Source organism: Sellimonas catena, assembly GCF_027924685.1.
GTDB classification, from domain to species: domain Bacteria; phylum Bacillota; class Clostridia; order Lachnospirales; family Lachnospiraceae; genus Sellimonas; species Sellimonas catena.
On the sequence record NZ_BSBO01000012.1, the window covers coordinates 1 to 57,304 of the forward strand.

58 protein-coding genes, 2 pseudogenes, 2 riboswitches and 1 other annotated feature are annotated in these 57,304 nt (G+C 48.5%); of the genes and pseudogenes, 51 read left to right on the plus strand and 9 right to left on the minus strand.

Translation table 11 applies throughout. The features are described 5' to 3' along the window. Positions 1-198 precede the first annotated feature (198 nt). Together Selli1_RS06875 and Selli1_RS06880 are read left to right on the plus strand one after the other, a co-directional pair. Entirely contained in the window at positions 199-1,452 is a 1,254-nt protein-coding gene (locus Selli1_RS06875; protein WP_281872557.1) for an AAA family ATPase, read from the plus strand. 433 nt (positions 1,453-1,885) lie between these two features. Then, complete coding sequence (locus tag Selli1_RS06880) at positions 1,886-3,505, plus strand: phosphotransferase (RefSeq protein WP_138373971.1); 1,620 nt, start codon at positions 1,886-1,888, stop codon at positions 3,503-3,505. Positions 3,506-3,585: 80 nt separating this feature from the next. Here the strand turns inward: Selli1_RS06880 and Selli1_RS06885 are convergent, their stop codons facing one another. The 3 genes from Selli1_RS06885 to Selli1_RS06895 form a co-directional block, all read right to left on the minus strand. Further along, positions 3,586-4,818, minus strand: coding sequence for an MFS transporter (locus Selli1_RS06885; protein WP_281872558.1), 1,233 nt, complete (start codon positions 4,816-4,818; stop codon positions 3,586-3,588). Then, positions 4,815-5,699 carry a zinc dependent phospholipase C family protein gene (locus Selli1_RS06890; protein WP_087168506.1) on the minus strand — a complete coding sequence of 295 codons (885 nt, stop codon included), beginning with the start codon at positions 5,697-5,699 and terminating at the stop codon, positions 4,815-4,817. Before Selli1_RS06890 ends, Selli1_RS06885 begins: the two co-directional genes overlap by 4 nt. A gap of 92 nt (positions 5,700-5,791) precedes the next feature. Continuing rightward, on the minus strand, positions 5,792-7,579 hold the full coding sequence (locus Selli1_RS06895; protein WP_281872559.1) for an aminopeptidase P family N-terminal domain-containing protein: 1,788 nt from the start codon (positions 7,577-7,579) through the stop codon (positions 5,792-5,794). A gap of 154 nt (positions 7,580-7,733) precedes the next feature. Between Selli1_RS06895 and Selli1_RS06900 the strand changes: the two genes are divergently transcribed. From Selli1_RS06900 to Selli1_RS06925, 6 genes are all read left to right on the plus strand, one after another. Continuing rightward, positions 7,734-8,552: a MurR/RpiR family transcriptional regulator gene (locus Selli1_RS06900; RefSeq protein WP_087168504.1), complete on the plus strand. Its 819-nt coding sequence runs from the start codon at positions 7,734-7,736 to the stop codon at positions 8,550-8,552. A 59-nt stretch (positions 8,553-8,611) separates the two neighbouring features. Further along, positions 8,612-8,730, plus strand: a riboswitch (FMN riboswitch). Between the two features lie 92 nt (positions 8,731-8,822). Then, on the plus strand, positions 8,823-9,446 hold the full coding sequence (locus Selli1_RS06905; RefSeq protein WP_281872560.1) for an ECF transporter S component: 624 nt from the start codon (positions 8,823-8,825) through the stop codon (positions 9,444-9,446). Continuing rightward, complete coding sequence (locus tag Selli1_RS06910) at positions 9,436-10,230, plus strand: creatininase family protein (protein ID WP_087168502.1); 795 nt, start codon at positions 9,436-9,438, stop codon at positions 10,228-10,230. Before Selli1_RS06905 ends, Selli1_RS06910 begins: the two co-directional genes overlap by 11 nt. A gap of 62 nt (positions 10,231-10,292) precedes the next feature. After that, positions 10,293-10,554: a binding site (T-box leader), on the plus strand. A gap of 176 nt (positions 10,555-10,730) precedes the next feature. Next, a complete protein-coding gene (locus Selli1_RS06915; RefSeq protein WP_138373976.1) occupies positions 10,731-11,837 on the plus strand; it encodes an NUDIX domain-containing protein in 1,107 nt (368 codons plus the stop codon). A gap of 65 nt (positions 11,838-11,902) precedes the next feature. Further along, positions 11,903-13,123, plus strand: coding sequence for a tyrosine--tRNA ligase (tyrS, locus tag Selli1_RS06920; RefSeq protein WP_087168500.1), 1,221 nt, complete (start codon positions 11,903-11,905; stop codon positions 13,121-13,123). Between the two features lies 1 nt (position 13,124). After that, on the plus strand, positions 13,125-13,880 hold the full coding sequence (locus Selli1_RS06925; protein ID WP_118637775.1) for a ZIP family metal transporter: 756 nt from the start codon (positions 13,125-13,127) through the stop codon (positions 13,878-13,880). Positions 13,881-13,942: 62 nt separating this feature from the next. On the opposite strand, the gene Selli1_RS06930 is transcribed toward Selli1_RS06925, so the two are convergent. Then, entirely contained in the window at positions 13,943-14,455 is a 513-nt protein-coding gene (locus tag Selli1_RS06930; RefSeq protein WP_087168498.1) for a GrpB family protein, read from the minus strand. Between the two features lie 16 nt (positions 14,456-14,471). Then, a complete protein-coding gene (locus Selli1_RS06935) occupies positions 14,472-14,963 on the minus strand; it encodes an AAA family ATPase (protein WP_281845883.1) in 492 nt (163 codons plus the stop codon). Between the two features lie 207 nt (positions 14,964-15,170). On the opposite strand from Selli1_RS06935, the gene nadA reads away from it, so the two are divergent. The 10 genes from nadA to Selli1_RS06985 all read left to right on the plus strand — a co-directional run bounded on the left by nadA (position 15,171) and on the right by Selli1_RS06985 (position 24,413). Next, the gene (nadA, locus tag Selli1_RS06940) at positions 15,171-16,079 is read left to right on the plus strand and encodes a quinolinate synthase NadA (protein ID WP_281872562.1); all 909 of its coding nucleotides are present in this window, start codon (positions 15,171-15,173) and stop codon (positions 16,077-16,079) included. A gap of 16 nt (positions 16,080-16,095) precedes the next feature. After that, positions 16,096-17,403 (plus strand): L-aspartate oxidase, encoded by a 1,308-nt coding sequence (locus Selli1_RS06945; protein WP_281872563.1) that lies wholly within the window; start codon positions 16,096-16,098, stop codon positions 17,401-17,403. Next, on the plus strand, positions 17,400-18,254 hold the full coding sequence (gene nadC, locus Selli1_RS06950; protein ID WP_087252726.1) for a carboxylating nicotinate-nucleotide diphosphorylase: 855 nt from the start codon (positions 17,400-17,402) through the stop codon (positions 18,252-18,254). Before Selli1_RS06945 ends, nadC begins: the two co-directional genes overlap by 4 nt. Before the next feature lie 30 nt (positions 18,255-18,284). After that, a complete protein-coding gene (locus tag Selli1_RS06955) occupies positions 18,285-18,827 on the plus strand; it encodes a transcription repressor NadR (RefSeq protein ID WP_281872564.1) in 543 nt (180 codons plus the stop codon). A 46-nt stretch (positions 18,828-18,873) separates the two neighbouring features. Next, positions 18,874-19,380 carry a flavin reductase family protein gene (locus Selli1_RS06960; protein ID WP_281872565.1) on the plus strand — a complete coding sequence of 169 codons (507 nt, stop codon included), beginning with the start codon at positions 18,874-18,876 and terminating at the stop codon, positions 19,378-19,380. Positions 19,381-19,484: 104 nt separating this feature from the next. Beyond that, a riboswitch (TPP riboswitch) is annotated at positions 19,485-19,598 on the plus strand. Positions 19,599-19,733: 135 nt separating this feature from the next. Then, positions 19,734-20,030 (plus strand): thiamine-binding protein, encoded by a 297-nt coding sequence (locus tag Selli1_RS06965; RefSeq protein WP_087168492.1) that lies wholly within the window; start codon positions 19,734-19,736, stop codon positions 20,028-20,030. Next, on the plus strand, positions 19,999-20,772 hold the full coding sequence (locus Selli1_RS06970) for an ABC transporter permease (protein ID WP_281872566.1): 774 nt from the start codon (positions 19,999-20,001) through the stop codon (positions 20,770-20,772). Before Selli1_RS06965 ends, Selli1_RS06970 begins: the two co-directional genes overlap by 32 nt. After that, complete coding sequence (locus Selli1_RS06975) at positions 20,773-21,774, plus strand: ABC transporter substrate-binding protein (protein WP_087168490.1); 1,002 nt, start codon at positions 20,773-20,775, stop codon at positions 21,772-21,774. It begins immediately after the preceding gene. Positions 21,775-21,786: 12 nt separating this feature from the next. After that, positions 21,787-22,536 carry an ABC transporter ATP-binding protein gene (locus Selli1_RS06980; RefSeq protein ID WP_087168489.1) on the plus strand — a complete coding sequence of 250 codons (750 nt, stop codon included), beginning with the start codon at positions 21,787-21,789 and terminating at the stop codon, positions 22,534-22,536. A gap of 434 nt (positions 22,537-22,970) precedes the next feature. Further along, the gene (locus Selli1_RS06985) at positions 22,971-24,413 is read left to right on the plus strand and encodes a polysaccharide deacetylase family protein (RefSeq protein ID WP_118637753.1); all 1,443 of its coding nucleotides are present in this window, start codon (positions 22,971-22,973) and stop codon (positions 24,411-24,413) included. Positions 24,414-24,486: 73 nt separating this feature from the next. On the opposite strand, the gene treR is transcribed toward Selli1_RS06985, so the two are convergent. Continuing rightward, complete coding sequence (treR, locus tag Selli1_RS06990) at positions 24,487-25,212, minus strand: trehalose operon repressor (RefSeq protein WP_087168487.1); 726 nt, start codon at positions 25,210-25,212, stop codon at positions 24,487-24,489. 164 nt (positions 25,213-25,376) lie between these two features. Between treR and treP the strand changes: the two genes are divergently transcribed. Continuing rightward, positions 25,377-27,356, plus strand: coding sequence for a PTS system trehalose-specific EIIBC component (gene treP / locus Selli1_RS06995; protein WP_281872567.1), 1,980 nt, complete (start codon positions 25,377-25,379; stop codon positions 27,354-27,356). A 15-nt stretch (positions 27,357-27,371) separates the two neighbouring features. Beyond that, positions 27,372-29,039, plus strand: a complete 1,668-nt coding sequence (gene treC, locus Selli1_RS07000; RefSeq protein WP_281872568.1) for an alpha,alpha-phosphotrehalase — start codon at positions 27,372-27,374, stop codon at positions 29,037-29,039. Between the two features lie 132 nt (positions 29,040-29,171). On the opposite strand, the gene Selli1_RS18490 is transcribed toward treC, so the two are convergent. Beyond that, positions 29,172-29,918 carry a Maf family protein gene (locus tag Selli1_RS18490; RefSeq protein ID WP_405595548.1) on the minus strand — a complete coding sequence of 249 codons (747 nt, stop codon included), beginning with the start codon at positions 29,916-29,918 and terminating at the stop codon, positions 29,172-29,174. Continuing rightward, positions 29,907-31,211, minus strand: a pseudogene (locus Selli1_RS18495) (alpha-amylase family glycosyl hydrolase); the annotation flags it as partial. The gene Selli1_RS18490 and the pseudogene Selli1_RS18495, both read right to left, overlap by 12 nt. A gap of 303 nt (positions 31,212-31,514) precedes the next feature. On the opposite strand from Selli1_RS18495, the gene rplM reads away from it, so the two are divergent. The 30 genes and pseudogenes from rplM (at position 31,515) to Selli1_RS07160 (ending at position 55,960) form a co-directional block, all read left to right on the plus strand. After that, a complete protein-coding gene (gene rplM / locus Selli1_RS07015) occupies positions 31,515-31,943 on the plus strand; it encodes a 50S ribosomal protein L13 (protein WP_087168485.1) in 429 nt (142 codons plus the stop codon). 26 nt (positions 31,944-31,969) lie between these two features. Further along, positions 31,970-32,362: a 30S ribosomal protein S9 gene (rpsI, locus tag Selli1_RS07020; RefSeq protein WP_087168484.1), complete on the plus strand. Its 393-nt coding sequence runs from the start codon at positions 31,970-31,972 to the stop codon at positions 32,360-32,362. Positions 32,363-32,839: 477 nt separating this feature from the next. After that, a complete protein-coding gene (locus Selli1_RS07025) occupies positions 32,840-33,661 on the plus strand; it encodes a ParA family protein (RefSeq protein ID WP_002594510.1) in 822 nt (273 codons plus the stop codon). After that, on the plus strand, positions 33,618-34,553 hold the full coding sequence (locus Selli1_RS07030) for a ParB/RepB/Spo0J family partition protein (RefSeq protein ID WP_270666381.1): 936 nt from the start codon (positions 33,618-33,620) through the stop codon (positions 34,551-34,553). Before Selli1_RS07025 ends, Selli1_RS07030 begins: the two co-directional genes overlap by 44 nt. 12 nt (positions 34,554-34,565) lie before the next feature. Further along, positions 34,566-34,841 carry a DUF5720 family protein gene (locus Selli1_RS07035; RefSeq protein ID WP_270666380.1) on the plus strand — a complete coding sequence of 92 codons (276 nt, stop codon included), beginning with the start codon at positions 34,566-34,568 and terminating at the stop codon, positions 34,839-34,841. A 23-nt stretch (positions 34,842-34,864) separates the two neighbouring features. Continuing rightward, complete coding sequence (locus Selli1_RS07040; protein WP_455567204.1) at positions 34,865-35,056, plus strand: hypothetical protein; 192 nt, start codon at positions 34,865-34,867, stop codon at positions 35,054-35,056. Positions 35,057-35,123: 67 nt separating this feature from the next. After that, entirely contained in the window at positions 35,124-35,993 is an 870-nt protein-coding gene (locus tag Selli1_RS07045; RefSeq protein WP_257345875.1) for a DUF6017 domain-containing protein, read from the plus strand. Between the two features lie 34 nt (positions 35,994-36,027). After that, positions 36,028-36,774, plus strand: coding sequence for a BRO family protein (locus Selli1_RS07050; protein ID WP_270666379.1), 747 nt, complete (start codon positions 36,028-36,030; stop codon positions 36,772-36,774). Positions 36,775-36,795: 21 nt separating this feature from the next. Further along, positions 36,796-37,107: a DUF5720 family protein gene (locus Selli1_RS07055; RefSeq protein WP_270666378.1), complete on the plus strand. Its 312-nt coding sequence runs from the start codon at positions 36,796-36,798 to the stop codon at positions 37,105-37,107. A 12-nt stretch (positions 37,108-37,119) separates the two neighbouring features. After that, positions 37,120-37,539, plus strand: coding sequence for a DUF4313 domain-containing protein (locus Selli1_RS07060; protein ID WP_118563883.1), 420 nt, complete (start codon positions 37,120-37,122; stop codon positions 37,537-37,539). Between the two features lie 86 nt (positions 37,540-37,625). Then, a complete protein-coding gene (locus Selli1_RS07065; protein WP_270666377.1) occupies positions 37,626-38,126 on the plus strand; it encodes a PcfB family protein in 501 nt (166 codons plus the stop codon). Beyond that, entirely contained in the window at positions 38,123-39,952 is a 1,830-nt protein-coding gene (locus Selli1_RS07070; protein WP_270666376.1) for a VirD4-like conjugal transfer protein, CD1115 family, read from the plus strand. Before Selli1_RS07065 ends, Selli1_RS07070 begins: the two co-directional genes overlap by 4 nt. Before the next feature lie 218 nt (positions 39,953-40,170). Then, positions 40,171-40,389 carry a Maff2 family mobile element protein gene (locus tag Selli1_RS07075; RefSeq protein WP_003525154.1) on the plus strand — a complete coding sequence of 73 codons (219 nt, stop codon included), beginning with the start codon at positions 40,171-40,173 and terminating at the stop codon, positions 40,387-40,389. Positions 40,390-40,458: 69 nt separating this feature from the next. Beyond that, complete coding sequence (locus Selli1_RS07080) at positions 40,459-41,328, plus strand: VirB6/TrbL-like conjugal transfer protein, CD1112 family (RefSeq protein ID WP_270666375.1); 870 nt, start codon at positions 40,459-40,461, stop codon at positions 41,326-41,328. Between the two features lie 20 nt (positions 41,329-41,348). Continuing rightward, the gene (locus Selli1_RS07085) at positions 41,349-41,804 is read left to right on the plus strand and encodes a PrgI family protein (RefSeq protein WP_257345896.1); all 456 of its coding nucleotides are present in this window, start codon (positions 41,349-41,351) and stop codon (positions 41,802-41,804) included. Then, positions 41,761-44,160 carry a VirB4-like conjugal transfer ATPase, CD1110 family gene (locus Selli1_RS07090; RefSeq protein ID WP_257345924.1) on the plus strand — a complete coding sequence of 800 codons (2,400 nt, stop codon included), beginning with the start codon at positions 41,761-41,763 and terminating at the stop codon, positions 44,158-44,160. Before Selli1_RS07085 ends, Selli1_RS07090 begins: the two co-directional genes overlap by 44 nt. Continuing rightward, positions 44,160-44,540 carry a DUF3851 domain-containing protein gene (locus tag Selli1_RS07095; protein WP_425609797.1) on the plus strand — a complete coding sequence of 127 codons (381 nt, stop codon included), beginning with the start codon at positions 44,160-44,162 and terminating at the stop codon, positions 44,538-44,540. The genes Selli1_RS07090 and Selli1_RS07095 overlap by 1 nt, the downstream gene beginning before the upstream one ends. Next, entirely contained in the window at positions 44,533-46,269 is a 1,737-nt protein-coding gene (locus Selli1_RS07100; RefSeq protein WP_257345899.1) for a C40 family peptidase, read from the plus strand. Before Selli1_RS07095 ends, Selli1_RS07100 begins: the two co-directional genes overlap by 8 nt. 29 nt (positions 46,270-46,298) lie before the next feature. After that, positions 46,299-46,550: a DUF4315 family protein gene (locus Selli1_RS07105; RefSeq protein WP_118043074.1), complete on the plus strand. Its 252-nt coding sequence runs from the start codon at positions 46,299-46,301 to the stop codon at positions 46,548-46,550. Beyond that, complete coding sequence (locus Selli1_RS07110) at positions 46,540-47,295, plus strand: DUF4366 domain-containing protein (RefSeq protein WP_257345906.1); 756 nt, start codon at positions 46,540-46,542, stop codon at positions 47,293-47,295. Before Selli1_RS07105 ends, Selli1_RS07110 begins: the two co-directional genes overlap by 11 nt. After that, a complete protein-coding gene (locus Selli1_RS07115; RefSeq protein ID WP_032554567.1) occupies positions 47,292-47,495 on the plus strand; it encodes a hypothetical protein in 204 nt (67 codons plus the stop codon). Before Selli1_RS07110 ends, Selli1_RS07115 begins: the two co-directional genes overlap by 4 nt. Beyond that, the gene (locus Selli1_RS07120) at positions 47,482-49,590 is read left to right on the plus strand and encodes a type IA DNA topoisomerase (RefSeq protein ID WP_257345908.1); all 2,109 of its coding nucleotides are present in this window, start codon (positions 47,482-47,484) and stop codon (positions 49,588-49,590) included. The genes Selli1_RS07115 and Selli1_RS07120 overlap by 14 nt, the downstream gene beginning before the upstream one ends. Next, positions 49,587-49,865, plus strand: coding sequence for an immunoglobulin (locus Selli1_RS07125; RefSeq protein ID WP_257345910.1), 279 nt, complete (start codon positions 49,587-49,589; stop codon positions 49,863-49,865). The genes Selli1_RS07120 and Selli1_RS07125 overlap by 4 nt, the downstream gene beginning before the upstream one ends. An 11-nt stretch (positions 49,866-49,876) precedes the next feature. Further along, the gene (locus tag Selli1_RS07130) at positions 49,877-53,128 is read left to right on the plus strand and encodes a YodL domain-containing protein (RefSeq protein WP_257345913.1); all 3,252 of its coding nucleotides are present in this window, start codon (positions 49,877-49,879) and stop codon (positions 53,126-53,128) included. A 1-nt stretch (position 53,129) separates the two neighbouring features. Then, complete coding sequence (locus tag Selli1_RS07135; RefSeq protein WP_006777627.1) at positions 53,130-53,345, plus strand: transposon-transfer assisting family protein; 216 nt, start codon at positions 53,130-53,132, stop codon at positions 53,343-53,345. Positions 53,346-53,584: 239 nt separating this feature from the next. Beyond that, positions 53,585-53,995: a helix-turn-helix domain-containing protein gene (locus Selli1_RS18765; protein WP_009265988.1), complete on the plus strand. Its 411-nt coding sequence runs from the start codon at positions 53,585-53,587 to the stop codon at positions 53,993-53,995. Between the two features lie 55 nt (positions 53,996-54,050). Next, positions 54,051-54,707: a hypothetical protein gene (locus Selli1_RS07145; RefSeq protein WP_257346956.1), complete on the plus strand. Its 657-nt coding sequence runs from the start codon at positions 54,051-54,053 to the stop codon at positions 54,705-54,707. 124 nt (positions 54,708-54,831) lie between these two features. Next, positions 54,832-55,050, plus strand: a pseudogene (locus Selli1_RS07150) (hypothetical protein); the annotation flags it as partial. Next, entirely contained in the window at positions 55,050-55,232 is a 183-nt protein-coding gene (locus Selli1_RS07155; RefSeq protein WP_101695369.1) for a transposon-transfer assisting family protein, read from the plus strand. The pseudogene Selli1_RS07150 and the gene Selli1_RS07155, both read left to right, overlap by 1 nt. Positions 55,233-55,468: 236 nt before the next feature. Then, on the plus strand, positions 55,469-55,960 hold the full coding sequence (locus tag Selli1_RS07160) for a nucleotidyltransferase domain-containing protein (protein ID WP_009263190.1): 492 nt from the start codon (positions 55,469-55,471) through the stop codon (positions 55,958-55,960). Positions 55,961-56,114: 154 nt separating this feature from the next. Here the strand turns inward: Selli1_RS07160 and Selli1_RS07165 are convergent, their stop codons facing one another. Then, positions 56,115-56,882: a hypothetical protein gene (locus Selli1_RS07165; protein ID WP_257346944.1), complete on the minus strand. Its 768-nt coding sequence runs from the start codon at positions 56,880-56,882 to the stop codon at positions 56,115-56,117. Between Selli1_RS07165 and Selli1_RS07170 the strand changes: the two genes are divergently transcribed. After that, positions 56,881-57,225 (plus strand): TnpV protein, encoded by a 345-nt coding sequence (locus Selli1_RS07170; RefSeq protein ID WP_465231405.1) that lies wholly within the window; start codon positions 56,881-56,883, stop codon positions 57,223-57,225. The genes Selli1_RS07165 and Selli1_RS07170 overlap by 2 nt on opposite strands. Positions 57,226-57,304 lie beyond the last annotated feature (79 nt).

The window sequence follows — 57,304 nt, forward strand, 5'->3', positions numbered from 1 at the left end:
CTCCTTATAATAGATTTACATCTTGCGATGCATGTCTCTATTATAAGGCTCTGGAATGTGATTTCCTGTCCCGGAACAGTGATTTCCGCTTATCCGGAATAGTGATTTCCTAACGCCGGACTGGTGATGGAAAATGCCCCGGAATACTCAAAAAATAAAGAAAAAGGGGTATCATAAGGATATAAAGGAGGTGGCGCAATGTTATTAGAATTCAGATGTTCAAACTTTAAGTCTATTAAAGAAGAGATCAGATTTTCTATGATCGCGGGAAAAGACGACACATCAGAAGAGCTTTTGAAAGTTTATAACAATTTTCGGGTTTTACGATCGGCTGTTATATATGGAGCAAATGGATCTGGCAAAAGTAATTTTATCAACGCCCTGCTGTTTATGTGCAATCTGGTTCAGACCAGTATCTCATATCAGCCGGGGCAGAAGATCCCTCAGGCTGCACATAAATTATCTGAAAAAGAGAATCCAAGCACGTTTGACATTCAGTTTATACGTAATAATGTCAGGTATGCGTATGGTTTCAGCATAGAGGGAGGAGTCATTACTGATGAATATTTGTATTATTTTCCAAATGGCAGACAGGTAAAAATATTTGAGCGGGACAGAATGAACATTCAGCCGGGAAACCGCTATAAATCATCCTTTGATGTCAGTATTAAAGATGTGTTAAAAGAAAACCGTTTATTTCTTTCGTGTGCTGCCAATTATAGTAATGTGAGAGAACTGGAAGAAGCATTTCTCTTTTTTACTACAGACATTGTGATTTACAATCCTTCCATGAATAATTGGACGGAATATTCGATTCGTCTTATGCAGGATAATCCTTCTATCAAAGAAGAATTTTTGCAGATGCTGAACGCTTTGGATACCGGAATCCAGGATGTGAAGTTAAAGGTAGAAAAGGTAAAATTTACTGACTTAAAGAGGGATTTACAACTTCCTGATAATTTGATGGGCCTGATTCCAGAACAGGAGGGCAACCGTATAGAAGCGAAAGTCATATATGATAAATTCGAGATAGATTTATTAAATGAGGAATCATCCGGAATCAAGCGGCTTTTTGAAATTATTTGCCCGATGATTGACATATTGAATACGGGTAAAGTATTGATTTGCGATGAGTTGGAAGCGAGTCTGCATGAAGCTGTTATCTATAAAATTGTGCAGCTGTTTCAGAATTATAAAAAAGATATATTTGCTCAGTTGATTTTTTCAACTCATGATACGAGTCTGTTGAACAGGGAACTGTTTCGCAGAGATCAGGTCTGGTTTACACAATTGAACAAAGATCGGGCGACAGATTTATATTCCCTCGTAGAGATCAAGGATGTACGGAAATCAGAAAATCTTGCCAAGGGTTATGTGTCTGGTAAATATGGAGCAATTCCTATGCTGAATCACGTATTTTTCCAAAAAGCAGGGAAAGATGGTGAGGAATAGGACAAATATTTATGAGATAGAAATGGCCATGCGCCGGGCAGGAAAGGTGGGAGTGCATGACTAAGAAGATCATTCTGCTTCTGGTGGAAGTTTATTATGGAAAACGGGAATTCACTCAAACGGTATTCCAACATGGCAGTATTTTTTGAAAATCTGGGAGTAATACCGGAAAAACTTCTTTGATTTGTAAAGAACCTTGTAATAAAATTGCAAAGATTTTGGAAAAAGTCGTAAAGAAATTTTTGGCAAAATAAGACTTTTTACTGGAAATCTGATATAATAGATATACTTAAGGCCGGGGTGCCAGATGAAGGCCCTGGCCTTTTGCCGCCGAAGGAGCCGGGAAAGGGAGTTAGCCCGGTGGCAGAGGATATGAGTAAAATATGGAGAAAGGGAAGATAAGAGAATAGAATATCTCTTACAGAGAAATGCAATGAAGAGTTTATTGATTTTAGGTGCCGGCGGATTCGGGCACATGATTCAGGAGACAGCATGGCTTTTAGGCTATGAAGACGTTGTATTTTTGGATGATGCGGTAAAGGACAAGGACGTTGTCGGAAAGTGCTGCGATTATAAGAGTTTTCTTGAAAAGTATGACACAGCGGTAGCAGCTCTTGGTGACAATAATATGCGGCTTTTCTGGACGGAAAAGCTGATGGAAGCAGGATACAAGGTGCCGGCGATCATTCATCCGACAGCCTTTGTAAGCCAGAGCGCTGTCATTGGAAATGGTACATTTGTCATGCAGAAGGCAGTGATTAATACGCATACGGTTATCGAACACGGAGTTCTGATCAACAGTGGTGCGGTAGTCGATCATGATTCCCATGTGGCAAAGGGTGCTCATATCAGCCTGAACAGTGTGGTAAAGGCAAACTGTAATATCGGAATCAAACAGAAGGTAGAGGCTGGAGATGTGATCTTCTCTACCCACCGGAAGATTGACGGTGTGGACAATCGTGATCTGGAGGATGCGATCTATGCGTTTGGTTTTGGACCGAGATGCAGCTATGTGAAGCCGTTTGGCGCAGGCCATATCAACGAGACATATGCGGTTTACACGCCGGGGGAAAATGGAGATGAGCTTTCCTATGTTCTTCAGAGAGTTAACAGCAATGTATTTAAGGATCCGGCTGGTGTCATGGAAAATATTTTCGGTGTAACCGAATACCTGAGAAATGTGATCCGCGAGGAAGGCGGAGATCCGGACAGGGAGACGCTTGCCTATATCAAGACAAAGAGCGGAGCCAACTATTTTGAGGACAGTGAAGGGGAGCCGTGGAGATGCTACAACTTTATCCCGGATTCTGAGTGCTACCAGCTGGTGGAGAAGCCGGAGCAGTTCTATCAGTCCGGCAGCAGTTTTGGCCATTTCCTGAAACAGCTTGGCGATTATCCGGCATCCAGACTGCATGAGACGATTCCGGACTTCCACAATACGGTTAAGAGATTTGAAGCGTTTGAGGTTGCCCTGAAACGGGATCTGAAAAACCGGAAAGGCAGTTGCCGTCCGGAGATTGATTTCGTCCTTAAACGCAAGGATGACTGTGCAGTGCTTGTGAAACAGCAGGATGACGGAACGCTTCCGCTTCGTGTGACTCACAATGATACGAAGTTAAATAATATTCTTTTTGATTCCAGGACTGGAAAAGGGCTGTGCATTATCGATCTGGATACGATCATGCCGGGCCTTGCAGCGAATGATTTTGGTGATTCCATTCGGTTCGGCGCGGCGACAGCGGCAGAGGATGAGAAAAACCTGGATCTGGTACATTTTGATATTTCCCTGTATGAGCTTTATGTAAAGGGATATCTGGAGGAGACAAAGGATGTGCTTACCAAGGAAGAGATCGAAAGCCTTCCATGGGGAGCAAGACTGATGACACTGGAGTGCGGTATCCGTTTCCTGACAGACTATCTTCAGGGAGATACCTACTTTAAGACAGAGTATCCGGAGCACAATCTGGTGCGTGCGCGGACGCAGTTTCGCCTGGTGGACGAGATGGAGCAGTGCTTTGATAAGATGCAGGAGATCGTTCGGAAATACGCATAAATAATAGCATACAGAAATAAAAAAGGATCTTTTCTGGACAGCCTTTAAATGAGGCGTGCCGGAAGAGATCCTTTTTTGTTTTAGGATAATTTTTCGGTACGAAGAAAGAAGAAAAATCCGATCAGGAACATGACGGCGAGAGAACCGACGCCAAGATTCATGTTTCCTGTGAGCTGGCTCATTGCGGAGACCAGAGTGGTTCCGAGGAAGGATGCACCCTTTCCGCAGATATCGTAGATGCCAAAGTATTCTCCGGAGCGTTCAGCCGGAATGATCCGGGCGAAATAGGACCGGGAGAGGGACTGGATCGCGCCCTGGAAGATTCCGACACAGACAGCCAGAATCCAGAACTGATACTGTTCTTTTAAAGTGATGCCGTAAAGGGCGATCAGAAAATATGCTGCGATACAGATCTTGATCAGGCTTGCGTTTTTGTATTTTCCACTCAAGCGTCCGAAAATCAGTGCGGCCGGGAAGGCAACGATCTGCGTTACCAGAAGTGCCAGAAGCAGTCCGGTCGTATCCAGACCCAGAGCTGTTCCGTAGGCGGTTGCCATGTCAATGATGGTGTACACGCCGTCGATGTAGAAGAAAAAGGCAATCAGGAAGAAGAGAATCTTCTTGTTTTTCTTCAATTCTCCGAACACATGGCCGAGACGGCGAAGTCCGGAGGAGACTGCATGATCGTGGTTTTCGATACAGTGCAGTTGTTTGTAGCTTCGAAGAAGCGGTACCGCAAAGCAGACCCACCACACGGCGATCAGAAGAAAAGCAATGCTCATGGCCATGTTCATGGTAATTCCCAGCGTTTCGTAAAAGAGAACGAGGGCAAGGCTGATCAGAAACGGGATACAGCTTCCGATATATCCCCAGGCGTAGCCGCGGGAGGAAACTTCGTCCATCCGCTCTTCGGTGGTGACGTCAGTGAGCATGGAGTCATAGAAGATCAGGCTCAGAGAGTACGCTGCCTTTGCAAGTACAAAAATCAGCAGAAACCAGATCCAGGAGCTTAAGAACCCAAGCACCACGCAGCCGCAGGCCCCTACCAGAAGAGAGAAGAGAAAAAGCCGCTTTTTCCATCCTCTGAAATCCGAGACTGTTCCGAGAACCGGTCCGAGGATGGCGGTGATAATCGTTGCAGCCGAAGTGGCATATCCCCAGAAAGCGAGGTAATCGACTTCCGAGACGTTGGCGCTCGATGCAAGGTAGTTAAAATAAATCGGCATAATGGTGGAAACCAGGAGAGTAAAAGCTGAGTTTCCTACGTCGTAAAAAATCCATTTCTTTTCCAGTGATGTTGTCTTCCATTTCATTGTGAAAGTTCCTCCGTGTCAGGTTTGTAACGGCGCTCTTCTTTTAAGGATAAGACCGGGATATGTTCCCAGCCTGGTTTTGGTCCGAAAGTATGGCGGAAATAAGGCGAGAGCGGTTCTCCGTGATTGAAAAATGCAACATAATTTTTCGTAAGTGAGAGGCCAAGCGGCACGCATGCCTCCATCAGTTTGTGAAGCCTGAGGTTGCTGTCCGCGCAGTGCGGATTGGCTTTTTCCTTCATCAGCAGTCCGCCGAGGCTTTTGTAGGTAAAGGTGGCGTGCATAAAGAATGTTACGAGACTGCGTGTGAGCCGGTCAGAGGTTGTAAACAGGTCATTGTACCAGATCATGGAAGAAATGGAGGACTCTACCTGCCGGACGCTCAGTGTCGGGAAAAACGCCTGGATTGCTTTTGCTCCTGCCGTTGAAGCGTGGAGGTGTGAAGTCACCTTTGCGTGAAGCGGGCGTTTATTCTGTTTCAACAGAAGATAGCGGTCAAACTCGGTTTCAATATCGGAGTGGGTAACCGGATCCTCCGTGAGTTTTTTCTCAATATAGCTGTGGCAGACGCTGTCCAGTGTGAAGTGACAGAGAAAGCCAAGAATGTAGGCTAACCGGGCATGTTTCTCGGATATGGAGGCTGCGGATAAAATCACATCTCTGGAGCGCCGGAAGAATGGTGCAGCGCTTACATCGTGCATGTGGTAGCCGGTCCGGTTGACACGGTTTTTGAGAAGTGCATGGTAATAAAAGAACAGATCCGGGCCGTGCAGTCCGATTTCAAACAGATCCTCATGGAGGGAAATCAGCTTGCGGATATCGGCCGGAAATGCTTTTTTCATCATTTCTCCGAAGGTGTAGTGTGCATAGATGGATGGCATAATATCATCTCCTGTTCATGGTAGTAACAGATACGGCTCCGGCACCTGAAGGCACCGGAGCCGTATCGCTGCATCTGAAATCAGTTTTCGGTTTAGATCTCTCTTGTGTATGTTCTGAGCCATTCTTTCTCCTCATTGTCAAGGTATGGAGAAATTTTCTCATAAACAGTCTTGTGGTAATCATTGAGCATTTTCTTTTCTTCTGCTGTCATGATTTCCGGATTGATGGCGTCAAGGTCCATCGGGATGTAAGTGATCGGTTCAAAGTACATGAACTGTCCGTATTCGTTTTTCTCACCCTCGCATGTGAGAAGCTCGTTCTCCAGACGGATACCGTGGCTTCCTTCGATGTAGATACCAGGCTCGTCTGTGATGATCATACCTTTCTCAAACGGCTGAATCTCGCCTGCGCGGAACTGCCATCTGAATCCTGCCGGGCCTTCGTGAATGTTCAGAAGGTATCCAACGCCGTGTCCTGTTCCGTGATTGAAGTTTAAGTTTCTATCCCAGAACGGCTTTCTTGCAAGCATGTCCAGAGTCATTCCAGTGCAGCCTTTTAAGAAGCGTGCGTTTGCAAGGGAGAGATTGCTGATTGCAACCAGTGTAAAGTGATCTTTCATGATCTGAGGGATCTCTCCGAGTGCGTAGGTACGTGTAACGTCTGTGGAGCCTTCGTAGAATCCGGCACCGGTATCAGTCAGGAACAGTCCGCCTTCTTTGAGCTCAACATCTGTTTCCGGTGAGGATGTGTAGTGTACGATGGCACCGTGCTCACCATAGGAGCTGATCGGCTCGAAGCTTGGGCGGATGAAGTTGCCCTGTTCTGCACGGAACTCGTCCAGTTTGTCAGATGCGCTCATCTCTGTGATCGTCATCTTGCCCACATTTTCCTTGAGCCATTTCATGAATTTCACATGTGCGACGCTGTCCTTGATCTGAGCCTGACGGATGTTTTCGATCTCTACTTCGTTTTTGATTGCCTTGAAGAGGATCTCCGGGTTACGCTCTTCCACTTTTGCAACACCTTCCGGGATGTTGTTGTAAAGTGCGTAGTTCAGTCTTGCCGGGTCGATCAGAAGCACTTCGTCAGATCCGACTTTCTTGATGTCTTCGTAAATGTCATTGTACGGATGGAAGACAACACCGTCTTTTTCCAGATCCGCCTTGATTTCGCTGCTTAATTTTGCCTCGTTGATGTAGAGGTCTACTTTATCCATGGTGATCACTGCGTAGGACAGTACAAGAGGGAAGAACTCGATGTCGTTTCCACGGATATTGAGTGTCCAGCAGATATCATCCAGTGTTGTGAGGACATGAGCAGTTGCTCCGGCATTTTTCATGTCTTCACGGATGCGGGACAGCTTGGATGCAACTGTCTCACCTGTATATTTCAGATTCAGTGCGAAGACCGGTTCCTCGGAAAGGGCCGGGCGGTCTTCCCAGATCTGGTCGATGAGGTCATATTCGTAAACGATTTTTCCGTGTTTCTCGGTTGCGATGGACTCGTAATCCTGTCCCTCACCCATGGAAACTACACGTCCGTCAAATCCGAGTGTGCCGTTTTCCGGTAATGTATCAGCAAGGAACTCATGGATAGTCGGAACACCCGGCTCGCCCATTTTCATCAGTTCAACTGTAGAGCCCTCGAGCTGCTTTGCAGCCTGGATGAAATATCTTCCATCTGTCCAGAGGTAAGCGCCTTCTTTTGTGATGACAGCTGTTCCTGCAGATCCGGAGAATCCGGTAATAAATTTTCTCGCTTTAAAATGTTCCCCAACATACTCGCTCTGATGGAAGTCTGCTGTCGGGACAATATAGATGTCAATTCCTTTTTCTTCCATAAGAGTACGCAATTTTGCGATTCTTTCAGGTACGTTCATAATAAAAACCTCCTATTTTTCCGGCAAACATGCCATTTTCAAACAATCTCATTATAACACAAAAACTATGGGAGAGTTAGTATTATTTTTGTGAAACCTGTGTTATACTCTCGGTAGTGTTATGTAAAATACAGACAGAAGAAAGGAAAAGAACATGGAGCACTACGCAAGGTCGATCATACCGGTGATTGAGTACAACTATGAGAATTTTACAGCTTTGGAGCGGACCATCGCGGATTTCTTTATCCAGAATAAAAAGAAGCGGGATTTTTCCGCAAAGGCGGTTTCTGAACGGCTTTATGTTTCCGAGGCATCTCTCTCCCGGTTTGCAAAAAAATGCGGATTCCGGGGATACAGGGAGTTTATCTATCAGTACGAGGATACATTTCGGGAGAAGAAAAGCAGACCCTTTGCAGATAATACAAGACGGGTGCTGGATACTTATCAGGAGCTTTTGAATAAGGCGTATAATCTGGCTGATGAAAAGAAATTCAAAAAGATTGCCGGGATGCTGTTTCAGGCGGAGAGAATTTTTGTCTGCGGTGTCGGAAGTTCCGGAATTGCCGCCAGGGAGACGGAGCTTCGGTTTATGCGGATCGGGCTGAATATCAATTCTCTCGTGGACCGGGACATGATCCGGATGCGGGCGGTCTTTCAGAATGAAACCTCTCTGGTCATCGGATTCAGCATGAAAGGGCAGACGGAAGAGGTTCAGTATATGCTTCAGGAGGCGAAGCGGCGAGGAGCCGGATGTGTCCTTGTGACAGCGCGGAACAACCCGGATTTCATGGAGTATTGTGACGAGGTGATTCTCGTCCCGGCACTGGACAATCTGGAGTATGGAGATGCGATTTCTCCTCAGTTTCCGATTCTGGTTATGATGGACCTGCTGTATGCCTGCTGCCTCGAACAGGATCAGGAGCGGATCGATGCGTTTTTGCAGGATACGGCCCGCGCACTTACAAATCCATAAATTGCATCAGATGTATTGCACAATGGATATGAGTGTGCTACGATAATACTGCAAATGAATAAATTCTTCGGGGCAGGGTGTAATTCCCTACCGACGGTATAGTCCGTGACCCACGTATGTGGCTGATTTGGTGAAATTCCAAAACCGACAGTGACAGTCTGGATGGGAGAAGAAACAGTGAACAGAGAATCTCAGTGCCCCTGGTGCTGGGATTTTTTTCTTTCGAAGGATTTACGAAATTTGTAACATCATTCGAAAGGAGAAAAGTATATGAGAACAAAAAACAAAACCTACTACTTCATCATTACGGCCATGCTTTCGGCTCTTGCCGGCATACTGATGTCAATGGAATTCCCGATTCCTTTGATGCCGCCGTTTTATAAGGTGGATTTCAGCGACGTCCCTTCTGTGATCGCGACATTTCTGCTGGGGCCGGTGTCCGGAATCTGTGTGGAGGTCATCAAAATTCTGATCAAGCTGATCACGGTTGGGACAACGACAATGTTTGTCGGTGAATTCGCTAATCTTCTAGGGACGCTGCTGTTTGTGCTCCCGCTGTGGATCGTGTTCAAAAAGATGGGACAGACGAGAAAGGCGGCAGTGATTTCGCTTGGGATCAATCTTCCGGTCCGGATTGCGTTTTCCTGTGTCCTGAATGCGTGCATTACACTTCCGCTTTATGCATCGGCGATGGGCCTTTCTCTGGATGAAGTGGTCCGCACCGTGGGAGCAGTCAATCCTCTGATTCGAAATCTTCCGCTGTTTCTCATACTGGCGACAATCCCGTTCAATCTGATCAAGCTTTTGCTGAATTATATTGTGGGATATCTTCTGTATGACAGGCTGAAAGAAGTGGGAGTTGTCAAAGGATGGAGGGAACGGTATGATTCGTAAGTACAGAGAACTGACGCGTCTGGAAATGGAACAGGTGGATAAGGAGGAGACGATCGTCCTGATTCCGGTGGGAGCACTGGAGCAGCATGGAAATCAGGCGCCGCTTGGGACAGATGACATCATTGCGGAAGCAATGGTGGAATACCTCGGAAAAGCGCTGGAGGAAGCCGGAGAAGCAGACTTCCCGATTCTTGCGTTTCCGGTTATTCCGGTTGGCCTGAGCACAGAGCACAAGAATTTCTGCGGATCCATTACTTTAAAGCCGGATACGTACTATCATCTGCTCTATGATATCAGTGAGAGCCTTTACCGCCATGGTTTTCGGAAGATCGCATTTCTTGTATGCCACGGAGGAAATCTGCCGGTGATTCAGATCTTAAGCCGTGAGCTTCGGAGTGAACTTGGAATGTCGCCGTTTATTCTGTCATCGGGAGCATTTGGACATCCGGATGTACAGGCAACAATATCAGAAGGTAATCATTACGATTTTCATGGAGGAGAAATGGAGACATCCATGGTGATGGCGGTCGACGAGACACTGGTGAAGCTGGAGACTTCCGAGGCGGGAATACCAAGTGCGTTTGTAGGCAATCAGACGCTGAAGACCGGAGGAAATGTTACAATCGGATGGGTTTCAGAAGACTGGAAGACAGCGGAAGGGAAACCGATCGGTATCGGAGGCGATCCGGGCGGAGCTACGGCCGAAAAAGGCCGGATTATTCTGGAGACGAGTGCGAAAGTTCTGGTTCCAGGGCTTATGGAAATACGGAAATGGAAAGCGTAAACACGAAAAAGAGGCTTGACAAGCGCACGGGAATCGGTTAGTATTTGACGTAAGCGTATAGGAAAAAGGCTGAGAAAAGAAGAAGTAGCAGCAGATCAGGTTCAGACAGAAAGTTACCGGTTGATGAGAGGTGCAGGAAAAGTTTGTTGTGAATACATCTTGGAGCTTCACACCGAAAGTAAGTAGGCTGTGACGTCAGGGCACACGTTATAGTGCCGGGATATTTCCGGGATTCCATGGTGAGTGGAGGAAGGAGATGTCTTACTGAGCCGGATTGATTCCGGGAAAAAAGGTGGTACCACGAGCATAACCCTCGTCCTTTCTAAGGACGGGGGATTTTTATTTAACAGGAAACTTTGTTCCCTGCTAAATAAAAACGCTCCGCGGGATGCGCACTCGCGCAAAGTAGAAATTTGTCGCAAAAGCGACAGCGCTCGGCGCGAGAGTTCCGTGAGCGAAACTCTTTTTACAGGAAACTTTGTTCTGAGAGGTTACAGGCCATGGAGGTATGGGATTTATTTGATGAAAACCGGCAGCCGCTTGGGAAGCAGGCGGGCAGGAAAGATCCGATGGTAAAGGGAGAATTTCATATTGTTGTGGTTGCGTGTGTCGTCAATGACCAAAATGAGATCCTGCTGACGCTGCGTTCTCCGGATAAGGAGAAGTATCCGGGAACATGGGAGAATACAGGCGGAGCTCTGGAGGCCGGCGAGGAAAGCAGGGCGGCAGCGGTAAGGGAGCTGTTTGAGGAGACCGGGATCCGGGTGAGGGAAAACGAGCTTCATCTTCTGGATTCCCAGATGGAAGAGTATGCGTTTATCGATTTCTACATTGTCAGAAAAACTGTTCCTGTTGAAGAAATCCGTCTTCAGAAAGGAGAGACCGCAGATGCCAGGTGGGTGAGTCTTTCGGAGTTTGTCCGGATGGGAGAAGAAGGAAAGATTGCCCCTCCGATCTATCAGCGGTTTTGCCGCCTCAGGGAAAAGATGGAAGTTTTTTTGAAGGAAGACCGGAGAAAAGAGCGATACCCGGCTTGCCGGGGAAAGAACAGACAGGAATCAAAGAAGATCGTTATTCTCGGGTGCAGCGGAAGCGGAAAGTCTACGCTGGCCGGGCAGCTTGGGAAGATCATGGATCTCCCGGTTGTCTACCTGGATGCGCTGTCATGGGACGCCGGGTGGAAGAGGAAGCCTTTCGATGAGTTTGACCGGCTCACCCAAAGCGAGATCCGCAAGCCGGAATGGATCATGGACGGAAATTTTCCACGAACAGTGGAGCATCGGATGGATGTGTGCGACACCGTGATTTATCTGGATTTTAAACGGTGGTTTTGCATTCTGAGCGTGCTAAGAAGGGTGATCACAAATTACGGGAAGCCAAGGCCGAGCATGAATCCGGGATGTCCGGAGAAGTTTGATCCGGGATTTCTAAAACGGATCTGGAATTTTGACCGGAGAAGCAAGGCGCATTACTATGGATATATGAAGAAACTTTCCGGCACCAAGCTGATTGTCTTAAAGACAAGAAAAGAAGTGAACCGTTTTGTGAAACAGGTGGAAAAAGAGGGGCGCTTTGTCCGGGGAAATTTCCCGGCAGGGCCGAAATAGACGCGAAAGCGGACGAATTTCACAGATCATGTTCACATAATATAAGGAAAGAAGAGGTAAGGAAGATGCAGATTTACGAGGAATTACAAGCAAGAGGCCTGATTGCTCAGGTTACAGACGAAGAAGAGATCAGAGAGCTGATCAACAACGGAAAGGCGACTTTTTACATCGGGTTTGACCCGACAGCGGACAGCCTTCATGTAGGGCATTTCATGGCGCTCTGCCTGATGAAACGTCTTCAGATGGCAGGGAACAAGCCGATCGCCCTGGTAGGAGGCGGAACCGGATATATCGGGGATCCGTCCGGAAGAACAGATATGCGTTCCATGATGACGCCGGAGCAGATTCAGCACAACTGTGAATGCTTTAAAAAGCAGATGAGTAAATTTATTGATTTCTCAGACGGGAAAGCACTCATGGTAAATAATGCTGACTGGCTTCTTGATCTGAACTACATTGATTTTCTCCGTGAAGTGGGACCGCATTTCAGTGTCAACAACATGCTGCGTGCGGAGTGCTACAAGCAGAGAATGGAAAAGGGACTTAGTTTCCTGGAATTTAACTACATGATCATGCAGAGCTACGACTTCTACATGCTGTACCAGAAATACGGCTGCAATATGCAGTTCGGCGGGGATGATCAGTGGTCCAACATGCTTGGCGGTACCGAGTTGATCCGCCGGAAATTAGGAAAGAATGCGTGTGCCATGACAATCACACTGCTTCTGAATTCTGAAGGAAAGAAGATGGGCAAGACACAGTCCGGAGCCGTATGGCTGGATCCGAACAAGACATCTCCGTTTGAATTCTACCAGTACTGGAGAAATGTGGCAGATGCCGATGTATTAAAATGCATCCGTATGCTGACCTTCCTTCCGCTGGAAGAAATTGACAAGATGGATTCCTGGGAAGGCAGCCAGTTAAATCAGGCAAAAGAGATTCTTGCATACGAGCTGACCAAGCTGGTTCACGGAGAGGAAGAGGCGAAGAAGGCACAGGACAGCGCCCGTGCACTGTTCTCCAGCGGAAGCGCAGCTGAGATGCCGACCTGTGAGCTTACTGACGAAGACTTTACAGACGGAAAAATCGATATCCTGACTCTGCTCCATAAGAGCGGCCTGGTACCGTCCAGGTCTGAGGCAAGACGTGCAGTACAGCAGGGAGGAGCCGCAGTCAACGGCGAAAAGGTAACGGATACCTACACCGCATACACGAAGGAAGATTTTGAAGAAGATTTTGTTTTAAGGAGAGGAAAGAAAAATTTCCGTAAAATAGTGGTGAAATAATATGAAAATGCTTATTACGATTATTGTATTGACAGCATTGTCGGGAATCGGAGGAACCGGAATCGGAGCGGCGCTCAGCACGACGGTAAGGAAGGGCTCGGATAAGGCGATGAGTCTTTTGTTGAGCTTTGCGTCCGGAACCATGATCAGCATTGTCTGTCTGGATCTGTTTCACGACGCACTGGAAACCGGAATGTCCAAAGGTGGGATTGCCGTCTTTGTGATCATTGGTTTCCTGACCGTCTATCTTCTGGAACGAGTGATGGATCAGAAGGCAGAGCAGGCAAAAAGCCGTATGAGCCGGAAGATGATGACTGCCGGAGTCGCAATGATGGTTGCAGTGGCGTGTCACAATATTCCGGTGGGCATGACGATCGGTGCATCTTTGGTAAGCCACGGAAGCCTGATCGGAAGTCCGGCCCTGACTCTCGCCATCTTTATCGGGATCCACAATGTGCCGGAAGGAATGGCGATCTGCGCACCTCTTCTGGCAGCGGGAATGTCCAAAGGCAGAGCAGTCCTGCTGACCGCATTGAGCGGGGCGGCGATCATTGTCGGAGGCGTCCTTGGGTACTGGATCGGCGACATGGGGCAGATGGGACTTGCCATCAGCTTAAGCTTTGCTTCCGGAGCCATGCTCTACGTCAATTTTGGCGAGATCCTGCCGGAGGCAAACGCTCTCTACAGAGGGAAAATGCCTGCATTTTTCACGGTTCTTGGAATCCTTCTCGGCATGATGTTTATGCATGCACATTAACGATAAACAAAATAAGCGCGTAAAAAGCAGCCGGTACGAAAACGTGCCGGCTGTTTTTATACTCAAAATTTTTCACAGATATTTTGGATGAAATCCTCTTTTCCTTTTGTGTAGGCCGGACGGTTGTCCGGATATTTTTCGGCAAGATCCTTTTTTAATGCTTCATACAGCCTTGCAGCATCCGGGTGGGCGTTTAAATAGTCCCGGAAACCGACAATCCGGTCAAATTCCGGGGCGGTCTGATCGTAACAGTGGATATGCTGAAGAGAAATCTCACCGGGACCACGCAGGACAAATAAGTGGTGAAGAGGATTTCCGTGCTGGATTCCACAGTAGTCATAACCGAGTGCTTCGAGAAAAGACGGATCCAACTGCCGAACCGACCGGAGCCGGACAGCCACATCGAGAATCGGTTTGGCACAGATGAGAGGGACGGCGGTACTTCCAACGTGCTGGATATCGAGAACATTATCAGCCCACTGCTCCTGAATAGACTGCTTTACTTTTTGAAATTCTTCCTTCCACTGTTCGTTATGAGTGAGAAGACGAACGCAATAGCGCTTTACACCTTCCATTCGTTGCACCTCCTATTTATAGTAGATTATTTATGTCTCTTTTACTTCGCAGATATTGTACTTTCTGTCCGTAAGGCTTTAGCATTTCCTGAATCTTTGGCATATTGACAGACTGGAATTCGTCTGTCCACCGGATCAGGCCGAGGACAGAGTGTAGTGTTTCTTTCTTTCCTTTTTCCAACCCAAGTTTCCGTTTGAAAAATCGACGAAGGATGCGGAACTTGTAAACCCGAGAGGGAATTTCTAAAACATAAATCATATCGGCAGCACGGAAGCTGTCCTGTACCCATTTATAATAGACGCCCTCGATGATCCAGTTTTCCTTTTGCACGATTTCCTGTAACATGGCACTCCGTTTTTCGGGCGGCATTTTGACACCATAATGTTCAGCGTGATTGTCCCATTGCAGATCATCCAGATCAAAATGGGGGATACAATATTTTTCGGAAAGCTTTCGGGCAAGATAGGATTTTCCCGATCCGCTGCATCCGATGATATGGATTTTCATAGCTCTGTCACCTCCGCATTCCTGTGTTTCCTGAAAGTCCATTGTATCACAGATTCTCTTTCCTGTATTGTCATTTCGATTGAAATCGTCCTTATTTTTCTTTGTTCTGCCAGCAGAATTTACAATTCTGAAACAGGTGTCTTGTCACCTGTAAAAATCAGGTGTATAATGCGGTGTAAATGAGTAAAGATACGGGAGGAAACCGCAATGAGTTCTTTGAGAGAAGAGATTGAGATACTGAAAAAAGAGAAACAGGCCGTGATACTGGCACACTATTATGTACCGGATGAGGTACAGGAGATTGCAGATTATACTGGGGATTCGTTTTATCTGAGCAAGGTGGCAAAGGAGACGGATGCAAAGATTCTTGTTTTTGCAGGAGTTTCTTTTATGGGAGAAAGTGCCAAGATTTTAAATCCGGAGAAAAAAGTGCTGCTTCCGGATCCGACGGCAGACTGTGCCATGGCGCATATGGCCGATGTGGAAAAAATCAAAGCGATGAAGGAGAGTGATCCGGAACTGGCAGTGGTATGTTACATTAATTCGACTGCGGAGCTTAAGCGGTATTCCGATGTCTGCGTGACATCGGCGAATGCGGTGAAGGTGGTAAAGGCACTGCCAAACCAGAGGATTTATTTTATACCGGACCAGCATCTGGGAAGTTTTGTGGCAGCTCAGGTACCGGAAAAGGAGATCATCCTCGGGGACGGGTACTGCCCGGTACATCATCAGATGACTGCCGAAGAAGTGTTAAGCGCCAAAGAAGCACATCCGGATGCCCTGGTGTTTGTTCATCCGGAATGTCCGAAAGAAGTGGTGGATCTTGCAGATTATGCAGGAAGTACCTCTGGCATTATCAAGACGGCGGCAGAAAGCGATGCCGGAGAATTTCTGATTGGAACGGAGACCGGAGTGATGTACGAACTGAAGAAACAGAATCCGGACAAGAAGTTTTACCCGATTCAGAAGGAACAGTGCTGTCATGATATGAAAAAGGTGACACTCGAGAAAATCCGGGATTGTCTGCGGGATGAGAGTAATGGGGTGCAGGTGGATGCCGAAGTCAGTGAAAAGGCAAAACATGCCATGGAGCAGATGCTGAAACTTGCGAAATAACAGAGGGGTGTGTAAAATGAAAACGATACAGACAGATATTTTGATCGTAGGAACCGGAGCGAGCGGACTGTTTGCCGCCCTCCATGTGCCGGAAGACAGACAGGTCCTGATGATCACGAAGGATGAGGTGGAGCACAGCGATTCCTTTCTTGCACAGGGCGGAATCTGTGTGTTAAGAGACGATACGGACTACGACAGTTTCATGGAAGATACACTGAAAGCAGGGCATTATGAGAACAGGGTAGAATCCGTGGATATTATGATCCGGTCTTCCAGAGACGTGATCCGGGAACTGGTTGATTACGGCGTGGATTTTGCGAAAAAAGACGGAGAATTCGATTATACAAGGGAAGGATGCCACTCCAAACCGAGAATTCTGTTTCACGAGGATATTACCGGGGAGGAGATTACGAGCAAACTTCTGAAAGCAGTCCGGACAAGAAGCAATGTGACTATTCTGGAACATGTGACGATGCTGGATCTGGTGGAAAAGGACAATCGGTGTTATGGTGTCGTGGCTTCGAAGGAAGACGGGGAAGACTGTTTCCTAGAGGCGGAGTATACGATTCTGGCAACAGGCGGAATCGGAGGGCTTTATAAGCATTCGACCAATTATCCGCATTTGACCGGGGACGCGCTGGCGCTTGCCCTGCGTCATCATATCGAACTGGAGCACATTGACTATATCCAGATTCATCCGACGACGCTTTATTCCCAAAAGCCGGGACGGCGGTTTTTGATTTCCGAATCCGTGCGGGGAGAGGGAGCAAAGCTCTATGGCGCGGACGGAAAACGGTTTGCAAATGAGGTGCTTCCAAGGGATCTGCTTACGGCGGAAATCAGAAAGCAGATGGAAAAAGACCAGACGCCGTATGTATGGCTGGATATGACCGTTCTGGGAGAAGAAGTCATCAAAGGCCATTTCCCGCATATATATGAGCGCTGTCTGGAAGAAGGATACGATGTGACAAAAGACTGGATTCCGGTTGTCCCGGCACAGCATTATTTCATGGGAGGAATTCATGTCGACAAACACAGTAAGACATCAATGGAGCATCTGTACGCAGTAGGGGAGACAAGCTGTAACGGTGTGCACGGAGCAAACCGTCTTGCAAGCAATTCCCTTCTGGAAAGTCTGGTGTTCGGGGCGAGAGCGGCCAGACATCTGACGGAGACCTGGGAGGAGAACGATGCAAGCCGGGAAGAGACGGCAGGACTTGCAGAAGCGGCAGAGGCGCAGATTCAAAAGGAAAAAGACAGACTTCCACAGATATACCGGGAGGAAGTGCTGGATGAGATAGAAAGGGTAAGGAAAGCAAGATGAATGAGATTACGATGAAACTGGTGGCAGATAAACTGATCATGCAGGCACTGGAGGAAGATATTACAAGCGAGGACATCACTACCAATGCGGTGATGAGAGAACGGCGTGAAGGAGAAGTAGAACTGATCTGCAAAGAAGACGGTATCATTGCAGGGCTCTGGGTGTTTGAAAGAGTATTTACTCTGCTGGATCCATCTACGACGGTCACCCTGTTTGTAAAAGATGGAGATGAAGTCAAAAAAGGTCAGAAGATGGGAGTTGTGACAGGAGACATTCGTGTACTGCTCTCCGGGGAGCGCACGGCCTTAAACTATCTTCAGAGAATGAGCGGAATCGCGACCTATACAAGAAGTGTGGCAAAACTTCTGGAAGGAACGAAGACCAAACTGCTTGACACAAGAAAGACAACGCCGAACATGCGGATTTTTGAAAAATACGCCGTCCGCACAGGAGGCGGCTATAATCACCGGTACAATCTTTCCGACGGCGTACTGTTAAAAGATAATCATATCGGGGCGGCAGGCAGCGTTAAAAAGGCAGTGGAACTGGCCAGGGAGTACGCACCGTTTGTACGGAAGATCGAGGTGGAGACGGAAACTCTGGAGATGGTAAAAGAAGCGGTGGAAGCGGGTGCTGATATTATCATGCTTGACAACATGTCTCTGGAAATGATGAAAGAGGCAGTTGATTATATTGACGGCAGAGCAAGCACAGAATGTTCCGGTAACGTGACAAAAGAAAATGCTGCACAGCTTGCGGCAGCAGGTGTAGACTATATTTCCAGCGGAGCATTGACTCATTCCGCTCCGATTCTGGACATTTCGCTGAAAAACCTGCATCCGGTTGACTAGGCGAAGGACGATGAGAAAGGATGAAAAGCCATGGACGGAGAAGTTCGCAGACAGAAGATTTTAAAAGAGATTCAGGGAAGTGAAAGCCCGGTATCCGGAACTCAGCTTGCCAGAAACTTTGAAGTAAGCCGTCAGGTGATTGTGCAGGATATCGCGGTACTTCGGGCTGCCGGAAATGAGATCGTTTCCACCTGCCGGGGATACATCTGCCAGGGAAGCCACAGAGCCAGCAGAGTCATCCGGGTGAAACATACAGACGATGAGATCATGGAAGAACTGAATACGATTGTGGATTTCGGCGGGACTGCGGAAGATGTATTTATCAGCCATAACGTGTACGGAACCCTGCGGGCCGAACTTGGCATCCGGACAAGAAAACAGGTGATGGATTTTGTAGAAGACATCAAAGCCGGGCAGTCCAGTCCGCTGAAAAACATTACAAGCGGAAGTCATTTTCATACCATCAGCGCCGAAAGCGAAGAAATCCTCGATGCCATCGAAGAAGAACTGAGAAAGAAACATTTCCTGGATGAGCAGGAGACTGTAGACGGAAAAAAAGAAAAAGTAGTATGATAAAGCATCATAGAAACGATTAGGGAAAAGAAAGGGGAATACTGCCATGGGATGGAAAGAAATCAAACCGGAAGAACTGAATGTGAATCCATTTACCGCCATCGGAAAAGAATGGATGCTGATTACAGCAGGAGATGAAACACACTGCAATACAATGACAGCAAGCTGGGGAGGCATGGGTGTAATCTGGGGAAAACCATCAGTTACAGCCTACATCCGCCAGACCCGGTACACAAAAGAATTTGTCGATCAGGGAGAATACTTCACCATCACATTTTTTGATGAAACATACCGGAAAGCCCTGAATTTATGCGGAACCGTATCCGGAAGAGACCGGGACAAAATCAAAGAAGCCGGACTCACACCAGTGAACGTAGAAGGAACCGCAGCATTCGAAGAGGCAAACCTCATCATCCTCTGCAAAAAACAGTACCATCAATTCATGAGTCCGGAAGGATTCGACGTCAAAGAAAATGACACCAAATGGTACTCCGACCGCGACTACCACACCATGTACATCGGATCAATAGAAAAGATTTATATAAAAGAATAAAGAGTGTTTATTAATCATATCATTGGGGACGTGTTCCGATGCATCGGAACACGTCCCCAATAAAGGAAATTCTTGACAACAGGCAGAAAGGTGTCGTAGACTAATACAGGACAAAGGGGAGCCGGAGACAGTCCGGCTGAGAGTAGGACCGGTATGCGTCTTTTACCCTCATACCTGATCCGGATCATACCGGCGTAGGGAGCATATTGCAGAAGTGGAGTACTGCATGGACGAAAAGACCAGTCTCGTACCCATGGACGATAAGATATCTCTGCCGGAGGCGTTCCGGCAGAGTTTTTTTGTGATTTACCCACTTTGTTTCATTATGATAAATTTACAGGAGGAAAGAGAAAATGAATGCAAGTGTAGCAATCCAGTCCTTACCGGACGCGGCAAACGATGAGGAACTGATTCGTATTGTAGACGAGGTAATTGCCTATATCAAAAGTACAGGCCTGAACTGTTACGTGGGACCTTTCGAGACAACAATCGAGGGTGATTATGATGAGCTGATGGACATTGTAAAAGAATGTCAGCACATTGCCGTGCGTGCAGGTGCGCCGCATGTAGCAGCGTATATCAAAGTCAGCTACAGACCGGAAGGAGACGTGCTGTCCATTGAAAAGAAAGTTTCAAAGCATCACGAGTAGACTCTGGTCCGCTGCGGCCCTTGTGGTCATCATCGGCATATGGCAGGTGGCAGCTTCGGCCGGCCTGGTGCCGGGATATATGCTGCCGTCGCCGGTGGAGGTGGTACAGGCTTTAATCACTGACTTTCCACTTTTGATGGAACATGCGAAAGTGACGCTTGCAGAGGCATTTCTCGGTCTGTTCTGCGGGGTGGTTCTGGGCTTTGTGATGGCAGTCATCATGGACCGGTTTGACCGGCTGTATCAGGCTCTCTACCCGCTGATTGTCGTTACCCAGACGATTCCAACGGTAGCTATTGCCCCGCTTCTTGTGCTGTGGTTTGGATATGAGATGCTTCCAAAGGTGATTCTGATTGTCATTGTGACCTTTTTCCCGGTGACGGTGGGACTTCTGAACGGATTCCGGTCGGCGGACCGGGACATGATCAATCTTCTGCGTTCCATGGGAGCGGGAAGAGTTCAGATTTTCCGGTATATCAAGCTTCCGGGAGCCATGGGCCAGTTTTTTTCAAGCCTAAGGATTTCGGCGTCCTATTCAGTGGTAGGAGCAGTGATTTCCGAGTGGCTCGGAGGATTTAACGGTCTTGGCGTGTATATGACAAGGGTAAAAAAGGCATTTGCATTTGATAAAATGTTTGCGGTGATCCTGCTGATCTCGGTAATCAGCCTTGTTTTGATGAAGCTGGTAGATTTGCTGCAGAAAAAGTGCATGGCCTGGGAACAGACGGAGGAGAAACATTAGATGAAAAAGAAAATTGTTGCAGTATTAACCGCAGGATGTATGGCGCTCTCCCTGGCTGCCTGTGGTTCTGGTGAAACCTCGCAGGGGGAAAATGAGAAAGAAAAGATTACGTTCGTGCTCGACTGGACGCCGAATACCAACCATACCGGCCTTTATGTGGCGCAGGAAAAAGGATATTTTGAGGATGAAGGTCTGGAAGTGGAAATTGTACAGCCGCCGGAGGATGGCGCGGATGCGCTGGTTGCTTCGGGAAAGGCTCAGTTCGGGATTTCCTTCCAGGATACGATGGCGCCGGGTGTTGTAGGGGAAGATGCACTTCCGACGACAGCGGTGGCAGCGGTTGTCCAGCACAATACATCAGGCATTATTTCCAGAAAGGGCGAGGGGATGGATACTCCGAAAGGCCTGGAGGGAAAGAAATATGCCACCTGGGATGCTCCGATCGAGAAAGCAATGATGGAAAATGTTGTGGAGGCAGACGGCGGTGATTTCAGTAAAGTTGAGCTGATTCCAAGTACCGTGACGGACGAAGTGTCCGCTCTGGAATCCAAATCCGTGGATGCCATCTGGATTTTCTATGCCTGGGCAGGTGTGGCAACGGAAGTTGCAGGACTGGAAACCGATTATTTCGCTTTTAAGGATATCAACCCGGCATTTGACTATTATACGCCGGTAATTATTGGAAATAACGAGTTTCTGGAAAAAGAGCCGGAGACCGCGAAGAAATTCCTGAGTGCGGTGAAGAAAGGATATGAAGATGCGATCGAAGATCCGGATGGAGCGGCGGAGATTCTGTGTGAGGCAGCACCGGAACTTGATCAGGAGCTTGTAAAGGCAAGCCAGGAATATCTGAAAGATCAGTATATCGCAGATGCGGACAGATGGGGCTATATCGATCCGGACCGCTGGAATCTGTTTTACAACTGGCTGAATGAGAATGGACTTACCGAGAACGAAATTCCGGAAAATACCGGATTTTCCAACGAATATCTTCCGGAGTAGCAAGGAGGAAAGATGGCAGATTTAGTAGTGTCAGGTGTGACAAAATCCTTTGATGGAAGGACAATTATTGAGGATATCTCCATCGAGATCCATGACAGGGAGCTGGTGAGCCTTCTTGGTGTCAGCGGAGGCGGAAAAACGACGCTGTTTAATGTGATTTCCGGACTGCTGAAGCCGGACCGGGGACAGGTGTTTCTGGACGGGGAGGAGATCACGGGAAAGCCGGGCAATGTCAGCTACATGCTTCAGAAAGATCTGCTTCTGCCGTACCGCACGGTGGAGGATAATGTTGCCCTTCCCCTTGTGATTGGCGGCATGAAGAAGAAAGAAGCAAGAAAGAAAGCGGCCCCGTATTTTGAAGAATTCGGACTTGCCGGGACTGAGAAAAAATATCCAGCACAGCTTTCCGGAGGAATGAGGCAGCGGGCGGCGCTTCTTCGGACTTATCTGTTTTCAGACAGACTGGCTCTTTTGGATGAACCGTTTTCCGCGCTGGATACGCTGACAAAACGGTCCATGCACCGGTGGTATCTGGATGTGATGGAGCAGATTCATCTGTCTACCGTATTTATCACCCATGATATTGATGAGGCGGTGCTTCTGTCGGACCGGATTTATATCCTCGGCGGGAAACCGGGACATATCATCGATGAGATCCGCATTGAAGAGCCAAAACCAAGAAGAAACGATTTTCAGCTGACAGAAGAGTTTCTTTCCTATAAAAAACGAATACTGGAAAAGATTGAAGAATCAGAGGAGTAGTTCCTCTGGTTCTTTTTTTGTATAGGACAGAAAAAGATAAGTAAACGAAGAATTTCATACAGTGACCAAGGCGGGGCTTCCACTGGTGAATTTGAAGCTCTGGAACTTCGTGACAAGGATCCGTCCCGTTATGCGGTATATCCGGGATTTGACGCATTCCATATCAAAGGATAAAGGCATTAGAATCATGAGGAGCAGAAAGGCTGTGGCTGTCAGGCAGATACAGCCTTTTATGTTCTTAAATTGAAGATAAATATTAATAATTATGTAACAAACAAGTAATATAGAGAGAAAGTTTATTAAATTAAATACAAATATGAATATAATAAATAAATTTTAAGAAATCTTAAAAAATGATTCATTGACTATGGTGGGAGGGGGTGCTATTCTGATGACTACAAAAAGCGACAACATAAGATAAGGATACAAAAAGCATGAGAAAAGTTATGAAAGAACACAGAAAGAGAAGCAACGTAAAAGAAGAAAGAAAACGGCAGTTATTTATAAGAATAGGCCTGACGGTTCTGATACTGCTTGTGTTAGCCGGCGCAGGAGGATTTTTATATACCTTCACACATCCACTGAAGCTGAAAGGAGGTGTGATCGAACATGAGATGGGAGAGGCATTTGATCCGATGGACCAGATAAAAAAGGTATGGTTTGGAAAACCGGAGGAGGTTTCTGTAAAATCCAGTGTTGATATATCGAAAGAAGGAGATTATCCGATTGTTTATACCTGGCGAAACCACAGTGAAAAAGCGGTAGTAAAGGTGAGAGATACGACTCCGCCGGATCTGGAAGTAAAGGATTATACCACTGATATGACAGAAGAAATCAAACCGGAGATGTTTGTGGAAAAGACGGAAGACCTTTCTGATGTAACGGTCCGTTTTGCGGAGGAAGGAAGCTGGGATGAAGAAGGAAATTACACGGTGGAGATCCTGGCAGAAGATGCGAGCGGCAATCAGACGGTCAAAGACGCGGTGCTGACAAGAAAAAAAGATACGCAAAAGCCGGAAATCCAGGGAGTACAGGATTTGACGGTGAAGCAGGGAAAGGTACTGGATTTCTCTCAGGGGGTAACTGTGACAGATGATATGGATCCGTCACCATCCCTGGAGATTCATTCTGAAAATGTAGATCTTGCCGTGCCTGGATCTTATCAGGCGGTTTATACTGCAAAAGACCGTTCCGGAAATCAGGAGGAAATCGTGCAGAATATTACGGTGGAAGCAAATCCGGAGTGGGATGAGAAGATCGTTTATCTTACATTTGATGACGGACCATCAGATAATACGAAGAAAATTCTTGATATTCTTGATCAGTATAAAGTAAAAGGAACTTTCTTTGTTACCGGAAATAATCAGAAAAAGAATGATCTGATCCGTCTTGCTTATGAGAAGGGACATTCCATCGGTCTTCATACATATACGCATGACTATGCTTCAGTCTACGCATCGGAAGAAAATTATTTTAAAGATCTTCAGGAAATATCCGATATGGTGGAAAATGTCACCGGAGAGAAGTCCTGCCTGATCCGGTTCCCGGGAGGTTCAAGTAATACCATCAGTAAAAAGTATGTACCGGGGCTGATGACGAGACTGACAAAAGCGGTTCAGGAAAAAGGATATCAGTATTTTGACTGGAACTGTGATTCTACGGATGCCAGCGGAAATAATGTCCCGGAAGAAAAGCTTGTCGCGGAAGCAACATCATCCTGCGCAAAGCATATCAATATCCTGATGCATGATACTGATGCAAAGGATACGACAGTAAAAGCGCTCCCGAAAATTATTGAACATTACCGTAAACTTGGATATGCGTTCAAGGGTCTGACGATAGATTCCTATGCTCCGCATCATCATGTGAATAACTGAATAAAAGTAAGAAATGTATCAAAAGCAAAGCCAGAGGACAAAGCCATCCGGAAACAAGGAAATCCGGATGGCTTTATTTTTTCTTTCTTGCCGCAACATCCTGGAACTGGAAATAATCCGGGCGGTGCCGCGACTGCGTGTATTCAAACTGAATACCGTTGTCATCATAGGTCTGATTGGTAATAACGGCAAGACAGTTATAGTCTTTCAGATCCAGATAGGTTTCATCCACCTGAGTCATATGTTCCACAGTCATGGTACGCTTGCTTGTTGCGATGGTCATTCCAAGTTCATTTTCCAGATAAGCATAGACGGAATGACGGGCAATCTCCGGGGTCAGACCTTTTATTTGTTCGGCATTGAAATAATTGTGGTCAAGGATCAGAGGAATTCCATCCAGATAACGCAGCCTCTGTATGTAGTAAAGCGGTGTCCCGAAAGCAAATCCTGTTTTTTTGGCGATTTTTTTATCGGCGGAAAGCTCGGAAAACTGAAGAATCCGTGTGAAAGGAACTTTGTTGTTCCGGAGAGCGGATTCCTGAAAGGATTCAATCCCGCCCACTGTAAAGGCAGCCTGTTCCACAGGCTGAAAAATGTTGCGGACACCTTTCCCGTGCATGGGTTGAACATATCCGTCAGAAGTCAGTTCGGCCAGGGCACGGCGGACAGTGTTGCGGGAACAGCCGTATGTTTTGACAAGAATGTGCTCAGAAGGGAGAAGCTCCTGATAAGGATAGGTCTCGTCTTCAATTTTCTGTTTCAGGTCATGGTAAATCATATCGTATTTCGCTTTTGGCAAATGGAGCACTTCCTTTCTTGTTTAAACATCTTAGTTACAGTATAAAGAGAAGAGATGCAGAAATCAAGAGAGAGTTATAAAAAAACGATTGACATGTTTAAACAAGTATGCTACATTCAAGTTGTTCAAACAAGTTCGTAATAAAAAGAAAAGGAGAGAGAACCATGGCGAAATACGAAAATGACGTGAAGCAGCTCTTAAAGCTGATCGGCGGCAAAGAAAACATCCAGGCTGTTTCCCATTGTATGACGAGAATGCGTTTCGTACTCGTGGATCCGAAGAAAGCGGATGAGAAGGCCATTGAAGAGATTCCGGCAGTAAAAGGAACATTCACACAGGCAGGGCAGTATCAGGTAATTATAGGAAATGATGTGTCCGTATTTTACAACGAGTTCACTTCCTACGCAGGCATCGAAGGAGTCAGCAAGGAAGCGGCAAAGGCGGCGGCCAAGACAAATCAGAATGTGGTGCAGAAGATTATGGGAGCGCTTGGCGAGATCTTTGCCCCGCTGATCCCGGCCCTGATCTGCGGAGGTTTGATTCTCGGATTCCGGAATATTATCGGAGAGATCAATTTTTTTGAAAATGGAACAAAGAGTCTTGCGGATATGTATCAGTTCTGGGAAGGAACTTACAACTTTCTGTGGCTGATCGGCGAAGCCGTTTTCCATCTGCTGCCGGTTGGTATTGTGTGGTCCATCACAAAGAAGATGGGTACGACACAGATCCTTGGTATTATCCTTGGACTTACTCTGGTATCTTCCCAGCTGTTAAATGGATTCAGCGTAGCGGACACTCCGGCAAGTGAGATTCCGGTATGGGATTTCGGATTCGCAAAGGTAGAGATGATTGGTTACCAGGGACAGGTCATTGCGGCCATGATGGCAGGCTTTGTACTTGTTTATCTGGAAAAGTTTTTTAAGAAACATTGTCCGGAAGTCATCAGTATGATTGTTGTACCGTTCTGTTCTCTCGTTCCGGCAGTAATTATTGCCCACACTGTAGTAGGACCGATCGGCTGGACAATCGGGAATGCCATCGCAGATGTCGTTTACGGCGGCCTGATGTCCAATTTCGGATGGCTGTTTGCAGGGCTGTTCGGACTGCTGTACGCACCGATTGTCATGACGGGCCTTCACCACATGACAAACGCTATCGATACACAGCTTGTCAATACGTATGACGGCACGATTCTCTGGCCGATGATCGCACTTTCCAACATCGCGCAGGGATCCAGTGTACTGGCCATGTCCATCCTTCAGAAGAAAAATGAAAGGGCACAGCAGGTGAATGTTCCTGCATGTATCTCCTGTTATCTCGGAGTTACAGAACCGGCCCTTTTCGGTGTCAACTTAAAATACGGATTCCCGCTGATCTGCGGTATGATCGGTTCCGCCATCGCGGCCATGATTTCCGTAGGATGCGGTGTTCAGGCACTGAGTATCGGTGTCGGCGGACTTCCAGGCATCATTTCCATCAAGCCGGAATTTTATCTGATCTTCCTGCTTGCCATGGCAGAAGCGATCGTTGTACCATTCCTGCTGACATTCTTCGTAGGAATGAAGAAACTTTCAGCAGAAGACAGAGGTCTCGTGGAAAAAGAAGCTCGGGAAAAAGTTTTGGCAGAAGCCCCGGAAGCAGAAGCGGTTCTGGAAACAGAAGCAAAAGAAGAAACACCGTCAGAACCGGTTACAGAAATCAAAGCAATTTTAAGCGGAAACGTGATTCCGATTGAAGAAGTAGATGACAATGTGTTTTCACAGAAAATCATGGGAGACGGTGTTGCTATTGAACCGACCGACACGACAGTGGTAGCTCCGGCAGATGCGGAAGTCAGCATCGTAATGGCCGAGACCGGACACGCATGCGGCCTGACACTTGCAAATGGTATGGAGATTCTGATCCATGTAGGCATCGATACGGTAGACATGGGAGGAGACGGATTCAAACTTCTTGTAGCTCAGGGAGATCATGTCAAATGCGGCACACCGCTGATCCAGTTTGATCCGGAGAAGATCAAGGCGGCAGGACATCCAACAACCACCATGATGATTGTGACAGGAGAAGGAAGTGCAAAGAATATTCAGATGAAGCCGGGACAGACGGCAGAGGCAGGAAAGACAACAGTGATCTCGTTTGAATAAAAAGGAAGGGAAAGTATGATGAAAACGACAGATTTCAGGAAAAGTACGGTATATCAGATTTATCCGAAATCATTTTATGACAGCAACGGAGACGGCCTCGGGGATTTGAGAGGAGTCATCCGGAAGCTGGACTACATTCAGGAACTTGGAGTCGATTACATCTGGATGACACCGTTCTTCGTATCACCGCAGAACGATAATGGATACGATGTGGAAGATTACTACAATATCGATCCACGTTACGGCACGATGGAAGATGTAGAAGAACTGATCCGCGAAGCGGACAAGCGAGGGATCCGTCTGATGTTTGATATGGTATTCAACCACGTATCCAGCCGCCATGAATGGTTCCAAAAAGCAATGGAGGGAGATCCGTATTACAAAGACTTCTTCTTCTTCAAAAAAGGGAAAGAAAACGGGGAACCACCGACCAACTGGGAAAGTAAATTCGGCGGAAGCGCATGGGAATATGTAGAAAAGTTTGATGAATACTACCTGCATCTGTTCGATGTAACACAGCCGGATCTCAACTGGGACAACGAAAATGTACGAAAAGAAGTCCAGAAGGTAGTCCTCTTCTGGATGGGAAAAGGAGTCAAAGGATTCCGCTTTGACGTGGTCAATCTGATCAGCAAAGACCGTTTTGAGGATGATTACGAAGGAGACGGAAGAAGATTTTACACAGATGGACCAAACATCCATAAATACCTGAAAGAACTCCATGACATGACTTTCGGAACCGATACGGAGATCATCACTGTTGGGGAAATGTCCAGCACTTCCATGGAAAACTGCTTCCGGTACGCAGGGGCCGATACCGGAGAACTCTCCATGGTATTCAGCTTCCACCATCTAAAAGTTGATTTTATGGGAAATGAAAAATGGGTTCTCGTACCGGCCGATTTCGGAAAGTTAAAACAGATCCTCTTCGACTGGCAGACCGGAATGGAACAGCATAACGCATGGAATGCGGTCTTCTGGTGTAATCACGATCAGCCAAGAGTCGTATCCCGCTTCGGAGACGAAGGCCGGTACTGGAAAGAATCCGCCAAAATGCTCGGAACCATCATCCATATGCTCCGCGGAACCCCATACGTGTACCAGGGAGAAGAAATCGGAATGACCAACGCCAAATTCACCGATATCACCCAATACCGGGACGTAGAAAGCATCAACCACTACCGCATCCTGCAGGATAAAGGCCTTTCGGCATCCGATGCATTCCGCATCATACAGGTTCATTCCAGGGATAACGGACGCACACCGATGCAGTGGGATGATACACCAAACGCCGGATTCACTGACGGAACCACAGAACCATGGATCGGCGTCACACCAAATTACACAGAAATTAATGCAAAACAGCAGCTGGAAGATGAAGACTCCATCTTCCACTACTACCAGAAACTGATCCGGATTCGGAAAGAACTGGACGTAGTAGCCTATGGCGACATTACACCACTTGCCCAGGAACATCCGTCAGTATTCGCCTATAAACGACACTATCAGAACGAAAATATGATCGTCGTTAATAACTTCTACGGAAAAGAAACCGAATGGAAGACAGATATAGATCTCACAGGATACCAGTGCATCCTCGGAAACTACAAAGATGCAGCCATGCCGGAAACAGGAAAATGGACACTACGCCCGTACGAAAGCATGATCTGGTACAAAAAATAGCCCACGTCGTGTACCTGTGAAAAAATCAACAAACCTCCGCCAGCCCTTGGAATTACTGGGCTGGCGGAGGTTTTACGTTCATCGGGGACGTGTTCCGGTGCACCGGAACACGTCCCCGATAATAGTCAAAATTTAAAACCGTATCCATTTTTTGAGTTCTTGATAGATCCGTGCGATCGGGAGGCCGACGATGGTGTTGTAGTCTCCGTGTATGCCGCGGACGTAGATGGCGAATGCGCCCTGGATTCCGTATGCGCCGGCTTTATCGTATGGTTCGCCGGTGGCGAGATAGGAAGCAATTTCAGTGTTTGTCATTGGATAGACGTCCACATCGCTTTTTTCAAAGAAGGTATTTGTCTTTGTGTCTGCACCGTCATGGAAGATAAGGCTGACGCCGGTGTAGACTTGATGGGTATGATCCTGCAGAGACTGGATCATGTGTCGTGCTTCTTCTTCGCTGGATGGTTTTCCGAGAATCTTTCCGTTGTTTGATACGACCGTATCGGAGCCGATCACAAGAAATGGTTCTCCTGGATGGGAGGCAAGCCGGTCTGTGTAGACGTTCTGGGCTTTTTGTTCTGCAAGTTCCTGCACAACGTCTTCCGGGCGGGAGCTGGTGATGTGCTCTTCGCAGGAGGAAGGACAAACCACATGCGGGATTCCGGCCTGGGTCAGAAGCTCGGTGCGTCTTGGGGATGCGGATCCGAGGACGACGGTAAGGTCGGCAAGGGACAGCGTTGTGTTTTGCGCTGTGCAATCGGAAGAAGCATAAGATTCAGCTGTTTTACATTCGATGTTTCTTTCTTCCCCTTTTTGTTCCGCTTCTTTCTGAGTTACTGTATCGTATTCCGGGTGGGAATCCGGATCAAATACGAGAATCTGTACGCTGTATGGCTTCATGGTCAGCTGTCCGTTCATTGTAAAGCGTGTGTCTGCTGCAAGATCGCGGACCTCGCCCTGCAGTTCGCCGTGATTTGCCGTAAATTCGGTTCCTTCAGCATTGATGGCAACAAAAATCTGTTCCCGGTCAGTCCTGCGCTCGAAAATAAGCTGGCGGTTGGTAATCATTACATTTCGATAGGAACCGTTGCAGAGTGCATCGCTTTTCTGGCGGAACGAAATCAGCTTTTTAATATAGGAAGTCAGTTCGTTTGGTTTTGGAGCGTCAAAGCAAGGACGGAGCGCGTAATCGTTGTCCGGTGCTTTCATGCCTTCTTCTCCCCATTCGCTTCCATAATAAATGCATGGAATTCCCGGCATCGTCATCAAAGTACCGTAGACCGGATACAGATGTTCTTTCTGTTTTAAGATGCTGGCAATTCGTGTGACATCGTGGTTGTCCACAAAGGTCATGAGATGCTTGCCTCGGTAAATACACCATTGTTCCGGGCCGAACTGCCGATTCAGAGAATGGGCAATCTCAAACAGATTCATATCATTGAAACTGGAAAAAAGTCCTTTGTAACATTCATAATTGGTGCAGCTGTGCAGCATGTCATCGTTGACGATCTGATTGTAGTCTCCGAATAAAACTTCGCCGATCAAGGCAAAATCCGGTTTGATGCCGGAAACAAAGCTCCGGAGCCGCCGCATAAAATTGTGATCCAGGCTGTAAGCCACGTCCAGGCGTAGCCCATCGATGTCGAAGGTGTCAATCCAGTATTTGACGCAGTCCAGAAGATAGTCCACAACGGCAGGATTTTGAAGATTCAGTTTGACCAGTTCGTAGTGCCCTTCCCAGCCTTCGTACCAGAAGCCGTCATGATATCCGCTGTCCCCGTCAAAATTAATATAGAACCAGTCTTTATAAGGAGAATCCCATTTCTTTTCCTGAACATCGCGAAATGCCCAGAAACCGCGGCCGACATGGTTGAATACTCCGTCCAGTACCACACGGATTCCGTGGCTGTGAAGCGCCTGGCAGACTTCGACAAAATCATCATTGGTGCCAAGCCGGCAGTCAAGTTTACGGAAATCTCTTGTATCATATCCATGATTATCGGACTCAAAAATCGGATTCAGAAGAATGGAGTCCACTCCAAGATCCGAAAGATAATCTGTCCAGTCGAGCAGTTTGCGGATACGGGGAACGGTCTGGCCATCGTTGTGCACCGGTGCACCGCAGAACCCGATTGGATAGATCTGATAAAAAATACTATGATAAGCCCACATAAAAAGCCTCCTCATTTCTGTTAGTTTGTGCTATTCTATTTGAAAAAGAATAGTATCAGTTTAGCACGACAAAAAATAAGATTCAACGGGTCCCTGCGCAGAAAAGAAAACGGAACCTGAAACTGCCGAAAAATCAAGAAAAAAAGTGAAAAAAAGGTTGACACAGAAGAGGCAGCATAATATAATAAAGCAGTATGGCGTGAGAAGAAAACAGTTTGCACCAAAGCCCCGGAGCGGACTGATTTCCCAATAGATACATGAGTTTATAGAAGAAAATAGAGATTGTAAACAGGAGGTCAACCAATGAAGACTTATATGGCTAATCCAGATAAGATTGAAAGAAAATGGTATGTAGTTGATGCAGAAGGACAGACATTAGGTCGTCTTTGCTCTGGAATTGCAAATGTTTTAAGAGGAAAAAACAAACCGGTTTATACACCGCACGTAGATACAGGAGATTACGTTATCGTAATCAACGCTGACAAAGTTAAAGTAACAGGTAAGAAGATGGATCAGAAGATCTACTACAACCACTCCGAATATGTTGGCGGAATGAAAGAGACAACTCTGAAAGAAATGATGGCAAAGAAACCGGAAAAGGTAATTGAGCTTGCTGTTAAGGGAATGCTTCCGAAGGGACCTTTAGGAAGAGCAATGATCAAGAAACTTCACGTGTACGCTGGACCAGAACATGCTCATGCAGCTCAGAAACCAGAAGTGCTGACATTTTAAGGAAAGGTTGAGAGGAGGAAATTACAGTGGCTAGTGCAAAATTCTATGGAACAGGAAGAAGAAAAAAATCCATCGCAAGAGTATATTTAGTACCGGGAACAGGTAAAATCACAATCAATAAAAGAGATATCGACGAGTATTTCGGACTTGAAACATTAAAAGTAGTAGTTCGTCAGCCGCTCGTTGCTACAGAAACAGCAGATAAATTTGACGTTTTAGTAAACGTACACGGAGGCGGATATACAGGACAGGCTGGTGCAATCCGTCATGGTATCTCAAGAGCATTACTTGAGGCAGACGCTGAATACAGACCAGTATTAAAAGCAAACGGATTCCTTACACGTGATCCACGTATGAAAGAACGTAAGAAATACGGTCTCAAGGCAGCTCGTCGCGCGCCTCAGTTCAGCAAGAGATAATCTGCTGTTCAAACCGTATCAAAATGGTTCAAAAACCCCGGAAAATCAAGGTTTTCCGGGGTTTTACTATATCTAAACGAGCTGATATAGTTTGACCAAATTTGGAAAAATGAGAGCCGTTTTCACCCAATTTTTAGTGGTCCGCAAGTGGTTAACCGGCCAAAAAGAGGGCAAAAAGAGGGTCAAGTGGTGCCCAAAGTGGTTAACCGAGAGCCGATTTTTGGGGGTGTTTTGGGGTCGCTTTTCAGTCCTTTGTTCCCTCGTTTTGGTCTGTGGCAGTTTGACATAGTTTGACCTAATTTGAATAATTGAATATGAATTTGATGTAGCACGCAGTATAAATGACTGGGTGCTTTTTTCATTTCAGGAACTCGTATTCCGGCGATAGAAAGAGCCGTCACTTCACTTTTTATTTTGGAGTGGCGGCTTTTTCTATTTCCAGAAGCAACAGCAACAATTAGAAATGAGGTGAAGTCAATGAACACGCAAATCATCGCCATCGCCAACCAGAAAGGCGGCGTTGGCAAAACCACCACCTGTGCCAATCTTGGAATCGGTTTGGCGCAGTCTGGAAAGAAAGTCCTGCTGATCGACGGAGACCCGCAAGGAAGCCTGACGATCAGCCTGGGCAATCCACAACCGGACAAGCTGCCCTTTACGCTGTCGGACGCTATGGGGCGTATCCTGATGGATGAGCCGCTTCGTCCCGGCGAGGGTATCCTGCACCACTCGGAGGGCGTAGACCTGATGCCTGCGGACATCCAGTTATCCGGTATGGAAGTATCCCTGGTAAATGCCATGAGCCGTGAGACTGTCTTGCGGCAATATCTGGACACGCTGAAGGGACAATACTCCCATATCCTTATCGACTGCCAGCCCTCCCTGGGGATGCTCACAGTCAATGCGCTGGCCGCTGCAAACAGGATCATCATTCCCGTTCAGGCGGAGTATCTGCCCGCCAAAGGGCTGGAACAGCTGCTCTCCACGGTAAACAAGGTAAAGCGGCAGATCAACCCCAAGCTCCAGATAGACGGTATCCTACTGACGATGGTTGACAGCCGAACCAACTTTGCCAAAGAGATTTCCGCACTTTTGCGAGAGACCTATGGCAGCAAGATTAAGGTATTCGGCACAGAGATTCCCCACTCTGTCCGGGCAAAGGAAATCAGCGCCGAGGGAAAAAGCATTTTTGCCCATGATCCCGGCGGCAAGGTGGCTGAGGGCTACAAAAATCTGACTAAGGAGGTGTTGAAACTTGAAAAGCAGCGCGAAAAAAATAGAGCTGGCCTCGGTAGATGATCTGTTCTCCACCGAAGAAGGCCGTCAGGATGCAAAGCTGGAAAAGATTCAGGAAATTCCGCTGTCTGAACTGCATCCGTTTAAGAATCACCCATTCAAAGTCAAGGATGACGAAGCCATGATGGAGACCGCTGACAGTATTAAGCAGTATGGCGTTCTGGTTCCGGCCATTGCCCGACCGGACCCGGAGGGCGGTTATGAGCTGGTAGCCGGACACAGGCGGCACAGAGCCAGTGAACTGGCAGAAAAGGAGACCATGCCGGTCATTGTTCGGGATTTGGATGATGATGCCGCTACAATCATTATGGTTGACAGCAATTTACAACGAGAAAGCCTGCTCCCCAGTGAAAGAGCATTTGCTTACAAGATGAAGCTGGATGCCATGAAACACCAGGGAGAGCGAGTTGATTTAACTTGTGCCCAAGTTGGGCACAAGTTGGATGGTAAGAAGTCCAGAGATATTTTGGCCGAACAAGTTGGGCAGAGTAAAAATCAAATTCAGCGTTATATCCGTCTGACAGAGCTGATTCCTGAATTGATGGATATGGTGGATGAAAAGAAGATCGCCCTGAACCCTGCCTATGAGCTGTCCTTTCTTAAAAAAGAGGAACAGGTAGACCTGCTGGACGCGATGGACAGTGAACAGGCTACCCCTTCCCTTTCCCAAGCCCAGCGGCTCAAGAAATACAGCCAGGAGGGGCATCTGACCCTCGATATGATGCGTGTCATCATGGGTGAGGAAAAGAAAAGTGATCTGGATCGAGTGACATTTACCTCTGACACTTTGCGGAAGTATTTTCCCAAAAGCTATACGCCCCAGCGGATGCAGGAAACCATCATCAAGCTGCTGGAGGCATGGCAGAAAAAGCGTCAGAGAGACCAGGAACGATGAAAGGAGCCGCCTATGAGGGATATTTCAGCCCGTGAGCTGAAAGGACACAACATTCTCGCCGTAGAGAGGTTTTGGGATAACACCCGCTGGATGATCGAGTTTTCCGTCCTGCGTCCCAGCACTGCTTACGGCAGTCTCGGAGATGAAATGCGGCTGTTTTTGACTGAGGACGGGTATCAGACCGCCCTGCAAAGCCAGCAGCGCCGGGAGATTAAGATCAAGCGTTACGCTCGTGTGATTGAGGGACATATCCTCGATTTCAAACCAGGAAAACGCCGCCGCTCATAAACTCATACAACGAAAGGAAAGGAATGACTATGTGTACGGTAAAGGAAATTCAAGAAGCAATCCGGGAAGATTGCAAATCTCAGCATGACATGGATTCAATGGATATTGACCGCGTGATGCAAACACTTCCTTTCGCCCAGGAGGAGCCATTTACAGAGGCGCGTCCCCAAAAGCCGCTGTTTTGGTTTTATGCAAGAAAATTTGAAAAGCGTTGAACACCGCAATTCTTTGAAATGAGGATTGCGGTTTTTTTGTACCCAAAATTCGGAAGGAGTGAGGTCGATGGCCGTTTTTCGCATTGAACGGACCCGTGATTACACTGTGATGAGCAATCATCATTTACGAAATGCAAACCTGTCGTTAAAAGCCAAGGGGCTGCTTTCCATGATGCTGTCTTTGCCAGAGGACTGGAATTACACCACCCGTGGCCTTGCAAAGATCTGTAAGGAGGGCGTGGATGCCATCGGTGCTGCCCTGCGTGAACTGGAAGGAGCCGGATATATCGTGCGCCACCAGAGACGCGATAAAAGTGGGCGGATCACAGATACCGAGTATGTTATTTATGAACAGCCCCAGCCAGATATGTCCCATCCGGATACGGCTTCACCAGATACGGAAAACCCGGATATGGTAAAACCGGATACGGAAAAGCCCGCAGAATTAAATATAGAGAAATCAAATACGGAAAAAACAATTACTTATGGATCAAGTACCGATTCCATTCCTTTCCGGGAAACAGCGGCGGCAAGACCGCCGGAACGGAAAGGAAAGGATGCGATGTCTGTCACAGAGATAGAAAATTATCGGGAGTTGATTTTGGAGAATATCGAGTATGACTGCTTGAAGCAGCGTTATCCTCTCTACCTGGATGACCTGAATGAGATCGTAGAGCTGTTGGTAGAAACGGTCTGTGCCAAACGAAAGACCACAAGGATCTCTGGTGCGGACTTTCCTCACGAGATTGTGCGCTCCCGCTTTTTGAAGCTGGACAGCTCTCACATCGAGTTTGTCATGGACTGTCTGCAAAAGAATACCACCCAGGTGCGCAACATGAAGCAGTACCTGCTCGCGGTACTATTCAATGCGCCTACCACCATGAACAATCACTTCACTTCATTGGTCAATCACGATATGCACGCAGGCGGCTGGTAAAGGCCGCCTTTTATCATGCCAAAGGAGGCACGACATGAACCAGATGGAAATTTTCAAAAACCCGGAGTTTGGCAGTATCCGAGTCATCGAAGAAAACAGCAAATACTTGTTCAGCGGAACGGATGTGGCCGCTGCGCTGGGGTACAGCAATCCCCGCGATGCAATTATCCGCCATTGTAGGTATGTCGTGAAACGCGACGCACCTCACCCACAAAGCCCTGACCGCAAAATCAGTATGACTTTTATCCCCGAAGGAGATTTGTACCGCCTGATCGTTCACAGCAAATTGCCATCGGCAGAACGGTTTGAACGGTGGGTGTTCGATGAAGTCCTGCCTACCATTCGTAAGCACGGGGCCTATCTCACAAAAGAGAAGCTGTGGGAGGTTGCCACTTCCCCGGAAGCTCTGATGAAGCTCTGCTCAGACTTGCTGGCTGAGCGTGAAGCGAATATTTCTCTGCGTAAGGAAAATGCACAGCTGGAGGGCAAAGCCGCTTTCTATGACCTGTTCATCGACTTAAAGCACAGCACCAATCTCAGGACTACCGCCAAAGAGTTGGATGTCCCGGAGCGCCGGTTTGTCCGGTTTCTGATAGGACGGCGGTTTGTGTACCGCACAGCATCCGGCAATGTTCTGCCTTATGCCAATGTGAAAAATGCAGGGCTATTTTGCGTCAAAGACTACTGCAACCACGGTCATACCGGTTCCTACACGCTGGTCACGCCCCAGGGAAAGCTCTACTTTGCCCAGCTGCGGGAGATGATCTTGCTGGTCTCATAAGAACGGAAAGGAAGTGGTTTTATGCAGGAAGGCAAAACAATCGGTCAGCTGATGGAGGAAATGCGCCAGAAAGCCGGGGCGCAGAACTACCACGGCCATGACTACATGGATCTCCAGCGATTTGCGGAGAACACGCGGCACATGATTATTTTTGATGTGCTGACGCATGATTCCCCGGTGGGCTGGAAAGGAGAACGAACCCGCCTGTTTTTGTCAGATAAGGGCTATGAAAAAGCTCTGGACAGTCAGGCAAAGGGGCAGATCAAGATTCTCAGCCATGCAAAGGTCAGAAATGGAGATTTGTTTTATGACCACAAAGAACAGATGCGATAGGAGGTATCCGATATGAATGAGGAAAAGAAAGTCCCCTTCAAGTGGGAATATGGGGAAGAAACTATATCGCTGCAACTTGGGATGTATGCAAATAATCAGCGGCTTTATATCGGCATGATTACCCATACAGAAGATGGAGCAGAACCGTTTGCAGATATGACGGTGAACCTTCCGGGGTATTCCCTGGACCCCGGAGAGGCGTTTATTTCCGGTGACATCAGCAAGGACCTGCTGCGATTCATCAAAGAGAACAAATTGGGGAAGGTGCTTCCCTACCAGGTGCAGTCCGGTTATGGAAAATATTCTGCTGTTGCCTTTGATCTGGAGAAGTTGAAGGCATTTGACCCCAAAGGTGCGGCAGAGTTTCGGGAAGCGTGGAATCTGCCGGATAAGAAGCCGGTAAAGAAAAAGAGCCGCGGGATGGAGCGATGAAGAAATATTTTCTCCGGCGTCTGGTGGTCCCGCCTTAGAAGAAAATGCACCACCCCTGCAAACTTCGTGGAAAGGAGGCGATGAAAATGCAGGAAGAAGTGGAAAACAGGACTTTAACGCTGGTTGTCAGCGGAACAAAGTTCACCGGTCGGCTGCTCAAAGCTGCCATCAGCAAGTACATGGCCCACTGCAAGGAAAAGAAGCTGCAAAAGCAGAGAAGCCGTGACGCCCCTGTGACACCCCACGGCAAACAGACCGTCAAGCAGCTCATTGGTCAGAATCAGGGGATCTCCAATATCGAGATCACAGACCCTTCCATCAAGGAATTTGAGAAGATTGCCCGGAAATATGGTGTGGATTATGCGGTGAAGAAAGACCGCAGCAGCTCCCCGCCCAAGTACCTGATCTTTTTCAAAGGCCGTGACGCCGATGCGCTGACCGCTGCATTTACCGAGTACACCAACAAAAAGGTCAAGAAGGCCGAGAAAACGGAATGCCCGTCTGTGCTGGCAAAACTCAGTCAGTTCAAAGAGATGGTCAAAAATGCCGTGGTGGACCGCACCAAGCGAAAGGAGCTGGAACGATGAAAAAGCAGTTTGACATCAAAAAGCTCGTTTTGCTGAACCTTCCCTATCTCCTGATGGGGCTGTTTGCTACCAACTTCGGGGAGGCATGGCGACTGGCTCAGGGGGCAAATGCTTCGGAGAAATTCCTTTCCCTGTTTGCTGTCCTGCCTGGGGCGTTGCAAAGTTTCTGGCCCAGCCTGCATCCGTTGGATCTGCTGGTGGGGCTGTGCTGCGGTGCTGGCCTGCGTCTGGCGGTGTATCTCAAAAGTAAAAACGCCAAGAAGTACCGTCACGGCATGGAGTATGGCTCTGCCCGTTGGGGAACCCGTGAGGATATTGCTCCCTACATCGACCCGGTGTTCCAGAACAATGTCATTCTCACAAAAACCGAAAGCCTGACCATGAACAGCCGCCCCAAGGACCCAAAGACCGCCAGAAACAAAAATGTGCTGGTAATCGGCGGCTCCGGTTCCGGTAAGACCCGTTTCTGGCTCAAACCAAATCTGATGCAGATGCACAGTTCTTATGTGGTCACAGACCCGAAGGGAACCATTTTGGTGGAGTGCGGGAAAATGCTCCAGAGGGGCGCACCCAAACTGGGAAAGGACGGAAAGCCCATGAAGGATAAGCACGGCAAGGTCATTTATGAGCCGTACCGCATCAAGGTCTTAAATACCATCAACTTCCGAAAATCAATGCACTATAACCCTTTTGCCTATATCCATAGCGAAAAGGACATCTTGAAGCTGGTCACAACGCTGATCGCCAATACCAAAGGCGAAGGCAAGGCCGGGGACGATTTTTGGGTCAAAGCAGAGACCTTGCTGTATTGCGCGCTGATTGGGTATATCCACTATGAGGCTCCGGTGGAGGAGCAGAACTTCTCCACCCTCATTGAGTTCATCAACGCCATGGAAGTCCGGGAGGATGACGAGGAGTTCAAAAACCCCGTAGACCTGATGTTTGATGCACTGGAAGCCGAGAAGCCCAACCACTTCGCCGTCCGTCAGTACAAGAAGTACAAGCTGGCTGCCGGAAAAACAGCCAAGTCGATCCTGATTTCCTGTGGTGCGCGCCTTGCGGTATTCGACATTGCAGAGCTGCGTGAGGTCACAGCCTATGATGAGCTGGAGCTGGACACTTTGGGAGACCGGAAAACTGCCCTGTTCCTCATTATGAGTGATACAGATGACAGCTTTAACTTCCTGATCTCTATGTGCTACACCCAGCTGTTTAATCTGCTCTGCGAAAAAGCCGACGATGTGTATGGCGGCAGGCTACCGATCCATGTGCGCTGTCTCATTGACGAGTGCGCCAATATCGGCCAGATCCCTAAGCTGGAAAAGCTGGTGGCAACCATCCGAAGCCGTGAGATCTCCGCCTGTCTGGTGTTGCAGGCGCAGAGTCAGCTCAAGGCGATCTATAAGGATAATGCGGATACCATCATCGGCAACATGGATACTTCCATTTTCTTGGGCGGTAAGGAGCCGACCACCCTCAAGGAGCTGGCTGCCGTGCTGGGCAAGGAAACCATCGACACCTACAACACCGGAGAGAGCCGTGGCCGGGAAACTTCCCACTCTCTCAACTATCAAAAATTGGGGAAAGAGCTGATGAGCCAGGATGAGCTTGCTGTTATGGATGGCGGCAAGTGTATCCTCCAGCTGCGCGGTGTGCGTCCTTTCCTTTCGGATAAGTACGACATCACCAAGCACCCTAATTTCAAGTACACTGCCGACGCGGACGACAAGAACGCTTTTGACATTGAAGCATTCCTGTCCGCAAGGCTGAAACTCAAGCCCAATGAGGTCTGCGATGTATATGAAGTAGACACAAAGGGCGCTTAACTTCGTTCCGCTTTTGAAAGGAGTGATCTTATCTATTCGCCGCACCTGCCCTCTACGGGCCATTGGCGTACAAAGCGGACAATCGCAAGAAAAATAATGAAAAAGGAGGACAGCCGGAATCATGCCCCCGAAAACCGGGCGGCAGATTGTTCCGGCTTTTGTATGCCTATGAAACATGACAAACCTATTTTTTAATTAGATTCCGGCTAACAAACTATATGGCATTTTTTGAACAGGCAATCACCGTTCTTCAGACCCTCGTTATCGCGCTTGGTGCCGGTCTCGGTATCTGGGGCGTCATCAACCTGCTCGAAGGTTACGGCAACGACAACCCTGGTGCAAAATCACAGGGCATGAAGCAGCTCATGGCCGGCGCTGGTGTAGCCGTAGTCGGCATGGTCCTTGTACCTCTGCTCTCCGGGCTTTTCTCTGTCTAAGCGTCCCCGCATGAAATCCTTGCCGCTCCCGCAGTTTTGCGGGGGCGGCGGAAAGGAGGTTGACACCGTATGGATTTCTTACTTGAAGCCCTGACAAATTGGCTGAAAGAAATGCTGGTGGGCGGTATTATGAGCAACCTTTCGGGGATGTTTGACAGCGTAAACCAACAGGTCGCGGATATATCCGTACAGGTAGGCCAGACACCACAGGGATGGAATGGCAGTATTTTCAGCATGATTGAGAACCTGTCAAACTCCATTATGGTGCCGATTGCAGGCGTGATCCTGGCTATTGTGATGACCGTAGACCTGATCCAGATGATTGCAGACAAGAACAATCTGCATGATGTGGATACCTGGATGATTTTCAAGTGGGTATTCAAGAGTGCTGCCGCTATCCTGCTTGTTACCAACACATGGAATATCGTGATGGGCGTCTTTGATATGGCGCAAAGCGTGGTGGCACAGGCGGCAGGGATCATCGGTTCGGATGCGTCCATTGACATTTCCTCAGTTATGACCGATTTGGAACCGAGGCTGATGGAAATGGATCTGGGGCCGCTGTTCGGGCTTTGGTTCCAATCCCTCTTTATCGGCATTACCATGTGGGCACTGTATATCTGTATCTTTATCGTCATTTATGGCCGTATGATCGAGATTTACCTTGTGACTTCGGTGGCTCCCGTCCCAATGGCTGCCATGATGGGCAAGGAATGGGGCGGTATGGGACAGAACTACCTCCGCTCCCTGCTGGCGCTGGGCTTTCAGGCGTTTCTCATCATTGTTTGCGTGGCAATTTATGCTGTGCTGGTGCAGAACATCGCTCTGGAAGATGACATCATCATGGCGATCTGGAGCTGCGTGGGATACACCGTACTGCTGTGCTTTACGCTGCTCAAAACCGGCAGTCTCGCAAAATCCGTCTTTCAGGCACATTAAAACGGAAGGAGGTTTCCACATTGGCTTATGTACCCGTACCCAAAGATTTAACCAAAGTCAAAACCAAGGTCATGTTCAATCTGACCCGAAGGCAGCTGGTCTGCTTTACCGCCGGGGCGCTTGTAGGCGTACCGCTGTTCTTTTTGCTCCGTGAGCCTGCGGGAAACAGCATGGCCGCCATGTGTATGATGCTGGTCATGATGCCCTTCTTCCTGCTGGCAATGTATGAAAAGCATGGACAGGGCCTGGAAAAGATCGTCGGCAACATTCTCAAAGTAGCTGTGATCCGTCCCAAGCAGCGTCCCTACCAGACCAATAACTTTTATGCCGTATTAAAGCGGCAGGAAATGCTCGATAAGGAGGTGTATGACATTGTTCACCGCAATGAAAAGCTGGCTGCGTCGGCTGTTCGGAAAAACCGAGGAAAAGACCATGCAGCCGGTAAAGACAAAGAAAAAGCTGTCCCGCGCCGATAAGAAGCAGATCGAAGCGGCCATCGCCCGCGCCAACCGCACGGACAAAAAAGGAAAATCGGCACAGGACAGTATCACCTATGAACGGATGTGGTCAGACGGGATCTGCCGCGTATCGGACAGCCACTACACAAAGACCATTCAGTTTCAGGACATCAACTATCAGCTCTCCCAAAATGAAGATAAGACCGCGATCTTTGAGGGCTGGTGTGATTTCCTCAATTATTTCGACAGCTCGATCCACTTCCAGCTGTCTTTTTTGAACCTTGCGGCATCGGAGGAGACCTTTGCAAACTCCATTTCCATCCCTCCCCAGGGGGATGCCTTTGACAGTATCCGTGAGGAATACACCACGATGCTGCAAAATCAGCTGGCCAGAGGCAACAACGGTCTCATCAAGACCAAATACCTGACCTTTGGTATCGACGCTGACAGCATCAAAGCCGCCAAGCCCCGTCTGGAGCGTATTGAGACCGATATACTCAATAACTTCAAGCGTCTTGGCGTAGCTGCCAGAACACTGGACGGTAAGGAAAGGCTTTCCCAGCTTCATGCGGTATTCCACATGGACGAACAGCTCCCATTTCAGTTTGAATGGGACTGGCTGGCTCCTTCCGGTCTGTCCACGAAAGATTTTATTGCACCAAGCTCCTTTGAGTTCCGCACCGGCAAGCAGTTCCGTATGGGCAAGAAATACGGGGCTGTTTCTTTTTTGCAGATTCTCGCACCGGAGCTGAATGACCGTCTGCTGGCTGATTTTCTGGATATGGAAAGTTCGCTCATTGTGAGTATGCACATTCAGTCGGTGGATCAGGTGAAAGCCATTAAGACGGTAAAGCGTAAGATTACCGACCTGGACCGCAGTAAGATCGAGGAACAGAAAAAAGCAGTCCGCGCAGGATACGACATGGACATCATTCCCTCTGACCTTGCCACCTACGGCAGTGAGGCGAAAAAGTTGTTGCAGGATTTGCAGAGCCGAAACGAGAGAATGTTCCTGGTCTCCTTTTTGGTGCTGAACACAGCGGACAATCCCCGTCAGCTTGGCAACAACATCTTTCAGGCAGGCTCTATTGCCCAGAAGTATAACTGCCAGCTGACCAGACTGGACTTCCAGCAGGAGGAAGGGCTGATGAGCTGTCTGCCTCTGGGACTCAATCAGATCGAGATCCAGCGAGGGCTGACCACCAGTTCTACGGCTATCTTTGTACCGTTCACCACACAGGAACTGTTTCAGAACGGCAAAGAAGCCCTGTACTACGGCATTAATGCTCTGTCCAACAACCTCATCATGGTGGATCGAAAGCTGCTGAAAAACCCAAATGGTCTGATTCTGGGTACACCGGGTTCCGGTAAGTCTTTCAGCGCCAAGCGTGAGATTGCCAACTGCTTTTTGCTTACCAATGATGATGTCATCATCTGTGACCCGGAGGCGGAGTACGCACCTTTGGTGGAACGCCTGCATGGACAGGTTATCAAGATCTCGCCTACCTCAACCAACTACATCAATCCGATGGACCTGAATCTGGACTATTCGGATGATGAAAGCCCGCTGTCCCTCAAGTCTGACTTTATCCTCAGCTTGTGTGAGCTGATCGTGGGCGGTAAGGACGGATTGCAGCCGGTGCAGAAAACCATCATCGACCGTTGTGTGCGTCTGGTCTATCAGACCTATCTCAATGACCCTCGCCCGGAGAATATGCCGATTCTGGAGGATCTATATAACCTTCTGCGTTCACAGGAGGAAAAGGAAGCCCAGTATATTGCCACAGCCCTTGAAATCTATGTAACCGGCTCCCTCAATGTGTTCAATCACCAGAGCAATGTGGACATCAATAACCGCATTGTCTGCTATGACATTAAGGAGCTGGGCAAGCAGCTGAAAAAGATCGGTATGCTGGTGGTACAGGATCAGGTGTGGAACCGCGTTACCATCAACCGTGCCGCTCACAAGTCCACCCGCTATTACATCGACGAGATGCACCTGCTTTTGAAGGAGGAGCAAACCGCCGCCTATACGGTGGAAATCTGGAAGCGATTCAGAAAATGGGGCGGTATTCCGACAGGTATCACCCAGAATGTCAAAGACCTGCTTTCCAGCCGTGAGGTGGAGAACATCTTTGAAAACTCCGACTTCGTGTATATGCTCAACCAGGCAGGCGGAGACCGTCAGATCCTTGCCAAGCAGCTGGGCATTTCCACGCACCAGCTTAGCTATGTGACCCACTCCGGTGAGGGCGAGGGCCTGCTGTTCTATGGCTCCACGATCCTGCCGTTTGTAGACCACTTCCCGAAGAACACCGAACTTTATCGCATTATGACCACCAAACCCCAGGAACTGAAAAAGGAGGATGAATGATGATGAACCCCAACATTTTGAATAGAACCCCGCTGATGTTTTTTGACAGGGCGGTAAATGCCCAGCGCAGCCAGCTGCTTACAGTCATGGCCGATGCGGTAAGTGAGTGCCGCACGGCGGCAGATCAGGCAGCCGAACTGAATGAGACCGGTCAGGTGGGGCTTCTCCGTCTGGCAGAGGTCTGGAGTGCCATCCGTGCCAAGGAAGGCATGGGCGGTCTGGTTCTGGAAGGAACCGAAGCGAAGATCCTGTCCGATGTGGTGGCACAGTTTTATGCCTACCTGTCCGGCTGTATGTTCAACGATCCTGTGGGGATGGCCATTTATGCAGAGCTGCACTACATGATGTCCTCCCTCATGCTGGGAGAATGGTTTGAATAAGGAACCGCGCCTGCGCTTTACCGATGAGGAACGGTCTGACCCAGCGCTGGAAAAGCCGATCTGTAAAGCGGAGAAAGCTGCGGCCAGAGCAGATAAGGCGCAGGCCAATATTCCAAAGAAAAAGGTCAGGCAGACGGTCATTGACCCGGATACCGGAAAAAAGACCTCGAAGCTGACCTTTGAGGACAAGAAAAAGCCACCCTCCAAAGTTTCTCAAGGGGTCAAGGAAGCTCCTGTCCATCTGGTCGCGGGCAAGCTCCACAAAGAGATCCGGGAAACAGAACAGGACAATGTGGGCGTGGAAAGCGCCCACAAGTCCGAGGAGGCGGTGGAGACCGGCGCTTATCTGGTGCGGGAGGGCTATCGCAGCCACAAGCTGAAGCCGTACCGCAAAGCAGCCCAGGCAGAGCGCCAACTGGAAAAGGCAAATGTAAATGTCCTGTACCAGAAATCCTTGCAGGAAAATCCTCAGTTTTCCAGCAATCATCTTTCCCGCTGGCAGCAAAAGCAGGCCATCAAAAAGCAGTATGCCGCTGCCAAGCGCACCGGTCAGACTGCCGGAAATACCGCCCAAGCTGCGTCCAAAACCGGAAAAGCCGCAAGGACGGTAAAAGAAAAGGCACAGCAGGCAGGGGCATTCGTTATGCGTCACAAGAAAGGCTTCCTGATCGCAGGGGTTTTGTTCCTCATCGCCTGTATGCTGATGAATACCATGTCCTCCTGTTCCATGATGGCGCAGAGCATCGGTTCCGTTCTCTCCGGCACCACCTATCCGTCAGATGACCCGGAAATGCTGGCGGTGGAGGCAGATTATGCAGCAAGAGAAGCCCAGTTGCAGGAGGAAATCGACAACATCGAAAGCAGCCACCCAGGGTATGACGAGTATCGCTATGACCTTGGCATGATCGGCCATGACCCTCATGAGCTGGCGGCATTTCTCTCTGCTGTCTTGCAGGGCTATACCCGACAAAGCGCCCAGGCAGAGCTGGCGCGTGTGTTTGCAGCACAGTATCAGCTGACGCTTACCGAGGAAGTGGAGATCCGCTATCGCACGGAGACCTCCACCGACCCGGAGACTGGCGAGACCACCTCAGAAGAAGTCCCCTATGAGTATTACATTCTGAATGTGAAACTCACCAGCAAGCCCATTTCTGCTGTGGCGTCGGAGTTATTGACCCCGGAGCAGATGGAAATGTATCAGGTCTACCGACAGACCATGGGCAATAAGCCGCTGTTGTTTGGCGGCGGTTCCCCTGATACCAGCGGCTCTGAAGATTTGTCCGGTGTGCAGTTCATTAACGGCACCCGCCCCGGCAATCCGCAGCTGGTGGAACTGGCGAAAAGTCAGGTGGGCAATGTGGGCGGTTATCCCTACTGGAGCTGGTATGGCTTTGACAGCCGCGTGGAATGGTGCGCCTGCTTCGTATCCTGGTGCTATAACCAGGCAGGAAAAAGTGAGCCGCGCTTTGCAGGCTGTGAGTGGCAGGGTGTTCCGTGGTTCCAGTCTCATGGACAGTGGGGCGCACGAGGATATGAGAACATCGCTCCCGGCGATGCCATTTTCTTTGATTGGGATCTGGATGGTTCCGCAGACCATGTGGGAATTGTTATCGGCACCGATGGCAGCCGTGTTTATACCGTGGAGGGAAATTCCGGCGATGCCTGCAAGATCAAAAGTTATGACCTGAATTATCAGAGTATCAAGGGCTACGGCCTGATGAACTGGTAACCGAGATTTTTTAGAAGGAGTGATAGACGATGGCAAAGAACAAAATTGAACGCATTGACCAGGAGATTACAAAGGTCCGCGAGAAGATCGCAGAGTATCAGGAAAAGCTCAAGGCGCTGGAGGTACAGAAAACCGAGGCAGAAAATCTGGAGATCGTCCAGATGGTGCGCGCACTGCGTATGACCCCGGCTCAGCTGAGCGCCATGCTGTCCGGCGGCACAGTTCCCGGCAGTTTTGCTGATGACAACAACGAACAGGAGGAAAACAGCTATGAGGAATAAAGGATTGCTCCGAACACTTTCCGCCCTTTGCCTGACGCTGGTTCTGGCATCGGGCTTTACCGTTCCCGCTTTTGCCCAGGGCGCAGCGCCGCCCCCGGCAGAGGATACCACCAATGACAGCAATGTGGTGGTGGAAGAACCCGAAAAAGCACCTCCGCTGACCCCGGATGGCAACGCCGCTCTGGTGGATGATTTTGGTGGCAATAAGCAGCTCATTACTGTTACGACCAAAGCAGGCAACTATTTTTATATCCTGATCGACAGGGCCAACGAGGATAAAAAGACCGCTGTTCACTTTCTGAACCAGGTGGATGAAGCGGATCTGATGGCGTTGATGGAAGATGGAAATGCCAAAGAGGAGCCACCTGCGGTGTGCAGCTGCACGACAAAATGTGAAGCAGGGGCAGTCAATACGGCCTGCCCGGTCTGTGCAACCGATATGAGCAAATGTACGGGCAAAGCACCGGAACCTCCGGCAGAAACACCGGAGCCGGAAAAAGAGAAGCCTGCCGGACTGAACCCGGCTGCGCTGGTCCTGCTGCTGGCTCTGCTGGGCGGCGGTGGCGTATTTGCCTACTTGAAACTTGTTAAGAACAAGCCAAAGACCAAGGGCAATGACAGTCTGGACGATTATGATTATGGCGAGGAAGATTCCGAGGAATGGGAAACCGAGGATGAGGAGTCGGACGAGCCGGATGCTGACGGGGGCAGCGCAGAAGAAGATGACGAGGACAGCGTGAAATGACCCGTTTCACAGACAGTCCCTATGAACGCATGATGACACGCAGGCCGGAGGGCGGGAAGGAAACTTCCCGTCCTCCCTCTTTGCCCCAAAGCCACCCCTGTTATGGCTGCGGAAATTATGGAAGCCCCTGCGTAGGAGTTTGCCACCGGGAAATGTCCCGATGGCTCAAGGAGAGGAGGAACCATCATGACTCAGTATAAATTGGTAATTGCCGAAAAACCATCGGTTGCACAAAGTCTGGCTGCGGTGATCGGCGCAACTGCCCGTAAGGACGGGTATCTGGAGGGAAACGGCTGGCGTGTCAGCTGGTGTGTGGGTCATCTGGCCGGTCTTGCGGACGCAGACAGCTATGACTCCAAGTACGCAAAGTGGCGATATGATGACCTGCCTATTCTGCCGGAGCATTGGCAGATGGTGGTGGGAAAGGATAAGAAAAAGCAGTTTGATATTCTCAAAAAGCTGATGAATGCCCCGGATGTGACGGAAGTGGTAAATGCCTGCGATGCCGGACGCGAGGGCGAGCTGATTTTCCGCAGCGTCTATGAGCTGGCAGGCTGTCAAAAACCGATGAAAAGGCTCTGGATTTCTTCGATGGAGGACTCCGCCATAAGGGAGGGCTTTGCAAACCTGCGCCCCGGTGCGGACTATGACGGACTTCGGGATGCTGCCCTCTGCCGTGCCAAGGCCGACTGGCTGGTGGGGATCAATGCCACAAGGCTTTTTTCCGTGCTGTATCACCGCACACTCAACATCGGGCGCGTTATGTCCCCAACGCTGGCGCTCATTGTCCAGCGAGAAGCTGAGATCGACACCTTTAAGCCGGTTCCCTTTTATACCGTGGCGCTGGAGCTGGCCGGTCTTACCGTATCCGGGGAGCGTATGGCGGATAAGACCGCTGCCGAGCAGCTGAAAGAAGCCTGCCAGGGTGCAACTGTCACAATCAAAAAGGTGGAGCGCAAGGAAAAGTCCGAAAAGCCGCCTGCCCTCTATGACCTGACTACTCTGCAAAGAGATGCCAACCGCCTGCTTGGATTTACAGCCCAGCAGACCCTGGACTATCTGCAAAGCCTGTATGAAAAGAAGCTCTGCACCTATCCCCGTACTGACAGCCGCTATCTGACCGGTGATATGGCAGACAGCCTGCCGGTGCTGGTCAATCTGGTTGCCAATGCTATGCCGTTTCGCAAAGGAATCGCCATTACCTGTGATCCGCAGACGGTCATCAACGATAAGAAAGTAACCGACCATCACGCAGTAATCCCTACCCGGAATCTCAAGGATGCAGACCTTTCTGCCCTTCCTGCGGGAGAAAAAGCGGTGCTGGAGCTGGTGGCCCTGCGTCTGCTGTGCGCCGTAGCCCAGCCCCATATCTATTCGGAAACCGTTGTGATTGCAGCGTGTGCCGGTGGGGAGTTTACCGCCAAAGGAAAAACGGTGAAGCACCCCGGATGGAAAGCACTGGAGGACGCTTACCGTGCCAAAATGAAGGATGCGGAGCCGAAAAAAGAGGGCGCAGAGAAAGCCCTGCCGGAGCTGACTGAAGGACAGACCCTTTCGGTTTCTGCGGCAATCGTCAAAGAAGGCAAAAGCAGTCCGCCCCAGCACTTTACGGAAGACACCCTATTGTCCGCGATGGAGACTGCCGGAAAAGAGGATATGCCGGAGGATGCCGAGAGAAAAGGTCTGGGGACACCGGCAACCCGTGCCGGTATTTTGGAAAAGCTGGTATCTGCCGGTTTTCTGGAACGAAAAAAGAGCAGGAAAACGGTGCAGCTTCTCCCTTCCCACGATGCAGTCTCCCTTATCACGGTTTTGCCGGAACAGCTGCAATCGCCGCTTCTGACTGCCGAGTGGGAGTACCGCCTGGGCGAGATCGAGCGCGGGCAGCTTGCCCCGGAGGAGTTTCTGGACGGGATCAGCGCCATGCTGGGAGACCTGGTGGGGACTTATCAGGTCATCAAGGGAACCGAGTACCTGTTCACCCCGCCCCGTGAGGTGGTGGGCAAATGCCCTCGCTGCGGCGGTGAAGTTGCAGAACTGCAAAAAGGCTTCTTCTGTCAGAATGATTCTTGCAAATTTGCAATCTGGAAAAATAACAAATGGTGGGCTGCCAAGAAAAAACAGCCGACCAAGGCTGTGGTGTCTGCACTGCTGAAAGATGGCCGTGTCCGTGTAACGGGCCTATATTCGGAGAAAACCGGCAAGCCCTACGATGCCACTGTGGTTTTGGAGGACGATGGACAGTACGCCAACTTCAAGCTGGAATTTGACCAGCGGAAAGGAGGCAGCCGATGAAGCTCTCTTTAGTGGAACGGGAAACCATTCTCCTCTATAACCAGGCGGAGCCAATGGCCAAGGTATATACCCACGATCCCCGTCTGATGGAGAAGCTGGAACTGCTGGCAAAAAAGCACCCCGACCAGATCACCCGAAAGGACGCCCATAACTTTACCGTTCCCAAGCGGTGTGTATCCGTCCGGGAGCCATACAGCGCCGAACGCCGCAAAGCTGCCAGTGAACGGGCCAAAGCTGCCGGATACCAGCCCCCTGTGAGAAAGTCCAGCAGTTAAGTTAAAGGCACATGGCAGAGAATGTATTTGAAGCAGTCAAGCAGTCAGTCAGCACCAGAGAAGCGGCAGCGCTTTATGGGATAAAAGTCAGGCGAAATGGCATGGCCTGCTGTCCTTTTCACGATGATAAGAACCCCAGCATGAAGGTAGACCAGCGGTTCCACTGCTTTGGCTGCGGTGCAGATGGGGATGTGATCGACTTTACCGCAAAGCTCTTTGACCTCTCCCCAAAAGAAGCTGCGGAGAAACTGGCACAGGACTTTGGCCTGATCTATGACAGTCAGGCCCCTCCCCGCAGGAGGTATGTCCGGCAGAAAACCGAGGCACAGCAGTTTCGGGAGGACCGGCAGCGGTGTTATCGCGTACTGTCCGATTACTACTATCTGCTGAAAAAATGGGAGATCGACAATTCTCCCAGGACACCGGAGGAAGAACCGCACCCCCGTTTTGTGGAAGCGATCCAGAAGAAAACCTATGTAGAGTACCTGCTGGACTTGTTTCTTTATGAAAGTGAAGAAGAACAAAAGGCATGGATTGCAGAACACACAGCAGAAATCACACACTTGGAAAGGAGATTGAAAATCATGGCTGAGAACAAACCCACCAACCGAGAGCGGCTAAGGGAAATCACGGATGGCATCGAGCAGGGCATCAAAGAACTGTTTGAGAGCGAAAAGTATATGCGCTATCTGTCCGTCATGTCCCGCTTCCACCGCTATTCGGTAAACAACACCATGCTTATCTATATGCAGAAGCCGGACGCCACTTTGGTAGCCGGATACAATAAGTGGAAAGACCAGTTTGAGCGTCATGTAAAAAAGGGCGAGCATGGCATTACCATCATCGCCCCCACACCGTACAAGAAGAAAATCGAGGAGCAGAAACTGGACCCGGATACCAAGGCTCCGATTCTGGATAAAGACGGAAAGATTGTTACAGAGGAAAAAGAAATCGAGATCCCCATGTTCCGCCCGGTCAAGGTCTTTGATGTGAGCCAGACCGACGGGAAACCTTTGCCGGAGCTTGCTTCCTCCCTTTCTGGCAATGTGCCAAATTATGAGGCATTCATGGAGGCCCTGCGCCGCAGTGCGCCGGTGCCGATCACTTTTGAAGCAATGGCCGCCGATACGGACGGCTATTTTTCTGCCGATCATCAGAAAATCGCCATTCGTCAGGGCATGAGTGAGGTGCAGACGGTTTCGGCCACAGTCCACGAGATTGCCCACAGCAAGCTCCATGACCCTAAAAAATATGAAATGCTACCGTCATGGAAGGTTGTGCTGGAAAGCGAAGGTGGAACCAAGCATGATTTCAAGCTGGATTTTGCCACAGAAAGAGAAGCTGAACAGTTTGCTTCTGATATGGATTGGCGCTATGTGGACGAAAATCAGTTTGAATGGCGTCTTGCAGTTGAGGAAGATCCAACCGCAGAAAAACAGGCAATCAAAAATCGCCACACGGAGGAAGTGGAGGCTGAAAGCATCTCCTATGCGGTCTGTAAGTATTTTGGCATCGAGACCGGAGAAAACAGCTTCGGCTATATTGCCAGCTGGAGTCAGGGCAAGGAACTGAAAGAGCTGAGAGCCAGTTTGGAGACCATCAATAAGACCTCCGGCACTTTGATCTCTGATATTGAGCGCCACTATAAGGAAATCTGCAAAGAGCGTGGAATTGACCCCAATACAAAAGCAGAGCCGGAAACCGCCCCGATAGAGCAGCCGACTGGCAATCTAACCTACTATGTAGCAGAGTGCATGGAGTTTCCAAACCTCGGAGAATACCACGATAACCTGTCTTTGGAGGAAGCTGTCCGCATTTATCAGGAGATTCCGGCAGAGCGAATGAACGGGATCAAAGGAATTGGTTTTGAGCTGAAAGACGGAAGCGACTATGAAGGACCTTTTCCGATTTTGACCGGGCAGACCATTGACCTGGACACTATTCAGGCAATCGACTATTACCGTGACAATCCGCTGGTACAGAAAGCAGTAAAGGAACTGGCTGCGGCCATGCCGGAAATGGAGGCGCTGGGGGCAGACGCCAACCAGCAGGAGGCTTTGTTTCTGATCGACGATGCCACCTATCTTCATATCCAGCCCTGTGACAGCGGCTGGGACTACACCCTTTACGATGCCGCGTCCATGAAAGAGCTGGATGGCGGTCAGCTGGATATGCCGGAGCTTTCCCGCATGAAGGCAGTTCTCCAGATTTGTGATGACAACGATCTGGACAGAGACTCTGTAAAATACGCACCGTTGTCCATGATTGAGACTTTGCAGGAAGCTGCCTACCAGCAGATGCAGGCAGAGGCCAGTCAGATGACTGCTTCTTCCCAGCTGCCGGAGGCACAGGAGCAGGCGCTGGATGAATACCCAACGCCGGATGAGCAGGTCTCCACACCGGATATGCAGAAATACGGTTACTCTTATGACGGGATGCTCCCTGTTACAAGAGAACGGGCGCTGGAACTGGATGCCGCCGGTTTGACTGTCTATGTGCTGCATGAGGACAATACGGAGAGCATGGTGTTTGACCCACAGGAGATCATGGATCATGGCGGTCTTTTCGGCGTAGACCGCGAGGAATGGGAGAAAAGCCCTCAGTTCCACGAAAAGGTCATGGAGCGTCAGGAACATCAGCAGGAACGAGAACAGGCATTTCTCTCCCAGAACAGAAACTGCTTTGCCATCTACCAGGTGAGCCGTGACGATCCGCAGAATGTGAGCTTTATGAATCTGGACTGGTTAGAGTCCCATGATGTTTCCGTAGACCGCAGCAATTATGACCTCATCTACACCGCTCCGCTGAGTGAGTCTGGCACTGTGCCGGAGCAGCTGGAAAAACTCTATCAGCAATTCAATCTGGAAAAACCCGTAGACTTTCACAGTCCCTCCATGAGCGTCAGCGACATCGTTGCGATCAAACAGGACGGTAAGGTATCCTGTCATTACTGCGACAGCGTTGGTTTTACCCAGATCCCCGGATTCCTGCCGGAAAATCCGCTGAAAAATGCAGAGATGGCCGTAGAGGACGATTACGGCATGATCGACGGCATCATCAACAATGGCACAAAAGAGCCTACGGTGGCAGAGCTGGAACAGCAGGCCCGAAGCGGTCAGCCCATTTCCCTGATGGATCTGGCAGTCGCCACCCATCGGGAGGAACGGGAAAAGAAGAAATCCGTTGTGAACCAGCTGAAAAGCCAGCCCAAAGCAGAACACAAAAAGACAGCGCAAAAAAAGAGCGCAGAAAGGGAGATTTGATATGGGAAACTTTACTTTTGAGGAAATGAACCTGATGTGCATTTACAATACCGGCAGCCGCACCGGGCTGATTGACAGCCTGCATGAAATGCGCGGCGAGCTTTCGCCGGAGGAAACGGAACTGAGGGAGCTGACCGACAGCGCCCTTACGAAGCTTTGTGCGATGACCGATGAGGACTTTGCCGAGTTGGAGCTGTACCCGGATTTTGAACAGTAAATTTATCGTACCAAGATGACATAGTGAGAGAAATTGTCCGAAGAAAAGGCGGTTTCTCTCACATTTTTACAAAAGCCCACTATACTTAGAGAGATGGATGAAGTATAATGTAAGCAATAAATAAGAATTTTCCGAATAGCCTAAATGAAACCGTTGGTTGACACTTTTCCAAGCATAGGTGGTGGTAATGCAACTATAAAAAATGCTATGATTTTGCAAAAGGGAAAGGAGAATTGACGATGAATATAGCAGACAGAATACAATATTTACGAAAGCAAAACGGATACTCACAGGAGGAACTTGCTGATAAGGTTGGCGTATCAAGACAAGCTGTATCAAAATGGGAAAGTGAACAAAGCACACCAGATTTAGAAAAAGTAATTATTATGAGTGAACTTTTTGAAGTCACGACTGATTATATTCTTAAAGGGATAGAACCAGTATCAACAACGAATAGAAAGACTATAAGAACATTGTATGTAGGCTTTGCTTTAATATTTGCAATCATAGCAGGAATATGGTCTTTTGCTGCAAATAGATTTAATTATGATGAAATCATTCTAATTACTTTAGCAGGTGGTGTTGTTGGTTTTGGAATAGCTCTAATTGTTCAGGTAATAGGTGGTATGATTTCAAATAAGAAACAATAGTGAAAACGAAAATTCCAGTTTGTAGAACTGGAAAATTTGAATTTTGGAGATGCCTATGAACAAGTTTTTGAATGATATAAGAAGTGCAGAAAATCCCATATCTAGTAATAGAAAAATTATAAATACCATAGCTGTATTGTTCCTTGGAATAGCTTTGGGGACTTTTTCAAAATTTTTGGATTTTCGTCAAGTTGAACTTCCAAGTGTGCTTATGGCAATAGATGGAGCATTAGATGTTCATAATTTCCTTGGGCGTTTTGCAATTTGGGTATTGATTGCACTGTGTATTTCTATTTATAGTAATTCTGCAATAAGAGCAAGCGTCAATGTTTTTGCATTTTTTGTCGGTATGGTTACAAGTTACTATTTGTATTCAAACTATGTTGCAGGTTTTTTCCCAAGGAGCTACGCTATGATTTGGTTTGGCTTTACCATTATTTCTCCGTTCTTGGCATTTGTCTGTTGGTATGCGAAAGGGAAAGGCAAACCAGCATTTATGCTATCAATATTGATTTTAGCAGTATTGTTTAACATGACTTTCGTATATGGATGGGGATATTTCGAAGCACTCTCTGTTTTAGAATTGGCAGTCTTTATTATTGGACTTACTGTTTTGAGGAGGGACACATTGAGAAGTTCTGTGCTAATGGGAACAATTAGTATAGTTCTTGCATTTTTACTTGATATGGTCATTCCATTCCATTTTGGATAAACAACTTACAGTTTGTATAACCAATAGGTTGACCAGAATTTAATATTCACAGTTTCACCCAGCAGGAAATCTTTTAGGTTTCCTGCTTTTCTTTTACCCAAAACCGAAAGGAGGACAGAATACCATGCCAACCAAAGCTGAACTTTATGCACAGATGGCGGACAAGGTGGCAACGCAGCTCACGGGGAGCTGGCAGGAATGGGCAGGGTTTCTCACCACTGCTTCCCGACTTTACAAATACCCGTTCCATGAACAGCTGATGATCTACGCCCAGCGACCGGACGCCACCGCCTGTGCAGAGTACGATTTGTGGAATGAAAAGATGGGCCGGTATGTAAGGCGATGTGCATTTACAATACCGGTAGCCGCACCGGACTGATCAACAGCCTGCGTGAGATACGCGGCGAGCTATCACCGGAGGAAACGGAACTGAGGGAGCTGACCGACAGCGCCCTTACGAAGCTCTGTGCGCTGACCGATGAGGACTTTGCCCAGCTGGAGCTGTACCCGGATTTTGACCAGTAAATTTATCGTGCCGGGATGACATAGTGAGAGAAACTGTTCGATGGGAAGGCGGTTTCTCTCAATTCTTTACAAAATCCCACTATACTTGGAGGGATGAATGAACTATAATGTAAGCAACAAATCGGAATTTTAAAAAGGAGTGTGATGACCATGATTTTTGATTTTGAGCCTTGGCAATTAGATATTGATATTGACTTAACTAAACAATTATATAGAAGTTGTAAAGGAGACTTTGTATGGGTAGAAAAGAAATAACAACAAAAGAAGATTTAATGAAAGTAATAGAATTATTCGAAAATACTGGAATTACATACTGGTTGGATGGCGGATGGGGTGTAGATATTTTAGCTGGTAAACAAACAAGAATTCATAGAGATATAGATATAAATTTTGATGCTCAACATACGGAAAAATTGTTAAATGTGCTTTTGAATCTGGGCTATAAAATTGATACAGACTGGAAACCGGTTAGAATAGAGTTATATAGTGATGAACTTGGTTACTTAGACATTCACCCGTTCGTTTTAAATGAGGACGGAACTTCAAAACAAGCTGATTTAGAGGGTGGATGGTATGAGTTTGAAAAAGATTACTTTGGTAGTGTTTTTTTTGAAGGCAAAACAATTCCTTGTATATCTTTAAAAGGCCAAAAAGTTTTCCATTCAGGTTATGAATTAAGAGATAAAGATAAGCATGATATTTCAATTCTTGAAAGTTTATCAAAATAACATCGCTGTAATTTCTAAGATAAATTGCAGTTTGTATAACCAATAATAATTTAATATTCACAGTTTCACCCAGCAGGAAATCATTTAGGTTTCCTGCTTTTCTTTTACCCCAAAACCGAAAGGAGGACAGAACACCATGCCAACCAAAGCTGAACTATATGCACAGATGGCGGACAAGGTGGCAACGCAGCTCACGGGGAGCTGGCAGGAATGGGCAGGGTTTCTCACCACTGCTTCCCGCCTTTACAAGTACCCGTTCCATGAACAGCTGATGATCTACGCCCAGCGACCGGACGCCACCGCCTGTGCAGAGTACGATTTGTGGAATGAAAAGATGGGCCGGTATGTAAGGCGCGGTTCCAAGGGGATCGCGCTGGTGGACGATTCCGGGGACAGGCCCCGCCTGCGCTATGTCTTTGACATTTCCGACACCGGAACCCGTGAACATTCCCGCACTCCCTGGCTGTGGCAGCTGGAGGAGCGCCATCTGGATTCCGTGCAGGTCATGCTGGAGCGCACCTATGATGTTTCCGGTGATGACCTTGCCGGACAGCTCACTGAGGTAGCCGGAAAACTGGCTGAGGAATACTGGACGGAGCATCAGCAGGACTTCTTCTATATCGTTGACGGTTCCTTTTTGGAGGAATATGATGAGTATAACATCGGAGTGCAGTTTAAGGCAGCCGCCACCGTCAGCATCACTTACGCTTTGATGTCCCGTTGCGGACTGGAGCCGGAACGCTACTTCGACCACGAAGATTTCATGGCGATCTTTGATTTCAACACCCCGTCCACCATCGGGGCGCTGGGAACAGCGGTCAGCCAGATCAACCAGCAGGTGCTGCGGCAGATCGGCGTCACCGTCCGAAATGCAGAGCGCGAAGCCAACCAAGAAAGGAGCAAGCAAGATGAACAATCCCATGACCTATATCCAGAACGGAGACTATCTGATTCCCGACCTGAAGCTGAGCCAGCAGCCGGAGAAACCCCTGGGCAAGTACGGAAGGATGAGGAAAACCTACCTCAAGGAACACCGTCCCATCCTCTACAACCAGATGTTGCTGAGCGAGAAGCTGTACCCGCACCTTCTGGAGATCGACGAGACCGCCCAGAACAGACTGGAGCAGATGATGCCCCAGCTGGCGAAGGAAGCGGGAGCCACCGAGGAACTGAAAGCCAGCGCTCCTATGAAGTGGGTGGGGCTGATGAACACCTGCAAAGCCCAGGCCGAGGAAATCCTGATGGCGGAGCTTATCAACAGCTGACCCTAAACCTGTTCCTCTCCGAAGCGGAACAGATCCAATCCATAGATGAAGCAGAGAATGTAGCGCATACATCCTCTGC

What these genes read in the sequence shown, in the direction of transcription:
- Selli1_RS06875 (WP_281872557.1), top strand. Translation starts at nt 199, where the DNA reads ATGTTATTAGAATTCAGATGTTCAAACTTTAAGTCTATTAAAGAAGAG.
- Selli1_RS06880 (WP_138373971.1), top strand. Translation starts at nt 1,886, where the DNA reads ATGAAGAGTTTATTGATTTTAGGTGCCGGCGGATTCGGGCACATGATT.
- Selli1_RS06885 (WP_281872558.1), bottom strand. Translation starts at nt 4,818, where the DNA reads ATGAAATGGAAGACAACATCACTGGAAAAGAAATGGATTTTTTACGAC.
- Selli1_RS06890 (WP_087168506.1), bottom strand. Translation starts at nt 5,699, where the DNA reads ATGCCATCCATCTATGCACACTACACCTTCGGAGAAATGATGAAAAAA.
- Selli1_RS06895 (WP_281872559.1), bottom strand. Translation starts at nt 7,579, where the DNA reads ATGAACGTACCTGAAAGAATCGCAAAATTGCGTACTCTTATGGAAGAA.
- Selli1_RS06900 (WP_087168504.1), top strand. Translation starts at nt 7,734, where the DNA reads ATGGAGCACTACGCAAGGTCGATCATACCGGTGATTGAGTACAACTAT.
- Selli1_RS06905 (WP_281872560.1), top strand. Translation starts at nt 8,823, where the DNA reads ATGAGAACAAAAAACAAAACCTACTACTTCATCATTACGGCCATGCTT.
- Selli1_RS06910 (WP_087168502.1), top strand. Translation starts at nt 9,436, where the DNA reads ATGATTCGTAAGTACAGAGAACTGACGCGTCTGGAAATGGAACAGGTG.
- Selli1_RS06915 (WP_138373976.1), top strand. Translation starts at nt 10,731, where the DNA reads ATGGAGGTATGGGATTTATTTGATGAAAACCGGCAGCCGCTTGGGAAG.
- tyrS (WP_087168500.1), top strand. Translation starts at nt 11,903, where the DNA reads ATGCAGATTTACGAGGAATTACAAGCAAGAGGCCTGATTGCTCAGGTT.
- Selli1_RS06925 (WP_118637775.1), top strand. Translation starts at nt 13,125, where the DNA reads ATGAAAATGCTTATTACGATTATTGTATTGACAGCATTGTCGGGAATC.
- Selli1_RS06930 (WP_087168498.1), bottom strand. Translation starts at nt 14,455, where the DNA reads ATGGAAGGTGTAAAGCGCTATTGCGTTCGTCTTCTCACTCATAACGAA.
- Selli1_RS06935 (WP_281845883.1), bottom strand. Translation starts at nt 14,963, where the DNA reads ATGAAAATCCATATCATCGGATGCAGCGGATCGGGAAAATCCTATCTT.
- nadA (WP_281872562.1), top strand. Translation starts at nt 15,171, where the DNA reads ATGAGTTCTTTGAGAGAAGAGATTGAGATACTGAAAAAAGAGAAACAG.
- Selli1_RS06945 (WP_281872563.1), top strand. Translation starts at nt 16,096, where the DNA reads ATGAAAACGATACAGACAGATATTTTGATCGTAGGAACCGGAGCGAGC.
- nadC (WP_087252726.1), top strand. Translation starts at nt 17,400, where the DNA reads ATGAATGAGATTACGATGAAACTGGTGGCAGATAAACTGATCATGCAG.
- Selli1_RS06955 (WP_281872564.1), top strand. Translation starts at nt 18,285, where the DNA reads ATGGACGGAGAAGTTCGCAGACAGAAGATTTTAAAAGAGATTCAGGGA.
- Selli1_RS06960 (WP_281872565.1), top strand. Translation starts at nt 18,874, where the DNA reads ATGGGATGGAAAGAAATCAAACCGGAAGAACTGAATGTGAATCCATTT.
- Selli1_RS06965 (WP_087168492.1), top strand. Translation starts at nt 19,734, where the DNA reads ATGAATGCAAGTGTAGCAATCCAGTCCTTACCGGACGCGGCAAACGAT.
- Selli1_RS06975 (WP_087168490.1), top strand. Translation starts at nt 20,773, where the DNA reads ATGAAAAAGAAAATTGTTGCAGTATTAACCGCAGGATGTATGGCGCTC.
- Selli1_RS06980 (WP_087168489.1), top strand. Translation starts at nt 21,787, where the DNA reads ATGGCAGATTTAGTAGTGTCAGGTGTGACAAAATCCTTTGATGGAAGG.
- Selli1_RS06985 (WP_118637753.1), top strand. Translation starts at nt 22,971, where the DNA reads ATGAGAAAAGTTATGAAAGAACACAGAAAGAGAAGCAACGTAAAAGAA.
- treP (WP_281872567.1), top strand. Translation starts at nt 25,377, where the DNA reads ATGGCGAAATACGAAAATGACGTGAAGCAGCTCTTAAAGCTGATCGGC.
- treC (WP_281872568.1), top strand. Translation starts at nt 27,372, where the DNA reads ATGATGAAAACGACAGATTTCAGGAAAAGTACGGTATATCAGATTTAT.
- rplM (WP_087168485.1), top strand. Translation starts at nt 31,515, where the DNA reads ATGAAGACTTATATGGCTAATCCAGATAAGATTGAAAGAAAATGGTAT.
- Selli1_RS07025 (WP_002594510.1), top strand. Translation starts at nt 32,840, where the DNA reads ATGAACACGCAAATCATCGCCATCGCCAACCAGAAAGGCGGCGTTGGC.
- Selli1_RS07035 (WP_270666380.1), top strand. Translation starts at nt 34,566, where the DNA reads ATGAGGGATATTTCAGCCCGTGAGCTGAAAGGACACAACATTCTCGCC.
- Selli1_RS07040 (WP_455567204.1), top strand. Translation starts at nt 34,865, where the DNA reads ATGACTATGTGTACGGTAAAGGAAATTCAAGAAGCAATCCGGGAAGAT.
- Selli1_RS07045 (WP_257345875.1), top strand. Translation starts at nt 35,124, where the DNA reads ATGGCCGTTTTTCGCATTGAACGGACCCGTGATTACACTGTGATGAGC.
- Selli1_RS07050 (WP_270666379.1), top strand. Translation starts at nt 36,028, where the DNA reads ATGAACCAGATGGAAATTTTCAAAAACCCGGAGTTTGGCAGTATCCGA.
- Selli1_RS07055 (WP_270666378.1), top strand. Translation starts at nt 36,796, where the DNA reads ATGCAGGAAGGCAAAACAATCGGTCAGCTGATGGAGGAAATGCGCCAG.
- Selli1_RS07060 (WP_118563883.1), top strand. Translation starts at nt 37,120, where the DNA reads ATGAATGAGGAAAAGAAAGTCCCCTTCAAGTGGGAATATGGGGAAGAA.
- Selli1_RS07065 (WP_270666377.1), top strand. Translation starts at nt 37,626, where the DNA reads ATGCAGGAAGAAGTGGAAAACAGGACTTTAACGCTGGTTGTCAGCGGA.
- Selli1_RS07070 (WP_270666376.1), top strand. Translation starts at nt 38,123, where the DNA reads ATGAAAAAGCAGTTTGACATCAAAAAGCTCGTTTTGCTGAACCTTCCC.
- Selli1_RS07075 (WP_003525154.1), top strand. Translation starts at nt 40,171, where the DNA reads ATGGCATTTTTTGAACAGGCAATCACCGTTCTTCAGACCCTCGTTATC.
- Selli1_RS07080 (WP_270666375.1), top strand. Translation starts at nt 40,459, where the DNA reads ATGGATTTCTTACTTGAAGCCCTGACAAATTGGCTGAAAGAAATGCTG.
- Selli1_RS07090 (WP_257345924.1), top strand. Translation starts at nt 41,761, where the DNA reads ATGCAGCCGGTAAAGACAAAGAAAAAGCTGTCCCGCGCCGATAAGAAG.
- Selli1_RS07095 (WP_425609797.1), top strand. Translation starts at nt 44,160, where the DNA reads ATGATGAACCCCAACATTTTGAATAGAACCCCGCTGATGTTTTTTGAC.
- Selli1_RS07105 (WP_118043074.1), top strand. Translation starts at nt 46,299, where the DNA reads ATGGCAAAGAACAAAATTGAACGCATTGACCAGGAGATTACAAAGGTC.
- Selli1_RS07110 (WP_257345906.1), top strand. Translation starts at nt 46,540, where the DNA reads ATGAGGAATAAAGGATTGCTCCGAACACTTTCCGCCCTTTGCCTGACG.
- Selli1_RS07115 (WP_032554567.1), top strand. Translation starts at nt 47,292, where the DNA reads ATGACCCGTTTCACAGACAGTCCCTATGAACGCATGATGACACGCAGG.
- Selli1_RS07120 (WP_257345908.1), top strand. Translation starts at nt 47,482, where the DNA reads ATGACTCAGTATAAATTGGTAATTGCCGAAAAACCATCGGTTGCACAA.
- Selli1_RS07125 (WP_257345910.1), top strand. Translation starts at nt 49,587, where the DNA reads ATGAAGCTCTCTTTAGTGGAACGGGAAACCATTCTCCTCTATAACCAG.
- Selli1_RS07130 (WP_257345913.1), top strand. Translation starts at nt 49,877, where the DNA reads ATGGCAGAGAATGTATTTGAAGCAGTCAAGCAGTCAGTCAGCACCAGA.
- Selli1_RS07135 (WP_006777627.1), top strand. Translation starts at nt 53,130, where the DNA reads ATGGGAAACTTTACTTTTGAGGAAATGAACCTGATGTGCATTTACAAT.
- Selli1_RS18765 (WP_009265988.1), top strand. Translation starts at nt 53,585, where the DNA reads ATGAATATAGCAGACAGAATACAATATTTACGAAAGCAAAACGGATAC.
- Selli1_RS07145 (WP_257346956.1), top strand. Translation starts at nt 54,051, where the DNA reads ATGAACAAGTTTTTGAATGATATAAGAAGTGCAGAAAATCCCATATCT.
- Selli1_RS07155 (WP_101695369.1), top strand. Translation starts at nt 55,050, where the DNA reads ATGTGCATTTACAATACCGGTAGCCGCACCGGACTGATCAACAGCCTG.
- Selli1_RS07160 (WP_009263190.1), top strand. Translation starts at nt 55,469, where the DNA reads ATGGGTAGAAAAGAAATAACAACAAAAGAAGATTTAATGAAAGTAATA.
- Selli1_RS07170 (WP_465231405.1), top strand. Translation starts at nt 56,881, where the DNA reads ATGACCTATATCCAGAACGGAGACTATCTGATTCCCGACCTGAAGCTG.
- Selli1_RS07165 (WP_257346944.1), bottom strand. Translation starts at nt 56,882, where the DNA reads ATGGGATTGTTCATCTTGCTTGCTCCTTTCTTGGTTGGCTTCGCGCTC.